The sequence below is a fragment of the Phenylobacterium aquaticum genome (assembly GCF_022695515.1).
GTDB classification, from domain to species: domain Bacteria; phylum Pseudomonadota; class Alphaproteobacteria; order Caulobacterales; family Caulobacteraceae; genus Phenylobacterium; species Phenylobacterium aquaticum.
Window position 1 is genome coordinate 1 of record NZ_JALDPT010000028.1, and the last position, 56158, is coordinate 56158.

General features: G+C 69.4%; 51 protein-coding genes and 3 pseudogenes (1 of these 54 cut by a window edge). 26 read left to right on the plus strand and 28 right to left on the minus strand.

Annotated elements, in window-relative coordinates:
• Nucleotides 1-624, plus strand: a 624-nt coding sequence (locus MQH10_RS18505) for a hypothetical protein (RefSeq protein WP_242565481.1), incomplete at its 5' end; no start/stop codon positions are given.
• Here the strand turns inward: MQH10_RS18505 and MQH10_RS18510 are convergent.
• From MQH10_RS18510 to MQH10_RS18525, 4 genes are read right to left on the minus strand one after another with little or no spacing between them, the layout of a single operon-like run.
• Complete coding sequence (locus MQH10_RS18510; protein ID WP_242565482.1) at nucleotides 614-1741, minus strand: glycosyltransferase family 4 protein; 1128 nt, start codon at nucleotides 1739-1741, stop codon at nucleotides 614-616. The two genes, MQH10_RS18505 and MQH10_RS18510, sit on opposite strands and share 11 nt — an antisense overlap.
• Complete coding sequence (locus MQH10_RS18515) at nucleotides 1738-3144, minus strand: glycoside hydrolase family 99-like domain-containing protein (RefSeq protein ID WP_242565483.1); 1407 nt, start codon at nucleotides 3142-3144, stop codon at nucleotides 1738-1740. Before MQH10_RS18515 ends, MQH10_RS18510 begins: the two co-directional genes overlap by 4 nt.
• The gene (locus MQH10_RS18520; RefSeq protein WP_242565484.1) at nucleotides 3141-4937 is read right to left on the minus strand and encodes a glycosyltransferase family 2 protein; all 1797 of its coding nucleotides are present in this window, start codon (nucleotides 4935-4937) and stop codon (nucleotides 3141-3143) included. The genes MQH10_RS18515 and MQH10_RS18520 overlap by 4 nt, the downstream gene beginning before the upstream one ends.
• Before the next feature lie 20 nt (nucleotides 4938-4957).
• Nucleotides 4958-5959 carry a sulfotransferase family protein gene (locus MQH10_RS18525; RefSeq protein WP_242565485.1) on the minus strand — a complete coding sequence of 334 codons (1002 nt, stop codon included), beginning with the start codon at nucleotides 5957-5959 and terminating at the stop codon, nucleotides 4958-4960.
• A 129-nt stretch (nucleotides 5960-6088) separates the two neighbouring features.
• On the opposite strand from MQH10_RS18525, the gene MQH10_RS18530 reads away from it, so the two are divergent.
• From MQH10_RS18530 to MQH10_RS18540, 3 genes are all read left to right on the plus strand, one after another.
• Nucleotides 6089-8038: a glycosyltransferase family protein gene (locus tag MQH10_RS18530; RefSeq protein ID WP_242565486.1), complete on the plus strand. Its 1950-nt coding sequence runs from the start codon at nucleotides 6089-6091 to the stop codon at nucleotides 8036-8038.
• Nucleotides 8035-9057 carry a hypothetical protein gene (locus MQH10_RS18535; RefSeq protein ID WP_242565487.1) on the plus strand — a complete coding sequence of 341 codons (1023 nt, stop codon included), beginning with the start codon at nucleotides 8035-8037 and terminating at the stop codon, nucleotides 9055-9057. The genes MQH10_RS18530 and MQH10_RS18535 overlap by 4 nt, the downstream gene beginning before the upstream one ends.
• A 78-nt stretch (nucleotides 9058-9135) precedes the next feature.
• Nucleotides 9136-10326 (plus strand): hypothetical protein, encoded by a 1191-nt coding sequence (locus MQH10_RS18540; RefSeq protein WP_242565488.1) that lies wholly within the window; start codon nucleotides 9136-9138, stop codon nucleotides 10324-10326.
• Here the strand turns inward: MQH10_RS18540 and MQH10_RS18545 are convergent.
• On the minus strand, nucleotides 10323-11087 hold the full coding sequence (locus tag MQH10_RS18545) for a DUF6270 domain-containing protein (protein WP_242565489.1): 765 nt from the start codon (nucleotides 11085-11087) through the stop codon (nucleotides 10323-10325). The genes MQH10_RS18540 and MQH10_RS18545 overlap by 4 nt on opposite strands.
• A gap of 276 nt (nucleotides 11088-11363) precedes the next feature.
• On the opposite strand from MQH10_RS18545, the gene MQH10_RS18550 reads away from it, so the two are divergent.
• The 4 genes from MQH10_RS18550 (at nucleotide 11364) to MQH10_RS18575 (ending at nucleotide 18663) form a co-directional block, all read left to right on the plus strand.
• Nucleotides 11364-13088 (plus strand): type I secretion system permease/ATPase, encoded by a 1725-nt coding sequence (locus MQH10_RS18550; RefSeq protein WP_242565490.1) that lies wholly within the window; start codon nucleotides 11364-11366, stop codon nucleotides 13086-13088.
• Complete coding sequence (locus tag MQH10_RS18555; protein ID WP_242565491.1) at nucleotides 13088-14473, plus strand: HlyD family type I secretion periplasmic adaptor subunit; 1386 nt, start codon at nucleotides 13088-13090, stop codon at nucleotides 14471-14473. The genes MQH10_RS18550 and MQH10_RS18555 overlap by 1 nt, the downstream gene beginning before the upstream one ends.
• Before the next feature lie 218 nt (nucleotides 14474-14691).
• Nucleotides 14692-16881, plus strand: coding sequence for a beta strand repeat-containing protein (locus MQH10_RS26535; protein WP_272887022.1), 2190 nt, complete (start codon nucleotides 14692-14694; stop codon nucleotides 16879-16881).
• A 105-nt stretch (nucleotides 16882-16986) separates the two neighbouring features.
• Nucleotides 16987-18663 carry a glycosyltransferase family 4 protein gene (locus tag MQH10_RS18575; protein WP_242565492.1) on the plus strand — a complete coding sequence of 559 codons (1677 nt, stop codon included), beginning with the start codon at nucleotides 16987-16989 and terminating at the stop codon, nucleotides 18661-18663.
• Between the two features lie 194 nt (nucleotides 18664-18857).
• Here the strand turns inward: MQH10_RS18575 and MQH10_RS18580 are convergent, their stop codons facing one another.
• Entirely contained in the window at nucleotides 18858-19598 is a 741-nt protein-coding gene (locus MQH10_RS18580; RefSeq protein WP_242565493.1) for a sulfotransferase, read from the minus strand.
• Nucleotides 19599-19783: 185 nt separating this feature from the next.
• On the opposite strand from MQH10_RS18580, the gene rfbF reads away from it, so the two are divergent.
• Genes rfbF through MQH10_RS18620 form a run of 8 tightly spaced genes read left to right on the plus strand, consistent with a single transcriptional unit; the run spans nucleotide 19784 to nucleotide 25333 of the window.
• Entirely contained in the window at nucleotides 19784-20557 is a 774-nt protein-coding gene (gene rfbF, locus MQH10_RS18585; RefSeq protein WP_242565494.1) for a glucose-1-phosphate cytidylyltransferase, read from the plus strand.
• The gene (locus MQH10_RS18590) at nucleotides 20554-21354 is read left to right on the plus strand and encodes an NAD-dependent epimerase/dehydratase family protein (protein ID WP_242565495.1); all 801 of its coding nucleotides are present in this window, start codon (nucleotides 20554-20556) and stop codon (nucleotides 21352-21354) included. Before rfbF ends, MQH10_RS18590 begins: the two co-directional genes overlap by 4 nt.
• Entirely contained in the window at nucleotides 21351-21614 is a 264-nt protein-coding gene (locus MQH10_RS18595) for a Rossmann-fold NAD(P)-binding domain-containing protein (protein WP_242565496.1), read from the plus strand. Before MQH10_RS18590 ends, MQH10_RS18595 begins: the two co-directional genes overlap by 4 nt.
• Nucleotides 21611-22849 (plus strand): class I SAM-dependent methyltransferase, encoded by a 1239-nt coding sequence (locus MQH10_RS18600; RefSeq protein WP_242565497.1) that lies wholly within the window; start codon nucleotides 21611-21613, stop codon nucleotides 22847-22849. The genes MQH10_RS18595 and MQH10_RS18600 overlap by 4 nt, the downstream gene beginning before the upstream one ends.
• The gene (locus MQH10_RS18605) at nucleotides 22849-23376 is read left to right on the plus strand and encodes a dTDP-4-dehydrorhamnose 3,5-epimerase family protein (RefSeq protein ID WP_242565498.1); all 528 of its coding nucleotides are present in this window, start codon (nucleotides 22849-22851) and stop codon (nucleotides 23374-23376) included. The genes MQH10_RS18600 and MQH10_RS18605 overlap by 1 nt, the downstream gene beginning before the upstream one ends.
• A 12-nt stretch (nucleotides 23377-23388) precedes the next feature.
• Nucleotides 23389-23880 (plus strand): acyltransferase, encoded by a 492-nt coding sequence (locus MQH10_RS18610; RefSeq protein ID WP_242565499.1) that lies wholly within the window; start codon nucleotides 23389-23391, stop codon nucleotides 23878-23880.
• Entirely contained in the window at nucleotides 23877-24683 is an 807-nt protein-coding gene (locus MQH10_RS18615) for an NAD-dependent epimerase/dehydratase family protein (RefSeq protein WP_242565500.1), read from the plus strand. The genes MQH10_RS18610 and MQH10_RS18615 overlap by 4 nt, the downstream gene beginning before the upstream one ends.
• A complete protein-coding gene (locus tag MQH10_RS18620; RefSeq protein WP_242565501.1) occupies nucleotides 24680-25333 on the plus strand; it encodes a hypothetical protein in 654 nt (217 codons plus the stop codon). Before MQH10_RS18615 ends, MQH10_RS18620 begins: the two co-directional genes overlap by 4 nt.
• Here the strand turns inward: MQH10_RS18620 and MQH10_RS18625 are convergent.
• From MQH10_RS18625 to MQH10_RS18645, 5 genes and pseudogenes are all read right to left on the minus strand, one after another.
• The gene (locus MQH10_RS18625; protein WP_242565502.1) at nucleotides 25330-26409 is read right to left on the minus strand and encodes an O-linked N-acetylglucosamine transferase, SPINDLY family protein; all 1080 of its coding nucleotides are present in this window, start codon (nucleotides 26407-26409) and stop codon (nucleotides 25330-25332) included. The genes MQH10_RS18620 and MQH10_RS18625 overlap by 4 nt on opposite strands.
• 562 nt (nucleotides 26410-26971) lie before the next feature.
• A pseudogene (locus MQH10_RS27135) lies at nucleotides 26972-27625 on the minus strand (tetratricopeptide repeat protein); the annotation flags it as partial.
• A gap of 54 nt (nucleotides 27626-27679) precedes the next feature.
• Nucleotides 27680-27961: a SemiSWEET family sugar transporter gene (locus tag MQH10_RS18635; RefSeq protein ID WP_242565504.1), complete on the minus strand. Its 282-nt coding sequence runs from the start codon at nucleotides 27959-27961 to the stop codon at nucleotides 27680-27682.
• 100 nt (nucleotides 27962-28061) lie between these two features.
• Nucleotides 28062-29093: a sulfate ABC transporter substrate-binding protein gene (locus MQH10_RS18640; protein WP_242565505.1), complete on the minus strand. Its 1032-nt coding sequence runs from the start codon at nucleotides 29091-29093 to the stop codon at nucleotides 28062-28064.
• 53 nt (nucleotides 29094-29146) lie between these two features.
• On the minus strand, nucleotides 29147-30697 hold the full coding sequence (locus tag MQH10_RS18645) for a porin (protein ID WP_242565506.1): 1551 nt from the start codon (nucleotides 30695-30697) through the stop codon (nucleotides 29147-29149).
• A 194-nt stretch (nucleotides 30698-30891) separates the two neighbouring features.
• On the opposite strand from MQH10_RS18645, the gene MQH10_RS18650 reads away from it, so the two are divergent.
• The 8 genes from MQH10_RS18650 to MQH10_RS18685 all read left to right on the plus strand — a co-directional run bounded on the left by MQH10_RS18650 (nucleotide 30892) and on the right by MQH10_RS18685 (nucleotide 39909).
• Complete coding sequence (locus MQH10_RS18650; RefSeq protein WP_242565507.1) at nucleotides 30892-32298, plus strand: ATP-binding protein; 1407 nt, start codon at nucleotides 30892-30894, stop codon at nucleotides 32296-32298.
• A gap of 105 nt (nucleotides 32299-32403) precedes the next feature.
• Complete coding sequence (gene pstC, locus MQH10_RS18655; RefSeq protein WP_242565508.1) at nucleotides 32404-33846, plus strand: phosphate ABC transporter permease subunit PstC; 1443 nt, start codon at nucleotides 32404-32406, stop codon at nucleotides 33844-33846.
• A complete protein-coding gene (gene pstA, locus MQH10_RS18660) occupies nucleotides 33839-35131 on the plus strand; it encodes a phosphate ABC transporter permease PstA (protein ID WP_242565509.1) in 1293 nt (430 codons plus the stop codon). Before pstC ends, pstA begins: the two co-directional genes overlap by 8 nt.
• A gap of 4 nt (nucleotides 35132-35135) precedes the next feature.
• Complete coding sequence (gene pstB, locus MQH10_RS18665) at nucleotides 35136-36002, plus strand: phosphate ABC transporter ATP-binding protein PstB (RefSeq protein WP_242565510.1); 867 nt, start codon at nucleotides 35136-35138, stop codon at nucleotides 36000-36002.
• A gap of 10 nt (nucleotides 36003-36012) precedes the next feature.
• Nucleotides 36013-36708, plus strand: a complete 696-nt coding sequence (gene phoU, locus MQH10_RS18670) for a phosphate signaling complex protein PhoU (RefSeq protein WP_242565511.1) — start codon at nucleotides 36013-36015, stop codon at nucleotides 36706-36708.
• 11 nt (nucleotides 36709-36719) lie between these two features.
• Nucleotides 36720-37412 carry a phosphate regulon transcriptional regulator PhoB gene (gene phoB, locus MQH10_RS18675; protein ID WP_242565512.1) on the plus strand — a complete coding sequence of 231 codons (693 nt, stop codon included), beginning with the start codon at nucleotides 36720-36722 and terminating at the stop codon, nucleotides 37410-37412.
• Nucleotides 37413-37459: 47 nt separating this feature from the next.
• Nucleotides 37460-38731, plus strand: coding sequence for a phosphoribosylamine--glycine ligase (purD, locus tag MQH10_RS18680; protein ID WP_242565513.1), 1272 nt, complete (start codon nucleotides 37460-37462; stop codon nucleotides 38729-38731).
• A gap of 110 nt (nucleotides 38732-38841) precedes the next feature.
• Nucleotides 38842-39909 carry a phosphotransferase family protein gene (locus MQH10_RS18685; RefSeq protein ID WP_242565514.1) on the plus strand — a complete coding sequence of 356 codons (1068 nt, stop codon included), beginning with the start codon at nucleotides 38842-38844 and terminating at the stop codon, nucleotides 39907-39909.
• On the opposite strand, the gene lpxK is transcribed toward MQH10_RS18685, so the two are convergent.
• From lpxK to MQH10_RS18710, 5 genes are read right to left on the minus strand one after another with little or no spacing between them, the layout of a single operon-like run.
• On the minus strand, nucleotides 39906-40913 hold the full coding sequence (gene lpxK, locus MQH10_RS18690; RefSeq protein WP_242565515.1) for a tetraacyldisaccharide 4'-kinase: 1008 nt from the start codon (nucleotides 40911-40913) through the stop codon (nucleotides 39906-39908). The genes MQH10_RS18685 and lpxK overlap by 4 nt on opposite strands.
• A complete protein-coding gene (locus MQH10_RS18695) occupies nucleotides 40910-42166 on the minus strand; it encodes a 3-deoxy-D-manno-octulosonic acid transferase (RefSeq protein ID WP_242565516.1) in 1257 nt (418 codons plus the stop codon). Before MQH10_RS18695 ends, lpxK begins: the two co-directional genes overlap by 4 nt.
• 11 nt (nucleotides 42167-42177) lie before the next feature.
• A complete protein-coding gene (locus tag MQH10_RS18700) occupies nucleotides 42178-43200 on the minus strand; it encodes a cation diffusion facilitator family transporter (protein WP_242565517.1) in 1023 nt (340 codons plus the stop codon).
• A gap of 30 nt (nucleotides 43201-43230) precedes the next feature.
• Complete coding sequence (locus MQH10_RS18705) at nucleotides 43231-43938, minus strand: lysophospholipid acyltransferase family protein (protein ID WP_242565518.1); 708 nt, start codon at nucleotides 43936-43938, stop codon at nucleotides 43231-43233.
• On the minus strand, nucleotides 43935-45713 hold the full coding sequence (locus tag MQH10_RS18710) for an ABC transporter ATP-binding protein (protein ID WP_242565519.1): 1779 nt from the start codon (nucleotides 45711-45713) through the stop codon (nucleotides 43935-43937). Before MQH10_RS18710 ends, MQH10_RS18705 begins: the two co-directional genes overlap by 4 nt.
• A 136-nt stretch (nucleotides 45714-45849) precedes the next feature.
• Here MQH10_RS18710 and MQH10_RS18715 point away from each other — a divergent pair, with 136 nt between their 5' ends.
• The gene (locus MQH10_RS18715) at nucleotides 45850-46515 is read left to right on the plus strand and encodes a fused DSP-PTPase phosphatase/NAD kinase-like protein (RefSeq protein ID WP_242565520.1); all 666 of its coding nucleotides are present in this window, start codon (nucleotides 45850-45852) and stop codon (nucleotides 46513-46515) included.
• A 145-nt stretch (nucleotides 46516-46660) separates the two neighbouring features.
• Here MQH10_RS18715 and MQH10_RS18720 read toward each other — a convergent pair whose 3' ends face one another.
• From MQH10_RS18720 to MQH10_RS18740, 5 genes and pseudogenes are all read right to left on the minus strand, one after another.
• Nucleotides 46661-46906 (minus strand): DUF4170 domain-containing protein, encoded by a 246-nt coding sequence (locus MQH10_RS18720; protein WP_242565521.1) that lies wholly within the window; start codon nucleotides 46904-46906, stop codon nucleotides 46661-46663.
• Between the two features lie 23 nt (nucleotides 46907-46929).
• Nucleotides 46930-47723: pseudogene (locus MQH10_RS18725) on the minus strand (3'(2'),5'-bisphosphate nucleotidase CysQ).
• Complete coding sequence (locus tag MQH10_RS18730) at nucleotides 47720-49051, minus strand: TldD/PmbA family protein (RefSeq protein ID WP_242565545.1); 1332 nt, start codon at nucleotides 49049-49051, stop codon at nucleotides 47720-47722. Before MQH10_RS18730 ends, MQH10_RS18725 begins: the two are co-directional and overlap by 4 nt.
• 37 nt (nucleotides 49052-49088) lie before the next feature.
• Complete coding sequence (locus MQH10_RS18735) at nucleotides 49089-49490, minus strand: MAPEG family protein (protein WP_242565522.1); 402 nt, start codon at nucleotides 49488-49490, stop codon at nucleotides 49089-49091.
• 305 nt (nucleotides 49491-49795) lie between these two features.
• Nucleotides 49796-51321, minus strand: a pseudogene (locus tag MQH10_RS18740) (UbiD family decarboxylase).
• Between the two features lie 82 nt (nucleotides 51322-51403).
• Here MQH10_RS18740 and MQH10_RS18745 point away from each other — a divergent pair.
• Entirely contained in the window at nucleotides 51404-51625 is a 222-nt protein-coding gene (locus tag MQH10_RS18745; RefSeq protein ID WP_242565523.1) for a hypothetical protein, read from the plus strand.
• On the opposite strand, the gene MQH10_RS18750 is transcribed toward MQH10_RS18745, so the two are convergent.
• The 7 genes from MQH10_RS18750 to MQH10_RS18780 all read right to left on the minus strand — a co-directional run.
• Complete coding sequence (locus tag MQH10_RS18750) at nucleotides 51622-51969, minus strand: MmcQ/YjbR family DNA-binding protein (RefSeq protein ID WP_242565524.1); 348 nt, start codon at nucleotides 51967-51969, stop codon at nucleotides 51622-51624. The two genes, MQH10_RS18745 and MQH10_RS18750, sit on opposite strands and share 4 nt — an antisense overlap.
• The gene (locus MQH10_RS18755) at nucleotides 51966-52319 is read right to left on the minus strand and encodes an MmcQ/YjbR family DNA-binding protein (protein WP_242565525.1); all 354 of its coding nucleotides are present in this window, start codon (nucleotides 52317-52319) and stop codon (nucleotides 51966-51968) included. The genes MQH10_RS18750 and MQH10_RS18755 overlap by 4 nt, the downstream gene beginning before the upstream one ends.
• On the minus strand, nucleotides 52316-52888 hold the full coding sequence (locus MQH10_RS18760) for a YdeI/OmpD-associated family protein (protein WP_242565526.1): 573 nt from the start codon (nucleotides 52886-52888) through the stop codon (nucleotides 52316-52318). Before MQH10_RS18760 ends, MQH10_RS18755 begins: the two co-directional genes overlap by 4 nt.
• On the minus strand, nucleotides 52885-54009 hold the full coding sequence (locus MQH10_RS18765) for a S1C family serine protease (RefSeq protein ID WP_242565527.1): 1125 nt from the start codon (nucleotides 54007-54009) through the stop codon (nucleotides 52885-52887). Before MQH10_RS18765 ends, MQH10_RS18760 begins: the two co-directional genes overlap by 4 nt.
• Before the next feature lie 202 nt (nucleotides 54010-54211).
• Nucleotides 54212-54559 carry a VOC family protein gene (locus tag MQH10_RS18770; RefSeq protein WP_242565528.1) on the minus strand — a complete coding sequence of 116 codons (348 nt, stop codon included), beginning with the start codon at nucleotides 54557-54559 and terminating at the stop codon, nucleotides 54212-54214.
• Nucleotides 54560-54602: 43 nt separating this feature from the next.
• Nucleotides 54603-55265, minus strand: a complete 663-nt coding sequence (locus MQH10_RS18775) for a class I SAM-dependent methyltransferase (RefSeq protein WP_242565529.1) — start codon at nucleotides 55263-55265, stop codon at nucleotides 54603-54605.
• Between the two features lie 43 nt (nucleotides 55266-55308).
• Nucleotides 55309-56158 carry the 3' portion of a fatty acid desaturase family protein gene (locus tag MQH10_RS18780; protein ID WP_336605125.1) on the minus strand. Its footprint extends 95 nt past the window's final position, so the window shows 850 of its 945 coding nt (coding positions 96-945); the start codon falls outside the window, past its right edge — the gene reads right to left on this strand; it ends in the stop codon at nucleotides 55309-55311.

The following is a 56158-nucleotide window of genomic DNA, read 5'->3' on the forward strand; positions in this document are numbered from 1 at the left end:
GTGGCCGAGCTCGGCCCGACCCCGACCCCGACCTCGCCCGACACGCCGGCGCCGGCGCCGCCGCCGGCCCTGATCGCGCCGATCACCTGGGACCGGGCCGCCCAGACCTTCATATTCAACGGCAAGCCCCTGCGGGCCGAGAAGCTCTGGACCTTCGAAGGCGCGACGGACGGGTTTGTCGCCACCAATGGCGAGGTGGCGCCGGCCGACGGCCTCGGCATGACCTTTCGCGAGGTCTCCGCCGATCCCGTCCTGCGCAGCCCGCGCGGCCTGAATGTCGACGGCCACATCCGCACCCTGGTGCTGGTCCGCCTGGTGCGCACCCTGCCCGGCGACGCCTGGGACGGCACGCTCTACTACTCGACCCCCGCCCACAAGGAATCGACGGCCTATTACGCCAAGCCGGTGCTGGGCGGCGATCCGCCGCTCAACCAGCCGACCGTGCTGGTCTTCGACATGAAGCATCAGGCCGCCGGCGGGGGCGACTGGACCAGCTCGCTGATCGACCAGATCCGCATCGATCTCGACGCGGGCGGCGGCGGGGAGTTCATCATCCGGCAGGTGGCGATCGCCCAGGATCCGGGCGGCCTCATCCCCGCGCCGGCCGCGCCGGCTAAGCCCTAGCCGCCAGCTCCGCCAGCCGGGCGGCGTAGCGCAGGCCGCCGGCCCGGTAGCTGAAATGGGTGCGCATGTGGCGCCGCGCGCGGCCGCCCAGGGCGCGCAGCTCGGCCGGATCGTCCATCAGCCGCTCCAGGATGTCGCAGGCCTGGCCGATGTCCGGGTCGGCCCAGACCTGGCCGTCCGGATAGGGATAGTCGTCGGGGCCCACGGGGATCAGCTGGTGGTCCACCAGCCGGCTGGTCTCACGCGTCATGAAGTCGAGATTGCCGGAATAGCCGGTGGCCACGGCGGCGCGGCCCAGCGCCATGGCCTCGGCCATGCCGAAGCCGAAGCCCTCCGAGCGCTGCAGGGAGACGAAGGCGTCGACGCTGCGCATCAGATTGCCCATCTCGTCGTCGGTCAGGGGGCGGGTCAGGGCCTGGGCGCGGCCGCCGAGCGCCGCGATGCGGGCGGTGAGCGCCTTGGCGGTCGGATGTTCGGGATCGCCGCCCTTGAACTTGATCACGCAATGCAGGGCCGCCTCCGGCCGCCGGGCCGCCAGCCGCTCGAAGGCGTCCAGCACCGCGTCGGGGTTCTTGCGCTGGGCGTAGGACGAGAAGTCGAAGGAGAACAGGATCGCGAAGGCGTGCTCGGGGATCGCGAAATAGCGCCGCCCCAGGAAGCTCCCCAGCCGGGGCTCCACCGACAGGGGCATGTGCTGGACGGGCCGGTCCAGCGCCGGGGCGATGGCGTCGCGGACGAAGGCCGAGGGGGCCCAGACCTCGTCGAAGCGCTCCAGGATGCGGGCCCAGGGTTCGGGGTACTTGGCCAGCTCCCAGGCCGGATAGATGATGTTGTAGGCGCTCTCGAACGCCGCCGTCTCCATGCGGTTCAGGGTCGGCTCGACCTCGTCGGCGTTGATGCAGAAGAGGTTCATCTTCGGGCTGAGGCCGGCGGCCAGGCGGGGGGCGAACTCGGCCTCCAGGCCCGCGTCGCGGCGACGGTCCATGCCGTAGACATCCACCACCCGCACCGGGACCCGGGCGGCGTCCAGCGCCCGGATGGCGGCGCGGCCGTGCGTTCCCATGCCGATCGGGGCGAAGGGGTGGCCCACCACGCAGAGGTCGGGGGTGTCGCTCATCGCTTCAGCAGGTCCGCGTCCAGGGCGTTGCGGACGGCCTCCAGCCAGCCGTGGCCGAACTTCACGTCGGGCTCCAGGTGGGCGCCCTCGGCCCATTCGTTCCAGGCGTTGATGAACACGATCCGCTCGTCGCCGAAATTCTGCCGCCGGGTCTCGGCCAGCATCACCTCCAGCCAGGCCTGGAAGGCGCCGGGCGAGGCGAAGTGGAAGACATAGGGCGCATCCTGGCGCCGCGCGGTGTTGTCCCAGGAGGGCGCGACGCCGCGGAACCGGGTGTGGCCCGGCACGGCCTCGGTGAAATAGTGGCGCACCATGCGGCGATAGTCGGCGACCTGGCCCTTGAAGTGCGGATTGATCACCGCGCCCGGCGGATGGATCGGGGTCGCGGCGCCGGCCGGCGGGAACTCCACCGAGGCGTCGAAGCCCAGCGCCGCGGGTTCGGGATGGACGCCGGCGTGCTCGAAGTTCTCGACAAAGGCCAGATAGATCTCGCCCACGCCGTTGGCGCGGCACCAGGCGCGCCAGATGTCGGTCCAGGCCTTGGCGTCGGGCAACAGGCCCATGCGGTAGATCAAGACCAGGGGCTTGCCGTTCACCCGGATATAGTTGGGCCGGGCGAAGAACGGCGCGAGCTCGGCGATCAGGGCCTCGGCGTCGCCCGGGGCATAGGTCTGCTCCAGCAGGACGTCGTTCTCCTGGCCGTCCCAGGTGCGGGTCCAGTTCTCGTTGGCCCAGCACAGGCAGAAGGGGAAGTCGCCGGCGGCGCCGGTGAGCAGGTGCTCCAGCGGCCGCTCCAGCACCCGGCGTCCGCCGGAGAACCAGTAGAAATAGTGGCAGAAGCCTCCGACCCCGTAGCGGCGGGCGAGCTCGCCCTGGCGGCGCAGGGCGTCGGCCTGGGACAGGTCGTAGAAGCCCAGGTCGGCGGGGCGGTGCGGCTGGTAGTGGCCGCGATAATTGGGCAGGGCCCGGGTGACGTTGGTCCACTCCGTGAAGCCCGCGCCCCACCAGCGGTCGTTCTCGGGGATGGCGTGGAACTGCGGCAGGTGGAAGGCGATGGTGCGCACCGCGTTCAGCAGTTCCAGCTCCTCCCCCCAGCGCTCGACGAAGGTCTGCTGGTTGCGGGTGGCGAGCCGGAGCTTGTAGCCGGAATCGATGCTCTCGGCCGTGACGCTCAGATGGTGGACGATCTCGGCCTTGGGCTCATAGACGATCTTCAGGCCCCGCTTGCGCAGGCGGAAACAGAGGTCGGCGTCCTCGCAATAGGCCGGCACGAAGGCCTCGTCGAAACCGCCGAGGTCCGAGAACACCTCGCGGCGCACGGCCAGGCAGGCGCCCGAGGCGTAGTCGACCTCGCGCCGCTGGTTCCAGCGGGCCAGGTCCGGGTCCTCGAACAGGCCGATCATCTCCGAGGTCCCGTCCAGACCGACGCGGGCCCCGGCCTCCTGCAGGCGGCGTCGGGGAACAGCATCTTGGGCGCGGTCGCCCCCACGCCCTCGATCTCGTCGAAGGGCGCGAGCAGGGCGGCCAGCCAGCCGTCGCGCACCTGGACGTCGTTGTTCAGGAAGATCACGAAGTCGCCGCGGGCCTCGCCGGCGGCGCGGTTGCAGGTGCGGATGAAGTTCAGGTTCTGCGGATTGGTGATCAGCCTGAGCCCCGGAACCCTGGCCAGGACCTCGGCGGTCCGGTCGGTGGAGGCGTCGTCGATGACGATGACCTCGGCCGTGTCCAGCCCACCCGCCGCCTGGACCGAGGCCAGGCATTCCAGGGTGAAGGTCAGGTTGTTGTAGGCCGGGATGACGATGGAGGCCTTGGGCGCGGCGACAACCGGGAAGGCGAGGGCGGCGGCGGCCTCGTCGATCTCGCGGGCCTCGTAGCGGATCAGCTTCAGGGGGAGCGGCTGGAACTCTCCCTTGCGGCGTTCGCGCAGGCGGCGCGCCGCGGCGGTCAGGTCGCGATAGGCGTCGGTGTTATAGGCGCCGGGATCGCGCTGCCGGGCCTGGCTGCGCAGCTGTTCGAACAGGCCGCCGTCCTGGGCGGTGGCGAACCGGGCGCCGCCCTCGGGCTTGGGCAGGCGGCTGCGGATCCAGTGCTCCAGGGCCGTGACCGGCGAATCCACCAGCTCGGGATGGTCGGCCAGATAGGTCGCCTCGTCGAAGTCCGAGGCCGGGGAGACGCCCAGGAAGGCGCCCTCGGTCAGATAGTGGATGACCGGATGCTGGTCGCGCGGGGCGTCCGGGTTCTGTTCCAGATAGTAGGTGGAATCGAAGTCCCCGCTGGGATTGCGGCGGTGATCGGGGCTCGAGGTGACGAACTGGGCCAGAGGGCTCGACCCGCGTGGGGCGGTCTCGCGATAGCGCTCGGCGTACCAGCCGGCGTCGAACAGCGGATGCGGCGGCCGGCCCTCCGCCGCGCCGACGGTGACGTAGTGCAGCAGGGGGGCGACGCCCAGGGCGGCGACGTCCGGGTTGCGCTCCAGGTACCAGTCGTTGGCGAACAGCGGATGCGGATCCAGCCCCTCGCGCCAGCCTTCCCGCAGATAGTGGCTGAGCGGGTTCTCGCCGCTCTTGGCCACGGCCTCGGCCTGGCCGACATAGTGGCGCAGATCGAACAGCGGATGGGGGTCATAGCCCTCCCGCGCGCCGACATAGACGAAGTGCTGCAGGGCGGTGAGGCCGCAGGCCGCCAGCTTCACCGCATGGGTGGCGCGATAGTCGGCCAGGTCGAACAGAGGGTGCGGGTCGCGCCCCTCGGAATCGCCCTCGGTCAGATAGTGGGCCAGGGGCGCCCAGGGCGTGCCGGCGATGTCGGGATTGTTCTGCAGGTACCAGGCCTGGTCGAACAGGGCCCGGGGATTGGCCTGCGGATCGGGGCCGGCGCGGACATAGCCCACCAGGCCCATGGCCGCCCCGCCCTGGTGGCCCAGGCTGGTCTTGACCCTCAGGTCCCAGAGGCCCGAGCGCAGCAGCAGGAGCACCCGCCCCGGCCATTTCGACCGCGCCAGGATGCGGTCGAGCCGTCGCTCCAGCCCGCCGCGTTCGCGATCCCAGTCCCGTCGGCCGGCGGCCTCGCGGAACCGGCGCCAGCGATCCTCGGCCACCGCCCGGCGGACCATGTGCAGCTCGCGCCGGCGTGCGAGCAGGGCCGCCACATTGGGCGGTTCGGCCGTCTGAAGCTCGGGAGGGGTGGGTTCGGACACGGGGTGCGGTCTAACTGGGGTCAGCGGCGGGCCAGCAGGCCGTCGAGGGCCTCGGCCATCTGGATCTCGCGTTCCTGCATCTGGAAGGCGTGCAGCCGCCGCGCGTCGGCGAGGTCGGCGCGGGTCTGGTCGAGGGCGCGGGACAGGGGCGAGACCAGGTCGCCGATCCGGGCGCGCAGCTCGCTGAGGCGCTGGGTGGCGGCCTCCAGCGGCTGGGCGTCGGGGGCGGACCCGGTCGCCGCGGCCTTGCACCAGTCGAGCACGGCCTGGGCGTCGGCGCCCCATTCGGCCACGCCGGCCAGGTCGCCGGACCCAGCGTTGTGGCGCAGCTCGGGGCTGAGGAAGGCGTCAATCTCCGCGGCCGCCTTGGCGGACAGGTCGGGCAGGGGCGCGCCATGGGCGGCCTCGATGCGGGCGACCTGCGGCCGCCAGTCGGCGAGCAGGGCGTCATAGTCGACAAAGGCGCGGGGCAGGCCGCGGCTGCCGGCCTCGGCGGCCAGCATGTAGCTCGTCCAGAGCAGGACGGACTTGGCGATCGGAAAGCCGTCGCGTCGCGCCAGCGATCCGGCGACCGCCAGGGGATGGCGCACGGGAATCACCACGCGCAGCTCGAAGCCGGCCGCTTCCAGCACCGGCCGCCACAGGGGCGCCAGCACCGAGACCCGCGGGTCCTTCAGCAGCGGGATCGGCGCATCGCCATATTCCTCGGCGAACAGGGCCGCGGCGCGCGCGCGCCAGTCAGCCTCGTCCGGCTCGGCCAGGGGGCGGTAGGGGTGGGCGAAAGGATCGTCCCAAGCGCCGCCGCCGGCGCGCAGCCGCGCGTCGTTGAACACCGCGATCCGCCAGGGCTCGAAATAGCCCTTCTCGTTGTGCTCGTCGCCGGCCATCACATGGCCCGGCAGATGGGCGCCCGCCAGCGCCAGGAGCTGGGTCGCCGCGGACGTGCCGGACCGGTGCATGCCCAGGACCAGATAGGCCGGTCGGCGCGGGGGCTGGCCGGAATGGGCCTCGGTGCGGGTCATGTCTTCCTGAACGCGCGGAAAGTCGTGTCTCCGCTGTAGGGGCGCGCGCGGCGTCCGACAAGGGCCGGCGTGGTTGATCCCCTTCCGCTTCTGTTGCACTAACCACGGGCGTCGCACAGGAAATCGCGAATGGCCGACGAGGCCTCCCCCGATCACGTCTACAGAGTCCTTTCCACGGCCTTCGACGCGACCTTCTATCGGCTGGTCTATCCCGACATCGTTCAGTCCGGCGTCGAACCCCTGCGCCACTACGCCGACAAGGGCTGGCGGGAGGGCCGCGACCCGGCCCCCTGGTTCAGCTCCAGCGCCTATCGGGCGGCCAATCCCGATCTCGGCGAGGTCAATCCGTTCCATCACTATCTGACCGCCGGCTGGCGGGAGGGGCGCGACGCCGAACCCTCGCCGCACGGCGCGCCTTATCTGTGGCGCCAGGCCGACGGCGGCCATGCGACCGACTGGCGCTTCGACCGCCCGCGCCCCGCCCGCGTCGCCCCGCCCCGGCCGCCGGTCCCGGGACCCGGGCCGGACGAGGCCCGCGACCTGGTCGCCCCGGACTTCGACGCCGATTTCTATCTGTGGGCCAATCCGGACATCGCCGAGCACGGGCTCGATCCGCTCACCCATTTCCTGACCACCGGCTGGCGCGAGGGCCGCGATCCGCGCCGCGACTTCTCGGTCGCCGACTATCTCGAACTCAATCCCGACGTCGCCGCCGTCGGCATGAACCCCTTCGTCCACTGGCTGCTGGCCGGCCGGGCCGAGGGACGGGCGGCGGGCTACAATCTCGGCTTCCGCTACCAGGTGCTGCAGCGGCTCGAGGCCATGCCCGATCGCCTGGCGCGGGCGGCCGATCGGGCCGCCAAGGTGCGCGTCAAGCCGGCCAAGGCCCTGGTCGAGGCCCTGGCCCAGCGTCGCTCGGCGGCGGGCCACCTCTATCTGACCTTCAGCCATGACGACTACACGGCCAATGTCGGCGGGGTGCAGCTGGGGATTCAACGCGAGGCGGCGGGCATGGCCGAGCGCGGCTGGGACCATCTGCATGTGCATCCGCCCAGCCACTGGCCGATCGTGCGCGGCGAGGGCGAGGCGGCGGCCCTGGGCTTGGTCTGGAACGGCAAGCCGATCGGCGCCTTCTCGGCCCGCGATGTCGTCGCCGCCCTGACGCCCGGCGGGCCAAAAGCCCGGCGGGCCTACGCCATCCACAATCTGCTCGGCCATGCGCCGGACGAGGTCATCGCCATCCTCGCCGCCGCCGGCATGGGGCCGGGCTGCCTCTGGCTGCACGACTTCACCAGCCTCTGCGCCGGCTATCACCTGATGCGCAACGAGGTGGCCGATTGCGGCGCGCCGCCCCCGGACAGTCCGGCCTGCGGTCTGTGCGTCTACGGGCCCTATCGCGCCGCCCAGGTCGACGCCCACGCCCGGCTGTTCGAGGCCCTGGACCTGACCGTGGTCGCGCCATCGCGCTCGACCTATGAGCTCTGGCGTTCGCGGACCACCGCCCCGGCCGACCAGCCCTATCGGATCGCCCCGCTCGCCCGGCTGGTCCCGCGCGAGCCGCCGGCGGTTCCGGCGCGGGAGGGACCTCTGCGCGTGGCCTTCCTGGGCATGCCCTCGCCGCACAAGGGCTGGCCCGCCTTCCGCGATCTCGCCGAGCGGTTCGAGCACGATCCGCGCTACGAATTCCTGCATCTGGCCTCGGCGCCGGTGAAGGAGGTCCGCTTCGCCTTCCACAAGGTGGCGGTCACCGCCAAGCGCCCGCGGGCCATGCTGGATACGCTGGAGTCGCTGGGCGTCGACGTGGCGATCCTCTGGTCGCTGTGCCGCGAGACCTTCTCCTTCACCGTCCACGAGGTGGCCGCCGCGGGCGTCGCCATCCTGACCCGGCCCGACAGCGGTAATATCGCGGCCTTCACCGAGGAGGGCGGCCATGGCCGGGTCCTGGCCGGCGAGGACGAGCTGTTTTCTCTGTTCGAGAGCGGCGAGGTCCTGGCCCTGTCGCGGGCCGCGCGCCGGCCCGCCCACTTCGACCTGGCCTACAGCTCTCTCACCGTCGATCTGCTGGAGGCCGAGGCATGAAGGTCCTCTGCTATTCCAGCTTCACCTTCTCCTATCTGAACCGGGCCCGGGTGCTCTATCAGACCCTGCGCCGCTTCCACCCGGACTGGGAGCTGGTCGCCCTGATCACCGACCGGCCACCGCTCAGCTTCCATTTCGACACCGCGCGCGAACCCTTCGACCGGGTCGTGTGGGGGGAGGATCTGGGGATCGCGGACTATCCCGCCTGGCTGTTCAAGCATGACGTGGTCGAGGCCTGCACCGCGGTGAAGGGACCCTTCATCCACCAGGCCTGCGCCTCGGGCGCCGACATCGTCATTTATCTCGACCCCGACACAGCCCTGTTCGCGCCGCTCGACCCGCTGGTCGAACGGCTGCGCTCGGCCGAGATCGCGCTGACGCCGCACCTGCTCGATCCCAACACCGATCGCGCGGCCATTCTTGACCACGATCTCTCGGCCTCGCGCACCGGCATCTTCAACCTCGGCTTCGTCGCGATCCGCACGACGGGGGAGGGCGCCCGCTTCGCACGCTGGTGGAACGATCGTCTGCTAGAGTACTGCTATGACGACATCCCGATGGGCCTGTTCGTCGACCAGCGCTGGTGCGACCACGTCCCGGCCCTGTTCAGTCAGGTCGACGTCATTCGCGATCCCGGCTTCAACGTGGCCAGCTGGAACCTCAGCCAGCGGCGGCTGGCGGTGACCGCCGACGGCGCCATCACGGTGAATGGCTCGCCCCTGCGCTTCTGGCACTTCACCAAGCTGGGGCCGACCGGCGACGTCATGACCAAGCGCTACGCCGGCGACAACTATCCGGTCTATGAGATCTGGCGCTGGTACAAGGACCAGGTGACGGCGGCGACCGATCCCTCGATTCCCGCGCGCTACTGGGCCTATGACCAATATTCCGACGGCACGGCGATCACCCGGGCGCACCGGCTGGTCTATCGCGACCGGCCCGATCTGCAGGCGGCCTTTCCCGATCCCTTCGACGCCGGCCGGGCGGCTTCCGGTCCTGGCTGGCCGGCGAGGGCCTGATCGAGGGCGAGGTCGGTTGACGCCATGACGGCTCGGGGGGACACCGATGAATCAGAACCACAGGGGTCGGCAGGAACCGTGACCGCGCGCGCCTTGAACAGCTGGCCCCAGTCGATCCGCGACAAGGTCGCGACCCTGGCCGCGCGCCAGGACGCCCTGCGCGCCGAAACCCAGACCGCCCAGACCCGCGAGGCCCTGACCCGGGTTCGCCTGGGCGAGGCCCTGGCCGCTGCGCTGGCCGCCCGCGCCGAGGCCGAGACCGCCGCCCGCGCCGCGGCCCTGGTCCATTACCGCGCCGCCGGCCGCGCCTGGATCCGTCCGGCCCGCCGCAATCGCCTGCGCCGACAGGCCGAGCGCCTGCTGAGCCGCCTGGGGCCGGCGGGACAGGCCCGCATCATCATGGCCTCCGGTCTCTGGCGGGGCGATGACCTCGGGGCTGTCGAGGCCTATGTGCGGCGCAGGGCCGACCCGGGCGCCCGGCCGCAGGCGTTGTTCGACCAGGCCTGGCATCTGGCGCGCAATCCCGACATTGCGGCCGGCGGCGTCAGCCCCCTGGTCCATTATCTGCTGGCCGGCGGCCTGGAGGGGCGCGCGCCCCATCCCCTGTTCGACCCGGCCTATTATGTCCGCCGCAACGGCGTGGAGCTGGGCCAGACCGGCCTGACCGCGCTGGAGCACTATGTGCGGATCGGCGCGGCCCAGGGGTTCGATCCCCATCCGCTGTTCCGGACGGACGTCTATCTGGTCCAGGCGCCGGAGCTGTTCGAGACGGGCGAGGCCCCGCTGGGGCACTATCTGCGGACCGGCGCGGCCGCGGGGCTCAGCCCCCATCCGCTGTTCGACGCCGCCTATTACCGGTCCCAGGCCGCCCTGGCCGAGGACGCCAATCCGCTGGTTCACTATCTGACTGAAGGGTCGTCGCGGGGCCTGAAGCCGCATCCGCTGTTCGATCCGGCCTGGTACCGCGCGGCCTATCCGCAGACGGCGGCCGAGGGGCACGAGCCCCTCAGCCACTTCGTGGTCCATGGCGGGGACGCGGCCCTGTCCCCCGGCCCCTGGATGGATGGCGGCCTCTATGCGGCGCGGCGCGGGGACGCCCGCCCCGCCGGGCTCGATCCGCTCAGCGACTATCTGGCCGGCGGCGCCTGGACGGTGGGCGAGCCCTCGCCGGGCTTCCAGGCCGCGGCCTATCTGGCCGCCCATCCGGAACTGGCGGCGGAGGGCCTGACGCCCCTGGAGCGCTGGGTCCGGCTCGGCCTCTCGGACTAGACGCCCAGCCCGGCCAGCTGGCCGAGGATCTGGGCGTAATAGTCGGGCCCGTAGTGGAACGGGCTCAGGCCCCATCGGTGGCCGGCGTCGGCGCGGGTCGCCTCCGGCGTCGCGCGCACCACCGCCGGGTCCAGGGCGTGGAGGAAGGCGTCCTGGTAGCGGTCGAGCAGGGCGTTGTGAGCGGCGATCGGGGCCGGGCGGCCCGGCAGCACCTCGACCTCGTCCCCGAAGGCGCGGACCGCGCCGTCCGTATCGACATAGGTCGTCGCCCACTGCGAGGCATGCAGGATCCGGCGCGCGTCGCGCAGGGGCGTGGCCTCGATCACGGCGGCCAGCTCGCCCAGCGCGTCGCGCCAGATCAGGTCGCAGGCCGAAGACAGCCGGGGCACGATCCTGGCCCCCTCGAACGCCGCCTGACGGATGTAGCCGCTTGTCTCCAGCTCCCAGCTATGGGTGACCAGGGTGCGGGGCGTGCGGATGAGGTCGAAGCGTTCGTCGATGAAATCGAAGATGATGTGGGTCGGCCGGTGCGCGATCAGCAGGTCCAGGGCGCGCTTGCGCAGGTCGGTCGTCAGGGCGGCGTGCTGCCCCGGACGCAGGCCGGCGGGCGGGCTCTCGGCGACCGTCACGCCACGCGCCGCGGGCGCCAGAAGACTGGGCAGGCTAGTGCGGCAAAGGTACAACAGGTCCTGTGGCGCCTCGCCCAGGTTTGGCCACAAGTCACGCGTTATGCAGCTGCCGATTATTGCTACCCGCGACACGGCTTCCCCTCATGCGTCCTCAGGTCGTCGAACAACGCCGCCCCATCGGCCCGACCTGTCTCTATCATTACGCTGCGCCTTTCCGCCATTGGGCGGCGCAGCCCGCGGTCCACATGCAGGATTGACATCTGTGCCCCCCACTATCATCAGTCGCGGCCCTCCAGCGCCTCGCCCGGCCGAGGCGCGCCCCGAACCTGCTGTCGACCTTAACCGCTCGAGTCGCCGGAGGGCGCCAGACGCGCCGGTGGCGGACCAACACGGATCGATCCCGCGCGCATGAAAATCTTCAATCCGCTGGCTGATCTGCCTGCCAATCCGCTTACCCAGGCGATCAAGGAAGGCTACACGCCGCTGATGTTCGCGGCGGCCTTCAGCTTCGTCTCGAACATCCTCTACTTGGCGCTGCCGCTCTATACTTTCCAGATTTACGGCCGGGTGATGACCAGCGGCAGCGTGGCGACGCTGCTGGTGCTGAGTCTGGGGGTGATGGGGGCGTTCGTCCTGTCGTCCGTGGTCGATGACTACCGCGCCCGCGTCCTGATCAATTACGGCGTGGTGCTGGATCAGCGGGTCTCCGCCCACATCTTCACCGCCCTGTTCGACAGCGCCGCCCGCGGCAATCCCCAGGCCCGCGCCCAGGTGCTGCGCGACTTGGACACCTTCCGCCAGATGCTCACCGGCATGACCTTCTCGGTGATCTTCGACCTGCCCTGGATGCCGGTCTTCATGCTGGTCCTGTTCGCCATCGACCCGACCGTGGGGATCGTGACCCTGCTGGGCGCCGCCCTGCTGTTCGGGATCGCGGTGCTGCAGGACAAGATGACGGCCGCGCCCCTGCGCGAAGCCAATGACGCGGCGCTGCGCAGCTACGCCTTCACCGACGCGGGCCTGCGCAACAGCGAGATCGTCCGGGCGCTCGGCATGACCAATGCGCTGGGCGAACGGTGGGCCGTCTTCCGCGCCACCGCCATGCTCCGCGGCGCCATCGCCAGCGAACGGTCCAGCGTGCTGGGCAACATCAGCAAGTTCGCCCGCATGGCGATCCAGGTGCTGATCATCGCCATCGGGGCCTATCTGGTGGTGAAGGCCAAGATCCACTCGGGACTGCTGTTCGCCAACATGATCCTGGCCGCCCGCGCCCTGCAGCCGATCGACCGGCTGGTCGCGTCCTGGGACCCGCTCATGAAGGGCACCCAGGCGTTCGACCGCCTGATGAACGCGCTCAAGGACTACCAGGCGCCGACGCCGGGCACCAAGCTGCCCACCCCGCTCGGACGCCTGACCTCCGAGAACGTCGCCTATATGCCGCCGGGCGCCGGACGCTGGGTGCTGCAGGGGATCAATTTCACCGTCGAGCCGGGCCAGATGCTGGGCATCGTCGGTCCGTCCGGGGCGGGCAAGTCCACCCTGGCCCGCCTGCTGGTGGGGATCTGGCGGCCCAACCAGGGAGCGGTGCGACTGGACGGCGCCGACGTCTATGCGTGGGACCGGGCCGACTTCGGCCGCCATGTGGGCTACCTGCCCCAGGACACCGAGCTGTTCGCGGGCAGCCTGCGGGACAACATCGCCCGCTTCCGGATCGACGTCGACGACGAGGCGGTGGTCTGGGCGGCCCAGGCCGCGGGCGTGCACCAGCTGATCCTCAAGCTGCCCCAAGGCTATGACACCACCCTGGACGAGGCGGGCCACATCCTGTCCGCCGGTCAGCGGCAGCGGGTCGGCCTCGCCCGCGCCCTGCTGGGCAATCCCCGGTTCATCGTGCTCGACGAACCGAACGCCAGCCTCGACGCCGAGGGCGAGGAAGCCCTGATGGCCGCGCTGGACACCCTGAAGGCCGGGGGCAGCACCATCGTCGTGGTCTCCCACAAGCCGTCCATTCTGCGCTCCGCGGACAAGATGATGGTCTTGCGCGAGGGCCGTATCGAGATGATGGGCCCGCGCGAGCAGGTCATGGCGCGAATTGTTCCGCAGGCGGCTCCCCGCGCGGTCGAAGCTGGGTGATGCGTATGGAAGTCGGATCGTTCAAGACCCTGTCGCCCCTGAAGTCGCTGGTCCCCTCGATGTTCTCGGACGCCATGGGCCCCGGGGACCACGACCCCGATCAGCGCCTGAAAAAGACCATGACCACCGGCGCCGCGATTGTCGGCGTGTTCCTGGTGGGCTTCCTCATCTGGGCGGCGGTCTCTCCGATCGACAGCGCCACCTCCGCCATGGGGATGGTGCGCGTGGAGGCCAACCGGAAGGTGATTCGTCACCTCGGCGGCGGCACGGTGAAGGGGATCTTCGTGCGGGAAGGCCAGCGCGTCGCCCCGGGTCAGATCCTGCTGACGCTCAGCGACGTCCAGCCGCGCATGACGACCGACGTGGTCCAGAACCAGTACGACACCTACATGGCCCAGAGCGCGCGGTTCTCGGCGGAAGCCAACGGCCGCCGGTCGGTCGTCTATCCGGCCGAGCTGACAGCGCGCCGCAGCGATCCGCGGGTGGCGGGCATCATGCGCGACCAGGATCTGCTGTTCTCGACCCGGCTGCAGTTCTTCGAAAGCCAGAACGACATTCTCAACCAGCGTGTCGAGCAGATCCAGACCCAGATCCAGGGGGTTCAGGCCCAGATCGACGCCCTCGACGACAGCGTCAAGCTGACCAATGAGGAACTGGCGGGCTATCAGACCCTGTACGAGAAGGGCTATGCGCCCAAGACCCTGATCCTGCGCTATCAGCGCAGCCTGGCCGACCTGGCCGGACGCCGCGGCGGCCTGGTCTCGGATCTCAACCGACTGAAGCAGCAGGTGGGCGAGTCCCGCTATCAGATCGCCGCTCAGAAGGATCAGCGCATCTCCCAGGCCGCCGACGGCCTGCGCCAGATGCAGTCGGGGCTGGAGGAGGCGCGGCCGCGCCTGACGGCGGCCACCCAGCTTCTGAACGACAGCGTCGTGCGCTCGCCGGTGGACGGCTACGTCCTCAGCCTCAGCCAGCACACGGTGGGCGGGGTCGTCGCGCCCGGCGATCTGCTGATGGAGATCGTCCCGGCGGACTCGCCGATGGTCGTCCAGGTCGAGATCCGGCCCCAGGATATCGACCATGTCCGCATCGGCATGAAGGCCAAGGTGCGCCTGCTCGCCTTCAATTCGCGCAAGGTTCCGCCCCTCGTCGGCGTGGTCCGCACCGTCTCGGCCGACCAGCTGGAGAACTCCAAGACCGGCCGGGCCTATTTCATCGCGGAGCTGACGATCGCGCCCAGCGAACTGTCCAAATTGCCCAAGGGATCGCGACTCACCCCCGGCATGCCGGCCCAGGCGATGATCGTGACGGGACGTAAGACCATCCTGTCCTATGTGATCAGTCCGCTCACCGACACCATCGGGGACGCCCTGCGGGAACCCTAAGGATAGATGGATCGGAGCGCCCGATATTGCTGAAGAAGCATGGCCCGTCGCCGGTTTTTGCTGTTGCGCAAATTCCACGCTTCCGATACGTCTTCATCGGGCTCGTTTAACCTTCGCCGCAGCCATGCTATGGCGAACGTTAGATGGATCGCTGGGACCACTCCTTCGGACAGGGGTCAAGCGTGCCAGGGTCCATGTGACACAGACTGGAGAGAACAATGACCACCTACACTTTCGAAAGCATGACGCAGGCGCAGGCGACTGCGTACACGTCTGCCGACACGCTGAACTTCTCGACCACGACCTCGAGCGGGTCGGGCGTTCAAGTGATCTACAACGCCGCGACCGCCACGGCCGCCGAATCGGTGACCCTGATCTCGGGCGGCAAGTCGCTGACCTTTGACATCGCCGCTCTGACCGCCACGCACTCGACCGGCGGCGCTGTGAACGGCGCCTTCGACTTCCTCGACGGCTCGCAGCTCTACGTCGGCACCACCGGCGCTGAATCGATCACGTTCGGTTCGGGCGCTGACGGCATGTACGGCCTGGCTGGCGATGACGCCCTGATCGGCGGCAACGGCCTGAACTTCATCCAAGGCAACCAGGGCAACGACACCCTGACGGGCGGCAACAACGCCGACACCATCTATGGCGGTCAGGACAACGACACCATCGACGGCGGTCTGGGTTCGAACTTCCTGCAAGGCAACCTGGGCAACGACACCATCTCGGTGACCGCCTCGAGCACCTCGGCCAACACCATCTACGGCGGCCAAGGCAATGACACGATCACGGGCGGCTCCGGCGCCGACCTGATCTTCGGCGACCTCGGCAACGACACCATCACCGGCGGCGCTGGCAACGACACCATCGACGGTGGCGCTGGCAACGACACCATCACCGACGCCCTGGTCACCGGCAACGTGATCACGGTCACCGGCGGCAACGGCGACGACTCGATCAGCATCACCGGCACCGGCACCTCGACCATCACCGGCGGCCTCGGCAACGACACCATCATCGTCGCCGGCAAGACGGGTTCGATCGACGCGGGCGACGGCAACAACACCGTCTCGGCCGTCTATTCGACCTCGGGTTCGGTTGTTTCGGGTTCGGGCAACGACACCATCGTTGAAACCACCACGACCTCCGGTTCGGTGGACTCGGGCGCTGGTAACGACACCATCACCCTGACCACCACCACCACCGGCACGATCACGGCTGGCGACGGCAACGACACCATCACCGGCAGCTTCACCGGCGGCGGCTCGATCACCGGCGGCAACGGCGATGACTCCATCGTCTACACCGGCGGCGGCGCGGGCACGACCAGCACCGTCCAAGGCAACGCTGGCAACGACACGATCTCCGTGGCCGATGCGGGCGTCGACACCATCTATGGCGGCCAAGGCGACGACGTGATCGTCTCGACCGGCGGTGGTTCGGACTACATCTCGGGCGACCTGGGCAACGACACCATCACCGTCACCGCTGGCAACAACACCATCGACGGCGGCAATGGCGACGACACCCTGACGGGCGCTGCCGGCAACGACACCATCACCGGCGGTGCGGGTAACGACACCCTCGTTGGCGGTGGCGGCAACGACACCCTGTCGGCTGGTGAAGGCAACAACAGCATCTCGGGCGGTTCGGGCGTTGACACCGTGACGGCCGGCGCTGGCAACGACAGCTTCTCGGCGGTCGCTGGCGGCAACGACGTCATCAACCTCGGCGACGGCATCAACACCGTCAACGAAGCCACCAACGGTTCCAACCAAGTGATCTCGGTCACGACCGGTTCGGGCAACGACACCATCACGATCACTGGCGCCGGCACCGGCTCCATCACGGTCGTGGCTGGCGACGGCGCCAACTCGATCACCACCGTGGGCGGCGCGGACTCGATCACCTCGGGTTCGGGCAACGACACCATCGTCTCCGGCACCGGCGCCGACACCATCTCCTCGGGCGGTGGCGTTGACACCATCAGCGGTGGCGACGGCAACGACGTCATCAACGGCGGCGCTGGCAACGACACCATCACCGGTGGTCTGGGTAAGGACCTGATGTCGGGCGGCGGCGACTCGGACACCTTCGTGTTCGCGTCGGGCGACTCGAGCATGTCGGCTGGCCAAGGCGACCAAATCCTCGATTGGGGTTCGGACGACTTCCTCGACCTGGCCGTGGCCGGCACCTCGACCAACTACGTCGAAACCTCGGCCAGCGACTACAGCTCGGCCGTCACGGTTGCGACGGGTCTGATCAGCGCCACGATCAAGACTGTCGCGGTCCAAGTGGGTTCGGACGTGGTGGTGTTCACCGCCTCCGCCGGCTCCACCCCGACCGACGCCATCGTTCTGGTCGGTAAGACCCTGAACGACATCTCCTACACCAACATCATCTAAGCTTCGGCTTAGACGGTAAGTCTTGGGGCCGCCCTCTGGGCGGCCCCTTTTCTTTGCGCGTCTTTCCAGTTGGGCGCGCCAAGCGAGCGGGTTAGAACCGCCGGCATGTCCAATGCAGCGCTCTATCTCCACCCTGATGGCTACAACACCCGGACCCAGGCCCTCATGGGCCGGCACTCGGCGGGCGAGAGCTTCCTGAGGGGCTATCTGCGCCACGCAGACATCGACCATCACTACTTCTGGAACGCCGCCGGTCGGCCGCATCAGGAGCTGCTCGACCTGGTCCAGGGCATCGAGCCCCTGGTCAAGCCCCAGACCTGGATCGGCCGGACCCATCGCCGCGGCCTCGCCAATCCCGGAGTTCTGAACCTGCCAGTCCCCGAGATCGGCAACGAAGCCTGGCACCGCTGGCCGCTCGGCCCGCGCACCTATTCGATCTGCGGAATCACCCACACCACCGCGACCGCACGCGCCATGCAGGCGGTGGGCCAGGTGATCACCTCGCCGACCGAGGCCTGGGACGCCCTGATCTGCACCTCCCACGCGGTCCGGGCGAGCGTCGAGACCGAGCTCGAGGCCATTCGCGACTATCACGCCTGGCAGTTCGGCCCCCGCCAGCGCCCGGAGGCGCAGCGCGCGACGATTCCGCTCGGCGTGAACGCCGGCGACTTCGCCACCGACCCGGCCCAGCGCAAGGCCTGGCGTGAAAAGCTGAACATCCCCGAGGATGGCGTCGTCGCCCTCTATGTCGGGCGCTTCAATCCGCACAGCAAGATGAACCCGGCCCTGATGGCCATCGCCCTGGAGCGCGCCTGTCAACAGACCGGCAAGACCATCTATTGGGTCGCCTCAGGCTGGGGCGATGACGCCCTGATCAAGGGCGGGTTCCACGACCAGATCCGCGCCCTGTGTCCCTCCGTCGAATATCGCGAGGTCGATGGCCGCCCGGCCGACACCCGCTTCTCGATCTGGTCGGTCGCCGACTTCTTCATCAGCTTCTCCGACAATATCCAGGAGACCTTCGGCCTGACCCCGGTCGAGGCGATGGCGGCGGGCCTGCCCTGCGTCGTCACCGACTGGGACGGATACCGCGACACGGTCCGCGACGACCTGGACGGGTTCCGTATCGCGACCTATTCGCCCCGGCCCGGCACGGGCCAGGACCTGTCCTACGCCATGGCCAACAACTGGATCGAATATGGAGCCTATGTCGCCGCCGCGGCCCAGCTGACGGCGATCGATCTGGACGCCGCGGCCAAGGCCATTTCCGCCCTGGTCGAGAACCCCGAGCTGCGCCGCACCATGGGCGAACGGGCCAAGGTTCAGGCCTTCGAGGTGTTCGACTGGTCGAAGATCATTCCGCAGTACCAGGCGCTTTGGGGGGAGCTCCAGGCGCGCCGCCTCTCCGCGCCGGCCACGATCCCGCCGCCGCGCAACCTCGCGGAAAATCCGTGGCACCTCGACCCGTTCCGCCTGTTCGCCAGCTATCCGACCGAATATCTGTCCTCCACCACCATGGTGGCCTGGACCCCGAGCCTTACGGTCCAGGCGGCCCAGGCCATCCTGGATTCGCCCCTGGCCCGCCTCGGCCGGGTCAATTTCCCCAATGCGGAAGAGGTCGGGCGCATGCTCGCGCTCCTCGCGGCCAAGCCCCACATGTCGGCGGGGGATCTGGCCAAGGCCTTCCCCTCAGACCGGCAGCCCTTCATCGAGCGCGCAGTCCTCTGGCTCGCCAAGTTCGGCGTGGTCTGCATCCATGGACATGGGGGAAATCTGCCCTGAGCGTCTGGCAGAAACAACGCTGCAGCTAAAGACCGGGCTGCAACCCGCAGAGATTGCAGCCCGGCCAAAGCGACACAGCCATGGAGAGCTAGGCTGACAAGCGACTGTAACTCAATCCTTAGCCTCGGGAAAGGGATCAAGCCGCCTGAAGTCGCCCAAAATGCGAAAATGCGGACGCCCCCAGGACGCGCGGCTCAGACCGCCGGGTCCTCCGGCGACCAGCCCGTCAAAGCCTTGAGCCTTGCCGCGTCGCGGTCGTAGAGCCTTCGCAGATAGGCGACGTCCTCCGGCGTCAGGCCGGCGAATTCGCGGCCCACGTGAATCCGGCGCGACCTCACGGCGGGCGGGGCCGGCGCGCCTAGGAAGCCGGCGATCCGACCCAGGACGCTTGCCGGCTCCGACTGCAGGGCCTCCGCGCCCACGGTGAGCACCTGGTTCCGCGGAAACAGGCTGAAAAGCCGCTCAACCTGCTCGCCGTAGAACCCTCGCTCCACATAGGAGAACTCGCGGTGATGGCCCCAGGGCTCGCCCTCGAACAGCCTTTGCCGGCCCTCGCGGATGCACCAGCTGAAAGCCTGGGTCTCCGCCCCGCGGGCGAACTCCATGCGCCAATGGGACCAGGCCCGCTCCACCGGGTCCCGCAGCATCAAGATCAGCCGCATCTGGGGGTTATAGGCCTTGATGCGCTCCAGGCTCCGCGGCCAGTAGACATAGATCGGGGTGGCCTCGCCCTTCAGACCGGGCGCCTCGGCGTCGAACTGGGCGTGATAGGCGCCGTAGTCCGGGGCGGACCAATCCACGCTCTCGTCGTCGAAGAAGTGGACCTCCTTGGTCCGCGACAGGCTCAGGCCCGGCATGTCGCCCATATAGTCGAACAGGGCGGTGGTCCCGGCCTTCTGGGCGCCGATGACGATGAATTGGACCAGGGGCTTCAAGAGCAACCTTACCGGGCTGGGAAACGATCAGCGGCTGGATACGCCTTCATGGCGCGCCCGACACGCGATAATAGTGGACCGCGTCCGCGAAACGGGGCTGGAAGGTTCCGTCGCGCCAGTCTGGGGTCGGAAATGAACGCCATCAAAGCCCGCGCCCTGTGCGCCCGCCCCGCCGGCGGCCCGCGATGAAGGCGGTCATACTGGCGGGCGGTCTCGGCACCCGCATCTCCGAGGAAAGCCACCTCAAGCCCAAGCCCATGATCGAGATCGGCGGCCGGCCGATCCTGTGGCACATCATGAAGCTGTTCTCCCACTACGGGTGCGACGAGTTCATCATCTGCCTCGGCTACCGCGGCTATGTGATCAAGGAGTACTTCGCCAATTATCGGCTGCACAATTCCGACCTGACGGTCGATCTGGGCCGGGGCGAGATCGAATATCACGCCACCCGCCACGAGCCGTGGAAGGTCACCCTGATCGAGACCGGCGCCGACACCATGACGGGGGGGCGCTTGAAGCGGGTCGCCGCCTATCTGCCCCCCGGCGAGCCCTTCTTCATGACCTATGGCGACGGCGTCGCCGATGTCGATCTTGAAGCCCTGCTGGCCTTCCACCGCGGCCATGGCCGTCAGGCCACCGTCACCGCCGTGGCGCCGCCGGCCCGGTATGGCGCCCTGGAGGTTCAGGACGGCGCCGTGCGCCGCTTCGTCGAAAAGCCCCCGGGCGACGAGGGCGTCATCAATGGCGGCTTCTTTGTGCTGCAGCCCGAGGTGATTTCGCGCATCTCCGGCGACGAGATGCCGTGGGAGCTGGAGCCCCTGCAGGGCCTGGCCCGCGACGGCGAGCTGATGGCCTATCACCACACCGGCTTCTGGACCGGCATGGACACCCTGCGCGACAAGAACCATCTGGAGGCGCTCTGGGCCGCGGGTCAGGCGCCTTGGCGGGTCTGGACATGAGCCGTCCCGACCCGGCCTTCTGGGCGGGCAAGCGGGTGCTCCTGACCGGTCACACGGGGTTCAAGGGGGGCTGGGCGGCGATCTGGCTGGCCGCCCTGGGCGCCCGGGTCACCGGCCTGGCCCTGGCCCCGGACCAGACCCCGGCCCTCTACGACCTGGCCGGGATCGAGGGCCTGGTCCGCTCACGGATCGTCGACCTGCGCGCCGCCGACGCCGTCGAAGAGGCCCTGTCGGGCGAGACCTTCGACCTGGTGCTGCACATGGCCGCCCAGCCGATCGTCCGCGCGGCGATCGAAGATCCCGTCGGGACCTTCGCCTCCAACATCATGGGCACGGCCCATCTGCTGCAGGCCCTGCGCGCCCAGCCGGCGCTCCAGGCCTGCCTGGTGGTGACCTCGGACAAGGTCTACGCCAACGCCGAGACCGGCCACGCCTTCGCCGAGGACGATCCCCTGGGGGGCAAGGATCCCTATTCCGCCTCGAAGGCGGCCGCCGAGATCGTCGTCCAGAGCTTCGCGCGCAGCTTCTATGACCGGCCGGGGTTCCCCTGGCCACCGCCCGGGGCGGGAACGTCATCGGCGGCGGGGACTTCTCCCGCGATCGCCTGGTGGCCGACATCGTGCGCGCCGGCCAGGCCCAGGGCGAGACCGTGCTGCGCCATCCGGAGGCGACCCGCCCCTGGCAGCACGTGCTCGACTGCGTGGCGGGCTATCTCGTCTATCTGGAGCATCTGGCGGTCGATCCGGCGACGCCGCGGGCGCTCAATTTCGGGCCCCGGCCCGGCGGGGCGGCGGTGACGGTCGGCGACCTCGCCACCCGGGCGCTGGCCGCGCTTGGCGCCCGTCCCTGGCGCCACGAACCCGATCCCGCCTCCATCGAGGCGAAGACGCTTGGGATCGACGCCAGCCTAGCCCGCCGGGCGCTGGGCTTTGAAAGCCGGCTGGACGCGCCTGACGCGGTGGACTGGACCATGGACTGGTATCGCCGCCAGGCCGAGGGCGAGGCGGCGCTCGGCTTGTGCCGCGAACAGATTGCGCGCTACGGGGCCCTGGCATGACCCAGCCCGCCTGTCGCTTCTGCCGCGCGCCCCTGACCCAGCTGTTCCTGGACCTGGGCGAGCAGCCCCTGGCCAACAGCTATCTCACCCGGGCCCAGCTGGAGGCCAGGACGGAGCGCGCCTATCCGCTGAAGACCTGGGTGTGCGGCGCCTGCTTCCTGGTCCAGGCCGAGGACCCGGTGGCCGCCGACCAGATCTTCGACGAGGGCTATGCCTATTTCTCCTCCTATTCGGAGAGCTGGGTCGCCCACGCCAAGCGATACGCTGAGGCCATGATCGCCCGCTTCGGCCTGGGGGCCCGGTCCCTGGTGATCGAGGTGGCCAGCAATGACGGCTACCTGCTGCAGCACTTCAAGGCGGCGGGCGTGCCGGTGCTGGGGATCGAGCCGACCGCCAACACCGCCGAGGCCGCGGTGGCCCGCGGCGTGGCGACCGAGGTCTGTTTCTTCAACGCCGCCACCGGGCGGGCGCTTGCGGCCCGCGGCGTCGCCGCCGACCTGATGGCGGGCAACAACGTCCTGGCCCACGTGCCGGACATCGGCGACTTCGTGGCCGGCTTCCCCCTGGTCCTGAAGCCGCAGGGCGTCCTGACCTTCGAGTTTCCGCACCTCCTGAACCTGATCGAGCAGGTCCAGTTCGACACCATCTATCACGAGCACTTCAGCTATCTGTCGCTGCTGGCGGTGGAGACGGTGCTGCGGGCCAACGGCCTGCGGCCCTTCGATGTCGAGCTGCTGCCCACCCATGGCGGCTCGCTGCGGCTGTTCTGCGCGCGGGCCGAGTCCGACCACGCCGAGACGGGGGCGCTGGCCGATCTTCGCGCCCGCGAACACGCCGCCGGCCTCGACCGCCTGGAGACCTATGGCGGCTTCACCGCCCGGGTGGAGGCCGTGCGCCGCGACTTCCTGGCCTTCCTCGCCAGGGCCAAGGCCGAGGGCAAGAGCGTGGCCGCCTATGGGGCTGCAGCCAAGGGCAACACCTTCCTGAACTACTGCGGCGTGTCGGCGGCCGACATCGTGGCGGCCTTCGACGCCAATCCCCACAAGCAGGACCGCTTCCTGCCCGGCAGCCACATCCCCGTCTACGCCCCGGCGAAGGTGGCCGAGATCCGCCCGGACTATCTGGTCATCCTGCCCTGGAACCTGAAGGACGAGATCATGGGCCAGCTCGCCCTCATCAAGGACTGGGGCGGCCGGTTCGTCATCGCCGCGCCCGAGACGCGGGTGGTGGGCTGATGCGGTTCGCGCCCACCGCGATCGCCGGCGTCACCCTGGTCGAGCTCGATCCGGCGACGGATGACCGGGGCGCGTTCGTGCGGTTGCACTGCCCGAACGAATTCGCCGCCGCAGGCCATCCTTTCGTTCCGGCCCAGACCAGCCTGTCGCGCAACACCCGCGCCCATACGCTAAGAGGCCTGCACTATCAGGCGGCCCCCTGGGCGGAGACCAAGCTGGTGCGGGTCACTCGCGGGCGGGTCTTCGACGTGGCGGTGGACCTGCGCCCCGACAGCCCCACCTATCGGCGCTGGACGGCGGCCGAGCTGTCGGCGGACAACGGCCGCGCCCTGCTGATCGGGGCCGGCATGGCGCATGGCTTCCTGACCCTCGAGGACGACACCGACGTCCTCTATCAGATCGACCGCATCTTCGAGCCCGGCCATGACCGCGGCGCGCGCTGGGACGATCCGGCCTTCGGCATCTCCTGGCCGGCGAAGCCGCTGGTCATTTCCGAGCGGGATGCGACCTATCCCGAACAGGCCTAGGCTGAGCGCCCCATGCTGAAGATCGATCCCACCGCCCGCATCTCGCCGCTCGCCGACATCGAACAGTCCGTGCGCGGCACCCTGATCCAGATCGGGGCGCGGTCGATGATCGACTCCTTCGTGAAGATCAAGCCGGCCGGCGGCGCGGGCGAGGTGATCATCGGCGAGGACGTGGCCATCAATTCCGGATGCGTGATCTATACGGGCAACGGGGTGCGGATCGGGCACGCCTCCATGCTGGCCGCCAATTGCACCCTCGCCCCGACCAATCACGCCTTCGAGGACGTCACCCGACGCATCCGCGACCAGGGCTTCCAGCCCAGCCGGGGCGGCATCGTGATCGGCCAGGACGTCTGGCTGGGCGCCAATGTGGTGGTGCTGGACGGGGCGGTCATCGGCGATGGCTGCGTGGTCGCCGCCGGGTCCGTGGTCCGCGGGGAGTTGGAGCCCTATTCGATCTATGCCGGCGCCCCGGCCAAGCGCCTGGGACCGCGCGGCGGATGACGCTCGCCACCGTCATCGGGGCCCAGGGCTTCGTGGGCGGCCGCCTGGTCGAGCGGCTGACGGCGGACGGCGCGCAGGTCTATGCGCCGGCCAGGGGCGATCCCGACCTGTTCGCCCGGCCGCTGGGGCGGGTGATCTACTGCGCGGGCCTGACCGCCGACTATATCCAGCGGCCCTTCGACACCGTGGCCGCCCATGTCGAGCTGGTCAGCCGGCTGGCCCGCGATGCGGACTTCGAGCGCTTCGTCTATCTGTCGTCCATCCGGCTCTATGACAGCGGCGGCGCGGATGTGGGCCGCGAGACCGCGCCCCTGTCGCTCGCCGTCGACAATCCCCGCAGCCTCTATGACCTCTCCAAGGCGCTCGGCGAGACCCTGACCCTGACCCAGATGGGTGGGCGGGGAACCGTGGCGCGGCTGGCCAATGTCTATGACGTGCGGCCCGGCGATCCGGGGTTCCTGGCCGAGTGGCTGGCCCGCGCCGCCCTGGCGCGGGAGATCGAGCTCGACTCCACCCCGTCCGTGGCGCGCGACTACATCCATGTCGACGACGTCGCCCGGGCCCTGATCCGCATCGCCGAGGCCGGGGAGGGCGTGATCAATGTCGCCAGCGGGGAGCTGGTCAGCAACGCCCGGATCGCCGCCTGTTTCGAGGCCGCGGGCTGGCGGATCGGCTTTCGCCGGACCGAGGCCGTTCCGCCGCCGCCCAGGGTCGAGATCGACCGCCTGCACGCGCTGGGGATCCGGCCGCGCGGCGTCCTCGATTTTGTCGCCGCCTATCTCGCCGAATTGAGCCGCCGATGAAGCTGATCGACCACAGCCCCGCCAGCCTGGCGGACTACACCGCCGCCCAGGTCGCCGCCGTGGTCCCCGACGGCAGCCGCGACGCCATGGCCGCCGTGATCGGCCGGCACATCGACGAGGCCCTGGCGCGGGTCGGCCACTGCATCGACCGGGTGGCCATGTGGCGGGCCGGGGAGTTCAATTATCTGCACTCCTCGCAGTACTGCATCTATCTGTATTATCTGGCGAATACGATCTGGAAGCAGGAGCGGGACGCCGGCGCGGCGACGCGGCTGTTCCTGTTGAACAAGGCGCTCAACGCCATCGACCTGTTCTACGAGATCGAGATGCCGAAGGTGTTCTTCATCGGCCACAGCGTCGGCATCGTGCTCGCCAAGGCGACCTATGGCGAACATCTGGTGCTCTATCAGAACTCCACCGTCGGCCGGCACCGGACCGATATCCCGGTCGTGGGCGAGGGCGTGATCATCTATCCGAACAGCGCGGTGATCGGGCGGTCACGGGTGGGCGACGGGGCGGTGCTCTCGCAAGGGTCGCGGGTCGTCAACGCCGAGGTGCCGGCGGGCGCCATGGCCTTTCCCGGCGAGAACGGGGGCCTGACCTTCCGCCCCGCCCCCAGCGACCTGTTGTCGGACTATTTCCGGCTCTAGGCCGGGGTTGTCGTCCGGGCCGTCTGCACGGCCTTGGCGACCATGTCGTAGAAGTCCCGGGCGAAGACCTCGGTCTGGCCCAGCGGCCCGTCGATCATCCGCTGGCGGATGGTGTGGCGCAGGGCGCGGCGGCGCTCGAGGTCGTTCGCCAGGCCGACGGCGGTGTCGATGAAGGCCGGGACAGTGTGGGCGCACAGATCGCCCAGATCGACATTGTTCAGGATCGAATAGCTGAGCCGCTCATAGAAGGCCGGCCCGACCAGGCTGACGACCGGAACCCCCATCCACAGCGCCTCGCAGGTGGTGGTGCCGCCGGTGAGCGGAAAGGTGTCGAGGCTGATGTCGATCTCATTGTAGCGCGGCATGTGGGCGCCGCGGACGGCCTGGAACAGCAGCCGCTCCGGGTCGATCCCCTCGGCCTCGAACACGGTTGCGATATTGCGCCGGAAGATGGCCGCGCCGCACTCGGGGCGGACGAACAGCATGCGCGACCCCGGAACCCGCGCCATCACCCGGGCCCAGGCGGTCAGGGCTTCGGGGGTGTACTTGTAGGGATTGTTGGCGGTGCCGAAGGTGACCACGCCCGAGCGGTCCTGGGGCACGCCGTCGGCGATCACCATGTCCTCGCGGAACACCTGGCGGCCGAGCGCGATCCAGGTCCGGGGCATGATCAGCGGGGTCTCGATCAAGAGCTCCGGCCGCTCCGGCGCATTGAACGGGTCGCAGATCAGGTGGTCGATGGTCTCCAGCCCGGCGGAGTGGGGATAGCCCAGCCAGCTCGCCTGCAGGGGCGCGGCGCGGAAGGCCATGACCGTTAGCTTGTTCATCTGGGTGCTGCCGCCCAGCTCGATCAGCATGTCGAGCTGATCGTCGGCGATGATCTGGGCGACCTCGGGGGTGGCGGTGTCCTTCAGCCACCGGAAGGCGGTGACCTTCGAGGTGATGAAGTCCTGGATCTCGTCGCTCTCCAGCTCCGAGAAGGAATAGCAGAAGACCTCGAAGCGCTCGGTGTCGATGTGTTCGAACAGGGGCAGGGCGAAATAGGCCACCGGGTGGCGGCGCAGGTCCGAGGACATGAAGCCCAGGCGGATCTTCCCCGTCGGCCGCGCGGGTGGGGTGCGTGACCGGCGCCCGCTTGGCGGCGTCCATGGCGAGCCGGCCCCAGGTGCGGTGCTGGTCGACCAGCTCCAGGCGATCGGCGTCGGATTTCACCCGCGGCAGATGGGCGAGCAGGGCGGTGTGGCGGCCGGCGTCGACGAACCGGCGGCCGACCGCGGCGAACAACCCCAGGGTCTTCTGGGCGTCGAAGGCGCAGATCCGGCCGAACACCTCATTGGCGATCTTCAGCTGGGCCGGGGTCATCTCGGCGGGATCGCCGAGGCCCCGCATCAACTGATAGGCCTCTTCGAGATGGACGGCCTCCTGCGGGCCGCGGGCCCGGTCGAGGCACTCGGCCAGGGCGGACACATAGTCGCCGTTGCCGGGCTCAAGCTCGACCGCCTTGCGCAGATGGGGCAGGGCGCGGTGGCGGTCCGCGTCCTGGATGATCGATCCCAACTGGTGCTGGATCCAGGCGGCGTCGCCCTGCTCGGCGATCAGGGCGTTCAGATAGGCTTCCGCCTGCCGGGCCCGATGCAGGTTCCGCAACAGGATGGCCTTGCCCTCCAGGGCGCCGCGGGCGCGGGGATTGAGGCGAATGGCCTGGTCCATGGCCTCGAGGGCGGCGTCGAACTGGTTGCTCTCGGCCAGGGTGCCGGCCAGGTCGCGCCAGGCGTCGATGTTCGCCGGCTCCAGGGCGAGCGCCTGACGGAACCGTTCCGCCGCCTCGGCCGGCCGGCTCTGGTGACGCAGGGCCGCGCCGAGCTGGCGCAGATAGTCGGCGTTGTCGGGGGACTTGGCGACCAGGTCGGCGAAGATCCGCCCGGCCGACGCCCCGTCGCCCTTGTCGTTGTAGACATTGCCCAGATTGACCAGGACGCTTTCATTGTCGGGCGCGCGGCGGGCCAGCTCCGTGAAGGTCGCGATGGCTTCGTCATAGCGCTTGGCGCGCCGGAGCATGACGCCCTTGAGGTTCAGGCATTCCGGATCGCCGGGATGAACCCGCAGCGCGCGGTCCGCCCAGGCGGCGCCCTCCTTGTGACGGCCCAGGAGATAGTGCTGGTAGAGCAGGCTGCGATAGAGGCCGACGGGCTGACGGGGCTGCTCGGTGACGACCTCGATCATGAGGCCCACCGCCTCGGCCTTGCGGCCGGCCTGGAGCGCCGCCTGAGCCTGTTCCAGTCTCTTGTCCATGCAGTCCTTCCGCGACGGGCGACGCCCGACGCTTAGGCTCAGCCTGGGGCGCAATCAAGGTCGAGGGGCGGCCGGCTCGGTCCCGGAGAACTTGACCTTCAGCGCCAGGATCACGCCGGACATGGCCAGGCAGACGCTGTTCGACGCGGTCACCGGCCAGCTGCCGCTCATCACCCCATAGGCGATCCACAGGCCGAAGCCGGTGACGGTCACCACATAGGTGCGCAGGGAGACGGACGTGGCGTCCCGCTCGGCCAGCAGCTTGAGAATCTGCGGCGCGAAACTGGCCATGGAGCAGAGGGCGGCGAGCGTGCCGATCAGATTGACGGGAGACATCCGCCAGAAACGGATTTCGGCGGCCGGGGTTGCCGCAAATGAGGCGGGCGCGGGAGGAGGCCCCCCGCGCCCGACCGCGCCGATCCGAAGGAACCGGAAATCAGCGCGGCTTATAGATCTGGTCGAACACGCCGCCGTCGTCGAAGTGCGTCGCCTGGGCCTTCTTCCAGCCGCCGAAGGTGTCGTCGACGGTGGACATCGGGATCTTCGGGAAGTTGGCGGCGTATTTCGCCGCGGCCTGGGGATTGCGCGGCCGATAGAAGTTCCGGCCGATGATGTCCTGGGCCAGCGGGCTGTAGAGGAAGTTCAGATAGCCCTCGGCGATCACCCGGGTCTTCTTGCGGTCGACCACCTTGTCGACCAGGGCCACGGGCGGCTCGGCCAGGATCGAGCTCGACGGATAGATGATGTCGAACTTGTCGCCGAATTCGTCGCCGGCCAGATGCGCCTCGTTCTCCCACGACAGCAGCACGTCGCCCAGGCCGCGCTGGGCGAAGGTGACGGTGGAGCCGCGGGCCCCGGTGTCGAGCACCGGCACGTTGCGATAGATCGCCTCGACGAAGGCCTTGGCCTTGGCCGGATTGCCGCCCGGACCCTTCAGGGCCGCGGCCCAGGCCGCCAGATAGGCCCAGCGGGCCCCGCCCGAGGTCTTGGGATTGGGGGTGATGACGTCGACGCCCGGCTTGATCAGGTCCGGCCAGTCCTTGATCTTCCAGGGATTGCCCTTCCGGACCAGGAACACGATGGTCGAATAATAGGGCGTCGAATTGTTGGGCAGGCGCGACTGCCAGTTGGCGGGCAGCAGGCGGGCGCGGGCGGCGATCTCGTCGATGTCGGCGGCCAGAGCCAGGGTCACGACGTCGGCCTGCAGGCCGTCGATCACCGAGCGGGCCTGCTTGCCCGAGCCGCCATGGCTCTGGTTGATGACGATGTCCTGGCCGGTCTTGTCCTTCCAGTACTTCGCATAGGCCGCGTCGATCTGCTTGTAGAGCTCGCGGGTCGGGTCATAGCTGACGTTCAGCAGGGTCACCGGCTTGGGCGCGGCCGCGAAGGCCAGGCCGGGGGCCGCGGCCGCGGCCGAGGCAGCCGCCAGCAATCCCCGCCGCGAGGGCGAGAGGAGATCTTCGGTCATGGGAAGGAGTCCTGGAAGGGGACCCCGACGCGCGGGGTCCCGGGGGTTAGAGTTTAGAAAGCCAGCTGGGATCTCAGATTGATCGACTGATAGTCCTGTCCGATCTGCGCGCCCGCCGCGTTCAGGCGGTCGACGCTGACGTCGTAGTAGTCGAGCATGAACTTCACCGCCGGGTTGGGGTACCAGTTCAGGCCCACGGTCCAGATGTCCTGCTGGCCGCCGCGCACGCGGTTGGCGGCGATCAGGCTGGTCTCGGCGTAGTTCAGGTCCACGGTCGAATAGCGGGCGGTCAGCTCCCAGGCGCCCCAGGCGCCCTTCTGGGGATTGAACACCTTGTCGACCGGCGGGGCGTCGAAGGCCGCGGTGGTCAGGTTGTACTTGCGGCGCTCGCCGGTCAGCATCCAGCCGCCTTCCAGGTACCAGCCGCTGAACTTGGGATCGGTAGCGCCGGCCGCCGGATTGCGACGGTCCAGGCGGATGTCGAAATATTCGCCCTCGACGGTCAGGGCCTGCTTCTGGAAGGCCAGCTCCAGGCCGAGCGCCTGGGCGCCCTTGGAGTCGATCTGGCCGGTGTCGACTAGGCGGGTCCCGTCGACGCGCAGTTCCGGACGCTCGCGCAGCTGCAGGGCGTAGCGGGTGGCGGCCGAGGCGCCCAGGTCGGTCGGCTGGGTCACGACCGAGGCGTTGGCGCCCACATGCACCAGCCAGTCATAGCCGAACCAGGGCGTGCCGGCTGCGCGCAGGGCGAAGCTCTGCTGTTCGTCGAAGATCGGGGCGTTGAAGGCCGTGGCGCCGGAGTTCAGGCTCTGGACCAGGGGCCCGGTGGCGATGGCCGAGACGAACCAGTGGTCGCCATTGCCGATCACCCCGCCGCCGACGCGGGTGTCGCCGCCGGCCAGGCCGCGGGCGATGTCGGCCGCCGCGGCGCGTTCCGGGAACAGGGCGCCGTTGGTGGAGGCCGCGTCCTCAAGACCGAGGGGCGGGGCGAAGGCGCCGACCCGGAAGCGCCAGGGCTTCAGGCCGGAATACTGGACCCACAGCTCCTGCACGCGGCCGGCGTCTTCCGCCCCGCCGCCGCCGAAGTCGAAGAGGATGTTGTAGTCGAAATTGCCGAACACCTTGCCATCCACCCCGATCCGGGCGCGGCGGAAATTGGCGCCGCCGCTCAGGTCGCGCGCGGTGACGGCGGCGGGCAGATGGTCGTCCTGGAAGTACTTGGCGGTGTCGAGCTGCATCACCCCGTGGAAGGTGGCCGAGAACTTGCCGTCGGCGCTGGCGATGGTCGGCTTGCCATTGGCGATCGAGACGGTGGTCGACAGGGCGTCGGAGCGCAGGGCCGCGACGCTGGAGGCCGTGGAGACCTTTAGGTCGGCGACCTGGGCGCGCAGGGCGTCGACGTCCTGCTGGGTGGCGACGGGGGCGACCGGGGGCGCGTCGTGCGGGGCGTTGGCGGCTTTCAGGGCTTCGACGGCGGCCTTCAGCTCTGCGACCTGGGCTTCCAGGGCCTTGATGCGCGCGTCGTCCGCGCTGCGCGCGGAGGCCAGGCTCGGCGTGGCGAACGCGACAACGGCGGCGCCGGCGAGCAGTGTGGATTTCAAAGCCATGTGACCCTTAGCCCCTCGTTCTTGGAGTTCCTCGGAACCCGCGGATGTTGTGACCCGATAATTCCTATCGGACCAATGGAGAATATGTTCGGTCTGTCGCAGAAAAGCTGAAGGCCGTGCGCCGCGTTTGGGCGTTTGTCATCCAACTGACATATGCTTCGGGCCTGCTGTGAAGTCCCACCTGGAGATTCGTATTGGCGCAGCCGCAGAGCGGTTCGATCAGCCCGCTGACCTCGGCGCTCGCCGCCGCCGGGGCAGGGGCGGCCGTGATCGGCGCCCTGGCGGCCAGCGGCCGTCTGGAGATCGGCCCGGCGCTCGGCGGCGCCCTTCTGGTGATGGGCTTGGGGTGGCTGGTGGGGCAGCGGGCGGACGCCGCCCGGGCCCTGCCGGCGCCGGCGGTCGAGGCCGAGCCGGGCCGCAGCGCGCCGCCGCCCTATGCGAGTCTGGTGAACGCTCTTCCCGACCCGGTGCTGGTGATTGCGGCGCATGAACCCGATGACCTCGCCGGACGGCGTTTCGTCCTGGTTAACGACGCCGCCCGCGAATTCCTAAGGATACAAAATGACGCAGGCCTGCTGGTCACGGTGATCCGCGATCCGGAGGTGCTGGAGGCGGTCGACATCGCCCTGTTCGGCGGCCGCAGCGCCGAGGCGGTCTATGAGATGGGCGGGTCCCAGGATCGGGTCTGGCGCGCCTCGGCCAAGCCGCTCGACGCGGCGCCCAATGGCGACCGCCGGGCCCTGCTGGTGCTGCGCGACGAGACCGACATCCGCCGGGCCGAGCGCACCCGCGCCGACTTCCTGGCCAACGCCAGCCACGAGCTGCGCACGCCGCTGGCCTCGCTGTCCGGCTTCATCGAGACCCTGCGCGGTCACGCCCGGACGGATGAGAAGGCGCGCGACAAATTCCTGGCCATCATGCAGGCCCAGGCCGAGCGGATGAGCCGGCTGATCGACGACCTGTTGTCCCTCAGCCGCATCGAGCTCAACGAGCATATCGCCCCCCAGGGCGAGGTCGATCTGGCGCTCGCGGTGATGGACGTCGTGGATTCGCTCGGGCCGCTCGCGGCGGACAAGGGCGTGCGGCTCGAGGCCGATCTGCCGGCCGCCGGGACGGCGATCAGCGTGGGAGACCGCGACCAGATCGTGCAGGTCATCCAGAACCTGATCGACAACGGCCTGAAATATTCGCCCAGCGGCGGCGCCGTCCGGATCGTCCTGGAGAGCGGCCTGACCGCCGAGGCCGCCGTCGCGTCGCGGAACCCGCTCGCCTCGCGCATGTCGCTGCTGACCCCGGATCACGGCCACGACCTCTACGGGGTCATCCGGGTCAGCGATTCCGGTCCCGGCCTGGCGCGGGAGCACCTGCCGCGCCTGACCGAGCGCTTCTATCGGGTCGAAGGCCAGAAGAGCGGCGACCGGTCGGGCACGGGGCTGGGGCTCGCCATCGTCAAGCACATCATGAACCGCCATCGCGGCGGCCTGGCGATCGAGAGCCAGGAGGGCGCGGGCGCCACATTCACCGCCTATTTTCCCCTGATCTCGGCGGTTCAGGCCACGCCGAGGGCCGCCGCGCCGATCGTCGTTACAAAAGTGTCGTGAAACTGTCGTAGGGCGAAGGCATTGGACGGGCAGGTTCCGGGCGGCTTCCGGGCGGCCCGTCTGTCCAGATCCTCCCGCTCGTAATCGCAGGAACCGCGAGACCACATGCTCACCTGGGTGGCCCTCCTGGCGCTCGTCCTCTTCTCCGGGACGACCTATGTCGCCGCGCGGCGCAAGGTCAGCGCCGCCGCCGGCGGTTCGCCGCGCAATATGCACTCCCTGCCGGGCTATTACGGCGCCTATGTCGCGCTCTGGGCCGGCGCGCCGGCCGCCCTGCTGGTGCTGCTGGCGGCCATGTTCGGCGGACGGCTGGAAGACGCCCTGCTGCGGGTTCAGCCGCCGGCGGCCGTCGCCCAGCTGACCCCTGCCGAACAGCAGGTGTTCTTCGACGACGTCCGGGCCACGGCCCACAATCTGCAGGCCAGCGAGACCAGCTACGAGGGCCCGATGCAGGCCGCCCTCCAGGCCAAGACGGCCCAGGCCCGCCAGCTGGAGGCGTTGATCGCCTACGGGTCGGTGGCCGCCGCGGCGGTCCTGGCCCTGTCGGGCGTGTTCCTGGCCCTGCGCCGCATCCGCCCCGACTTCCGCGCCCGCAACAAGGTCGAGGGCTGGGTGGCGGGCCTGTTCATCGTCTGCTCGGTCACCGCCATCCTGACCACGGTCGGCATCGTGGGCTCGCTGGTCTGGGAGAGCCTGCGCTTCTTCCACGCGGTGCCGCTGCAGGACTTCCTGCTGGGCCGCGAATGGGACCCGCAGATCGCCATGCGCTCGGACCAGTACGCCTCCAAGGGCGCGTTCGGCGCGGTGCCGCTGTTCGCCGGCACTTTCCTGATCATGATCATCGCCATGATCGTGGCCGCGCCGATCGGCCTGTTCTCGGCCATCTATCTCTCGGAATACGCCGGCGGCCTGTCGCGGGCGGTGGTCAAGCCGCTGCTGGAGATCCTCGCGGGGGTGCCGACGGTGGTCTACGGCTTCTTCGCCGCCCTGACGGTCGGGCCGATCTTCCGCTCCGGCTTCCACGCCCTGGGCGAGGCCCTGGCGGGCGGCCCCCTGAACAGCCTCGCCCTCTATCTGATGTCGGTCCAGAACCAGATGGCCCTGGTGGCCGGGGCGGTGATGGGCATCATGCTGATCCCCTTCGTCTCCTCGCTCTCCGACGACATCATCAATTCCGTGCCCCAGGCGCTGCGCGACGGCAGCCTGGCCATGGGCGCCACCCGCTCGGAGACGGTCAAGAAGGTGGTGCTGCCCGCCGCCCTGCCGGGGATCATGGCCGCCATGCTGCTGGCGGTGTCCCGCGCCGTCGGCGAGACCATGATTGTGACCATGGCCGCCGGCCTCCAGGCCAAGATGACCATCAATCCCCTCGACACCGTGACCACGGTCACCGTGCAGATCGTCACCCTGCTGACGGGCGATCAGGAGTTCGACAGTCCCAAGACCCTGGCCGCCTTCGGCCTGGGCCTCACCCTCTTCGTGGTGACCTTCCTGTTGAACATCATCGCCCTGCGCATCGTCCAGAAGTACCGGGAACAGTATGACTGACGCCGCCCTCCCGACGGCTCAGCCGTCCCTCCGCCAGACCGTCGAGGCCCGCCTCAAGCGCCGCCACGCCGAGGAGCTGCGGTTCCGCTTCTATGGCCGCGCCGCGATCATCGTGGCCCTGCTGTTCCTGGCCGTCCTGGTCGGCCGGATCGTGGCCCAGGGCTATACGACCTTCGTCGACTATCAGCTGAGCCTGCCGGTCTATGTCGATCCGGCCCGGGTCCAGGTCGATGACTTGTCCGGCGCCAATTACGACCTCCTGATCGCCGATCAGACCCTGGCCCGGCTGGGCGAGAAGGACGACGAGCTGGGAACCCAGTCCGGCAAGCTGATGGAGCTGATCTCCACCGACCTCGGCTTCCAGGTGCTGGAGAAGGTCAAGGCCGACCACAGCCTGATCGGCAAGACCATCACCATCACCGGCCCGGTCCGCGCCGACGGCCAGCTCTATTACAAGGGCCAGATGAAGCGCACGACCGACGAGTCGGAGCGCAAGCTGGACAACCAGCAGCTCGCCTGGCTCGATCGGCTCAAGGCCAAGGGCCTGGTGAAGGGCGGCTTCAATTTCGGCTTCCTCACCAAGTCGGATTCCACCGAGCCCGAACAGGCCGGCGTGCTGGGCGCCATCGTGGGCTCGGCCATGATGCTGCTGGTCACCGCCTCCCTGGCCATTCCGGTCGGCGTGCTGGCGGCCACTTATCTGGAGGAGTTCGCGCCCAAGGGCCGCTGGAGCGACCTCATCGAGGTGAACATCAACAACCTCGCCGCCGTGCCCTCCATCGTCTACGGCCTGCTGGGTCTGGCGGTGTTCATCAACTGGCTGGGCGTGCCCAGGTCCTCGCCCCTGGTCGGCGGTCTGGTCATGGCCCTGATGGCCCTGCCCACCGTGATCATCGCCACCCGCTCGGCGCTGAAGGCGGTGCCGCCCTCGATCCGCGAGGCCGCGCTCGGGGTCGGCGCCTCGCGCACCCAGACGGTGTTCCACCACGTTCTGCCGCTGGCCATGCCCGGCGTCATGACCGGGGCGATCCTGTCCCTGGCCCATGCGCTGGGCGAGACCGCGCCGCTGCTGATGATCGGCATGATCTCCTTCGTGCCCGGCGTGCCCCAGGGCTTCACCGGGGCGGCGACCGTCCTGCCGGTCCAGGTCTTCATCTGGGAAAACGCCTCGGAGCGCGCGTTCGAAGAACGCACCGCCGCGGCGATCCTCGTCCTCCTCACCTTCATGATCATCATGAACATGGCCGCGATCCTGCTTCGCCGCCGCTTCGAACGTCGGTGGTAATGCGATGAACCAGCGCCAATTCAACCAGCCCCTGCGCCACCGCGACGACGAAGGCGCCGCCGCCCCGGCCGTCCATATCGCCGTCGACCGCGGCCACAGCGCCGACAAGTCCGCCGCGATCAAGATCCGCGCCCGCGACGTCAACGTCTTCTATGGCGACAAGCAGGCCCTGTTCGACGTCGGGCTGGATGTGCCGGAACGGGCGGTCACCGCCCTGATCGGCCCCTCCGGCTGCGGCAAGTCCACCTTCCTGCGCTGCATCAACCGGATGAACGACACCATCCCGGGCTGCACGGTGCGCGGCCGCATCGAGCTGGACGGCGAGGACGTCAACGACAGGTCCATCGATCCCGTGGTGCTGCGCGCCCGGGTCGGCATGGTGTTCCAGAAGCCCAACCCGTTCCCCAAGACCATCTTCGAGAACGTCGCCTATGGTCCGCGCATCCACGGCCTGGCCACCGGCAAGGCCGAGCTCGAGGCCATCGTCGAATCCTCCCTGAAGCGGGCCGGCCTGTGGGCCGAGGTCGCCGACCGCCTGCACCAGCCCGGCACCGGCCTGTCCGGCGGCCAGCAGCAGCGCCTGGTCATCGCCCGCGCCATCGCGGTCAGCCCCGAGGTGATCCTGATGGACGAGCCCTGCTCGGCGCTGGACCCGATCGCCACGGCCAAGATCGAGGAACTGATCGACGAGCTGCGCAACCAGTACTGCATCGTCATCGTCACCCACTCCATGGCCCAGGCGGCGCGGGTGTCCCAGAAGACCGCCTTCTTCCACCTGGGCAAGCTGGTGGAGGCCGGGCCGACCGGCGAGATCTTCACCAACCCCCGCGATTCCCGCACCCAGGACTACATCACCGGCCGCTTCGGCTGAGGACCCCGCCATGAACGAGCACATCGTCAAGTCCTATGAGGACGAACTGAACACCCTGACCGCCGAATGCGCGCGGATGGGCGGTCTGACCGAGGCGGCTGTCGCCGACAGCCTGGAAGCCGTGATCAAGCGCGACAAGTCGCTGGCCGAATCCGTCGTCGACCGCGACGAGCGGCTGGACGTCCTGCAGGCCGACATCGAGCGCAAGTCGATCCGCCTGATCGCCCTGCGCCAGCCCATGGCCAACGATCTGCGCCGCACCGTGGCGGCGATGAAGATCGCCACCAATCTGGAACGCTGCGGGGACCTGGCCAAGAACATCGCCAAGCGCACCCTGATCCTGGCCGACGCCGAGCCCATGGCCCCGCTGACCCGTTCGATCGAGCGGATGGGCCGTCTGGTCTGCGGTCGCCTGAAGGACGTGCTGGACGCCTACACCTCGTCCGACGTCGACCGCGCCATCCTGGTCTGGAGCCGGGACGACGAGGTGGACGAGCACTACAACAGCCTGTTCCGCGAACTTCTGACCTACATGATGGGCGACCCGCGCACGATCACCGCCTGCGCCCACCTGCTGTTCGTCGCCAAGAACCTTGAGCGGATCGGCGACCACGCCACCAACATCGCCGAGATCATCCACTACGAGATCACCGGCGAGGAAATGATCTCGGCCGAACGGCCCAAGACCGACGCCCTGCGCGGCTAGGAGCGACTGACGTGATCCCGTTCATTCTGGTGGTCGAGGACGAAGACGCCCTCTCCACCCTGCTGCAGTACAATCTCGACAAGGAAGGCTACGACGTGGTCGTGGCCTCCGACGGCGAGGAGGCTCTGACGCTCGCCAGCGAGCGCCTGCCCGACCTGATCGTGCTCGACTGGATGCTGCCCAAGGTCTCCGGCATCGAGGTCTGCCGCCGGCTGCGCCAGCGGACCGAGAGCCGCAACGTCCCGATCATCATGCTGACCGCCCGCAGCGAGGAGAGCGACCGCATCCGCGGCCTCGACACCGGCGCCGACGACTATGTGGTCAAGCCCTTCGCCATGAGCGAGCTGTCGGCCCGCATCCGCGCGGTCCTTCGCCGGATCCGGCCGGGCCTGGCCGAGGACCGGGTGGCGATCGGCGACCTGATCATGGATCGCGTGGCCCACCGGGTGAAGCGCCAGGGCAAGGAGATCCACCTGGGTCCGACCGAGTTCCGGCTGCTGGACTATCTGATGCAGCATCCGGGCCGGGTGTTCTCGCGCGAGCAGCTACTGGACGCGGTCTGGGGCTCGGACGTCTATGTCGAGGCCCGCACGGTCGACGTCCATATCGGGCGCCTGCGCAAGGCGCTGAACCGCGACGACGTGCTGAGCGATCCGATCCGCACGGTCCGCTCGGCCGGCTACTCGCTGGACATGGACAGCTGACGGCGGCGGCTTGACCCGGGGCGCGCCGCGCGCGAAAGCCCCGGTCCATGAACATACTTCTCGTGGGTTCGGGCGGGCGTGAACACGCGCTGGCCTGGAAGATCGCCGCCTCGCCGCTCACCGCGCGCCTGATCATCGCGCCGGGCAATCCCGGCATGGCCGCCCTGGGCGAGCTGCGCGACGTCAAGCCGACCGACGTGCCGGGGCTGGTCGCCCTGGCCCGGGAGGTCGCCGCCGACCTGGTGGTGATCGGGCCGGAGGTCTCCGTGGAGGCCGGCCTCGCCGACGCCCTGGAGGCGGCCGAGATCTCCTGCTTCGGACCCGTGGCCGCCGCCGGCCAGCTGGAAAGCTCCAAGGCCTTCACCAAGGCGTTCTGCGACCGCCACAGCCTGCCCACCGGCGCCTATGCGGTGTTCGAGGACGCAGGTCTCGCCAAGGCCGGCCTCGCCGCCTTCAAGCCGCCCTATGTGATCAAGGCCGACGGCCTGGCGGCCGGCAAGGGCGTGGTGATCGCGCCCGACCTGGCGACCGCGGAAGCCGCCATCGACGATTGCCTGGCCGGCCGGTTCGGCGCGGCCGGCGCGCGGGTGGTGATCGAGGAGTTCCTGGAGGGCGAAATCGGCTCGATGTTCGCCCTGTGCGACGGCAAGACCTCGATGCTGTTCGGCGGCGTCCAGGATCACAAGCGCGCCTTCGACGGCGAGCAGGGGCCGAACACCGGCGGCATGGGCACCTATTCCCCGGCCCCGGTCTTCACCCCCGAACTGACGGAACAGATCCGCACCCGCCTGGCCGAGCCCGCCTTCGCGGGCATCGCCGCCGAGGGCGCGCCCTATCGCGGCGTGCTGTTCGTCGAGCTGATGGCGACGAAGGACGGTCCCAAGCTGGTCGAGTTCAACACCCGGTTCGGCGATCCGGAATGCCAGGCGCTGATGCTGCGGCTGGAGAGCGACCTCGTCCCCTATCTGCTGGCCTGCGCCACCGGCCAGCTCGACATCATGCCGGAGCCGGTCTGGCGCGACGAGGCGGCGGTCTGCGTGGTGCTGGCGGCCAAGGGCTATCCCGATGCGCCTGAGGCCGGCAGCGAGATCAAGGGCGCCGAGGCCGACTTCGGCCCGGACGTGGTGGTGTTCCATGCGGGAACGCGCCGCGACGCCGACGGGACGCTGCGCGCCGCCGGCGGGCGGGTGCTGAACGTCTGCGCCCGCGGCCCGGACCTCAGGACCGCCCGCGACCGCGCCTATGCCGCCGTGGACCGCATCGACTGGCCGGAGGGTTTCCATCGCCGCGACATCGGCTGGCGCGTGCTCGGGCGCTAGGCGGCGAATTTTTCGAAGAATCGGTCTGCGCCTCGGCGTCGCGCTTGCTCGCGCCCAGGGCGGATCGGTAAGGTGCATTCAAACAAGCGTAAGAGACGACAGGGAACGCCATGGCCGACGCCGCCGAGCAGCAACGCGAACAGCTGAACACGGGCACCAAGGAAGTGGCCGAAAGCCACCGCTTTGACGAGGCCGCCCTGGCCGCCTGGATGGCCGCCAATGTCGAGGGCTATGAGGGTCCGCTCGAGGTCCGCCAGTTCAAGGGCGGCCAGTCGAACCCGACCTATCAGCTGGTCACGCCCAACAAGAAATACGTCATGCGGCGCAAGCCGCCGGGCAAGCTGCTGCCCTCGGCCCACGCCGTGGACCGCGAGTACAAGGTGATCTCGGCGCTCTATCCCACGGGCTTCCCGGTGGCCCGCTCCTACGGCCTGTGCACCGATGACGCCGTGATCGGCACGATGTTCTACGTGATGGACATGGTCGAGGGTCGCATCCTCTGGGACCAGTCCCTGCCGGCCTATGAGCCCGCCGAGCGCCACGCGATCTATATGGCCAAGCTCAAGACCCTGGCCGACCTGCACAACACCGACTACGAGGCCATCGGCCTCGGCGACTATGGCAAGCCCGGCAACTATATGGGCCGTCAGGTCGACCGCTGGACCAAGCAGTACCGCGCCTCGGAGACCGTGAAGATCGACGAGATCGAGCGGCTGATCGAATACCTGCCCCAGTCGGTGCCGGCCCAGGAGCGGACCTCGGTCGTCCACGGCGACTACCGCCTCGACAACATGGTGCTGCACGCCACCGAGCCGAAGGTGATCGCCGTCCTCGACTGGGAGCTGTCGACGCTGGGCGAGCCCCTGGCCGACTTCACCTATCTGCTGATGAACTGGGTCAATGGCTCGATCGCCCAGATCCCGGACCTCAAGGCCCACGGCATTCCGACCATCGAGGAATATGTGGCCGAATACTGCCGCCTGACGGGCCGTTCGGGCCTGCCGGAGGTGAACTGGTTCTTCGCCTATAACAGCTTCCGCCTCGCCGGCATCCTGCAGGGGATCGTGGGCCGGGTGCGCGACGGCACCGCCAACAGCCCGCAGGCCGCGGCCATGGCCGAGCGTGTGCCGCTGCTGGCCAAGGCCGGCTGGGACTTCGCCAAAAAGGCCGGCGCTTAAGACATCAAGGGGGCGAGGAGGGCGTCCAGCGCCGCCTCGTCCTCGAACACGCAGCGCACGGGCCAGGCGACGATCTTCTCACGCCAGTCCGGCGGCAGGCGCGCCCAGTCCTTTTCCGTGGTGACGAGACCGGCGCCCAGATGCGCCGCCTGGTCGGCGAGCGCCTTCAGGGTGGCCGCGTCATAGGCCATGTGGTCGGGGAAGCTGGCGAAGTCCTTGAGGTCGCAGCCCGCGGCCTTGAGCGCGCGCTCCACCTTCCAGGGCTTGCCGATGCCGGCGAAGCCCAGCTGCGGCCCGGCCGGCGGCGGGGCGTCCGGAACCACGCGGGCGATCAGCACCGGCAGGGTCCCGAACACCGCCAGCAGCTCAGGATCGGCCTGGGCGAGGTCGTCGGGCAGCATCAGGACCACCGCATCGGCGCGGGCCAGGCCCACGGCCAGGGGTTCGCGCAAGGGGCCGGCCGGGAACACCGAACCGTCGCCCAGCGGCCATTCACCGTTGCGGGTCTCGCCGTCGACCACCACCAGGGACAGGGCCTTTTTCAGGCTGGGGTTCTGGTGGCCGTCATCCATGACCACGACCTGGGCGCCGGCCCGGACGGCGGCGATGGCCCCGGCGGCACGGTCGCGGGCGATCCATATGGGCGCATCGGCCGCCAGCATCAGGGGCTCGTCCCCCACCTCTGCGGCGCTGTGGCGGGCGGGATCGACCTGGACGGGCCCGGCCAGAGATCCGCCATAGCCGCGCGACAGGCCGTGGGCGGCGACGCCGCGGGCGGTCAGCCGGCGCAGCAGCTCGCGCACCACCGGGGTCTTGCCGACCCCGCCGGCCGTCAGATTGCCGACGCAGATCACCGGCGCCCCGACATCGACCGGACGGGCGCGGGCGATACGCCGCGCTGTCGCCCAGGCCCAGATCCAGGAGACGGGCTTCAGAAGGGCGCGGCTGACCGGGGCCGGGGCGCCCTCGCGCACATACCACCAGCGGGGCGTGGGCAGCTTCATGGGCGCAGCAGGGGGGCGAGGAGGGTCATGGCCTGGTCGAGCGCCGCGCCCTGGCGTTCGGCATAGGCGAGGCCAGCCTCGCCGATCCGCCGCGCGATGGCCGGATAGTCGATCAGGCCGGCGATGTGGCGGGCGAGCGCGGCTTCGTCGGCCGCCTCGATGGCCGCGACCTCGGCGAACATCTCGTCATAGACCGCCCGCGCGTTGAAGGCGTGGGGGCCGGTCACGGCGGCGATCCCCAGCCGGGCGGGCTCCAGCGGATTGTGCCCGCCGACGCCGGGCAGGAAGCTGCCGCCCATGATCGCGGCGCGGGCCAGGCGGAAGAACAGGCCCATCTCGCCCAAGGTGTCGGCCAGATAGATCCCCGGGCCGGGGGGGCTCCCGGCGCTGCGGCGGGTGACCTCGAAGCCCTGGGCGGTCAGGGCCGCGGCGATCTCCTCGGCCCGGTCGGGATGGCGCGGGGCGACGACCAGCAGGGCGTCGCGGTCGGCGGCCTGGAAGGCGCGGGCGATGATCTCCTCCTCGCCCGGATGGGTGCTGGCGGCCAGGATCACCGGCCGCGCGCCGATCGCCGCGCGCAGTCGCTCCAGCTCGGCCGGGTCGCAGGGCAGGGGGCCGCCGGCCTGCTTCAGGCTGAGGAAGGGGCCGACCTGGGCGCCCAGGCGCGCCAGGCGATCGGCGGTCTCGGCCTCCTGGGGCAGGACCAGGTCGAAGGCGCCGAGCAGGGTCCGGGCGGCGGCGGGGACCCGTCCCCAGCCCCGGGCGCTGGCCTGGGTCATCCGGGCGGAGACCAGGGCCAGGCGGACGCCCCGGCGTTTGGCGGCCAGGATCATGTTGGGCCACAGCTCGCTCTCGACGAAGACGCCGAGGTCCGGCCGCCAGTGGTCGAGGAAGCGGGCGACCGTGCGGGGCCCGTCCACCGGGGCGTACTGGTGGATGACGCCGGGCGGCAGGCGGCGCGCCAGGAGCTCGGCCGAGGTGCGGGTGCCGGAAGTGACCAGAATGCGGGTCTCCGGCGCCCGCGCGCCGAGCGCCGCGATCAGCGGCAGCAGGGACAGACTCTCGCCCACGCTCACCCCGTGCAGCCAGACCAGGGGCCCCTCGGGCCGCGGCCGGTCGGCGCGCCCCAGCCGTTCGGCGAGGCGCGCGGGGTCCTCCTTGCCGGCCACGGCGCGGCGGCGCAGCAGGGCCGGGGCGAAGGGCTCCATCAGGCCGGTGGCGGCGCCATAGAGCGCCAGGCTGGCGGGGGCCAAGGCCGCGCCGCTCAGACGGTCTCGGCGGGGGAGAGCTTGCAGCTCGCCGCGTCCCCGGTCTCGATCTGCAGGGTGCAATGGCCGATGCCGAACTGGTGGGCCAGGCCCTCACAGGTGGCGTGCAGGAAGCTGTCCGGCTCGGCGTTGGCCGGGCGGGTCAGGTGGACGGTGAGCGCCGTCTCGGTGGTGCTCATGGCCCAGATGTGCAGGTCGTGGACATCGGTCACGCCGGGGCGGCCGGTCAGCCAGGTCTTCACCGCATTGACGTCGATGCCGCGCGGCGCGGCGTCGAGGGCGAGGTCCACGGAATCCCGCAGCAGGGACCAGGTGCCGACCACGATCACCACCCCGATCCCCAGGCTGAGCACCGGGTCCAGCCAGGTCAGGCTGCTGTTCAGGGTCATCACCGCCGCGCCCAGCACGACGGCGAGGGACACCGCCGCGTCGCTGGCCATGTGCAGGAAGGCGCCGCGGGCGTTGAGGTCGTCATGGCCCTTCATGAACATCAGGGCGGTGGCGGTGTTGATGATCACCCCGACGCCGGCGGTGATCATCACCGGCAGGGTGGCGATGGTGGTCGGCTCCATCAGCCGGCGCACGGACTCAGACGCGATCACCCCGACGGCGACCAGCAGAAGGACGGCGTTGGTCAGGGAGGCCAGGATCGTGCCCTTGCGCAGGCCATAGGTGCGCCGCGTGCTTGGCGCGCGCTTGGCCAGCACCGTCGCGCCCCAGGCCAGGAGCAGGCTCAGCACGTCGGACATGTTGTGGCCGGCGTCGGCCAGCAGGGCCAGGGAGTGGGAGAACAGGCCGGCGCCGACCTCGACCAGCACGAAGCCGAAATTCAGGATGATGCCGATGGCGAAGGCGCGGCCGAAGTCCTTGGGCGCATGACTGTGACCGTGGCCGCCATGGCTGTGGGCGCCGTGGCTGTGTCCGTGGCTGTGTCCATGACCATGATCGTGCGCGTGGCCATGGCTGTGGCCGTGATCATGCCCGTGGTCGTGGGAGTGGCCGGAGGGATCGTGCGCCATGGCCCTATGTCTCACTGAGAAGTCGCCGGATCAATCGGCGACGCGCGCCACCAGCTTTTCGGCTCGGCGTGTAGCATCCGACAGCAGCCCCGACCATTCCGCGATCAGGGATTCAATCAGGGCGTCATCGGCGTCCTTGGGCACGTGGAACGGGCCTTCCCACACCGTCGCCCCGCGGCCGAAGGGCCGGGCGAACATCACCTTGTCCCAGGTGTCGAGCTGGATCGCGGGCGCGGCGGCCAGGCCCATCAGGAACACCGGGGCGCCCGTGCGCTTGGCGATCTGCAGCGAGCCCGAGGCGATCACCTCGTTGGGGCCGCGCGGCCCGTCCGGGGTGACGATCAGCACCCCGCCGTCGCCGACCCAGGTCATGGCCTCGCGGAAGGCGGCGACCACGGCGCGGGCCTTGGCGGAATCGCCCTTCTTGGCGGAGGAGGCGCGGATGGCCGGAAAGCGGGCGCGGGCGAGCGCCTGGGCGATGAATTCCCCGTCCGAGGAGGGCGAGACCAGGCAGCGCAGCTTGGGCTTCCGCCACCAGACCTGGCCGATGCCGAGGCACAGGGGGATGCGTCCGTGCCAGAACAGGCCGATGGCGCCCTGGTCGGAACTGAGCGTCGGCTCGACCTTCTCCAGCCCCACATGGGTCCAGCGGGTCGTCCGCCGGATCAGGATGAGGTAGCCGGCCAGGAGGAGGCCCAGGACGGCCTGGACGCCGGGATTGCGCAGGATCTTCTTCACGCCGCGTCCTCCGCCTCCAGGTCCTGGCTCTTGGCCAGGCGGGCATAGAGGCCGCGCTGGGCGATCAGGGCGGCGTGATCGCCCTGTTCGACCACCTGGCCCTTGTCGATCACATAGATCCGGTCGGCCCCGCGCACGGTCGAGAGGCGATGCGCGATCAGGATGGTGGTGCGGCCGGCCATCAGGCGGGCCAGAGCCGCCTGGACCAGGGCCTCGCTCTCGGTGTCCAGCGCGCTGGTGGCCTCGTCGAGCAGCAGGATGGGGGCGTTCTTCAGGAAGGCGCGGGCGATGGCGATCCGCTGCCGCTGGCCGCCGGACAGCCGGGCGCCGGCCTCGCCGACCAGGGTGTCATAGCCCTTGGGCAGGTCGGTGATGAAGTCGTGGGCCGCGGCGGCTTGCGCGGCCTGTTCGATCTCGGCCTGGCTGGCCTGGGGCCGGGCATAGGCGATGTTGGCGCGGATGGTGTCGTCGAACAGGAAGGGCTCCTGGGTGACCAGGGCGATCTGGTCGCGCAGGGAACTGAGCGTCACTGAGCGGATGTCGGTCCCGTCGATCGTCACCCGGCCCTCGGTGGCGTCATAGAAGCGCGGGATCAGGTTGAGCAGGGTGGTCTTGCCGCCGCCGGACGGGCCGACCAGGGCCACGGTCTGGCCGCGGGCGACGCTGAAGCTGATGTCGGTCAGGGTGGCGGGGCCGCCGGCATAGGCGAAGCCGACATGTTCGAAACCGATCAGCCCCTCGCCGCGGGCCAGGACGGTCGCGCCGGGCGCATCACCGATCTCCGGCTCCACATCCAGGGCCACGAACAGCCGGCGCGCCGCCGACAGGCCCTCGGCCATCACGGTCTGCAGATTGGCGATCTGGCGCAGGGATTGCGACGCCACGCCCAGGCCGCCCAGGAAGGCGACGAAGGCGCCGACCGACATGTGGCCCGACTGCGAGCGCCAGCCGGCATAGGCGATGACGCCGGCGGTGATGACGGTCATCAGGGTCTCGGTCGCCGGCGCGGCGCGGGCCCGGGCGTTGGCGCCCTTGACCAGGAAGTCCTGCCGCCGCTGCACCACCTCGGCGACGCGGGCCTCCTCATAGGCCTCGCGGTTCTCGATCTTCACCACCCGGACGCCGTCCAGGCTTTCCATGATGGCGGTGGACAGGGCCGAGGTCTCGACCATGGCCCCCTTGGCGGCCTTGGTGGTGCGCTTGGAGAAGCGGCGCATGATGCTGGTCGACAGGGGCGCGGCGACGATCAGGGTCAGGGACAGATAGGGATCGGCCGCCACCATCACCCAGATGGCGCCGACCACGGTCAGGAAGTGCTGGGTGTAGTTGATCACGCCCGAGGTCGCCGCCTCGCGGATCAGGCCGGCGTCATAGAGCACCGAGGAGACATAGGCCCCCGAATGCTGGGTGCGCAGATGGGCGAGGTCGGCGCGGACCAGCTTGCCGAACAGCTGCACCTGAACGTCGCCGACCACGGCGTTGCCGATGCGGTTGATCAGCGAGGCCTGGATGATCTGGGCGATCCCCCGGCCGATCGCCATGGCGGCGATGGTGACCGGGATCGACACCAGGGCGGCGGTCTTGTGATTGACCATCAGGTCGTTCACGGCCGGCTTCAGGATGCTGACCAGGGCCGAGGACAGCAGGGCCACGCAGACGGCGGCCAGCATGGCCACGGTCAGGCCCTTCCAGCGGGGGGCCAGATAGGTCCTGGCGATCCGCCCGATCAGGGCGCGGGCCGGAAGCTCGGCGGCGTCGGGGCTGGGGGCGGTCATTCTCGTCTGGGTCGGCGGTCTGGGGCGGGAAGTCAAGATCAGCGGAACCTGCGCCATATAGGGCCTATCGCCCTGGAAAGCTTCCGTTTCGCCCCATCAGCCCCTAGTTAGGGGCGGTCATCCTCCGGAGCGCCCCGTGGCCGAATTCGATCTGACCTCGCCGCGCGGCCGGTTTTCGACCTATCTCGACTATCTGTGGAAGGACCACGCCTATTTGAGGCTCCGGTTCTCCAACGCCCACTGGATCAGCGACGAGCTGGTCAGGACCAATCAGCCCTGGCCGTTCCAGCTGGCCGAATGGAAGCGGCGCGGGATCAAGACCATCGTCAATCTGCGGGGCGGTTTCGACGCCAGCTTCTATGCGCTGGAGAAGGACGCCTGCGCGCGCCTGGGCCTGAAGATGGTCGACTTCACCATCACCTCCCGCGAGGTCCCCAGCCGCGCCCGCGTCCACGGCGCCAAGGCCCTGTTCGAGTCGATCGAATATCCCGCCCTGATCCACTGCAAGTCCGGCGCGGACCGGGCCGGGATCATGAGCGTGTTCTACATGCACTTCCGAAAGGGCCTGCCGATCCGCGAGGCCCTGGAGCAGCTGTCCCTGAAGTACCTGCATGTGAAGCAGGGCAAGACCGGGGTGCTGGACTACACCTTCGAGCGCTACCTCGCCGAGGGCGAACCTGCGGGCCTGACCTTCCTCGAATGGGTCGACAGCCCCGCCTATGACGAGGCCGGCATCAAGGCCGACTTCCGCAGCCAGATGTGGGGGCGGTTGCTGACGGACGGGCTCGTGAAGCGGGAGTAGTTATCTCCCTCGCCCCCTTGGGGGAGAGGGTAGGGTGAGGGGCGCGTCGCGAAGCGGAGCGTCTTGCGGCCGGCGGTTTGGTCGCGGGCCGTCAGCAGAGCCCCTCACCCAACCCTCTCCCCGCGAGCGGGGAGAGGGCCAAGTCTCAATGCTCGTGGTCGTGGTCCGGGTCCAGGTCCGGGTCGAGCAGCTTGTGGGCGTGGATGATGAAGTAGCGCATCAGGGCGTTGTCGACGGTGGACTGGGCCTTGGCGCGCCAGGCGGCCAGCGCCTCGCCATAGCTGCCATAGGCGCCGACCAGATCGACCTTGCCGAGATCGCGGAAGGTGTTGTGTTCGAGGTCCGCCAGTTCGCCGCCGATGACGAGGTGCAGGAGCTGCTTGTCAGGCATGTGGGAAGTTTTCCTAAAAGGAATCAATTCCCCAAGGCGATATGCCGGACTCGGTTAAGGATCAATGGCGCGAGCCCCGGCGTCGCGCACAGCAGGCTGTGCTGCGCAGGCGTCTTGCCGTTGTAGGCGAAGGGGCGGCCCAGATGGTCGCCGCTATAGGCGCCGGCTTCCCGCGCGATCAGGTCGGCGGCGGCCAGGTCCCAGTCGGACTTCGCCACCAGCACCAGGGCCGCGTCGAAGGCGCCGGCCGCCACCAGACACATGCGATAGGCGGTCGAGCTGCGCGCCTCGATCTGCATCGGCGGCCAGGGCTCGGGCCAGGCGGGGTGCTGGAACATGCGGATGTCGCCGACCATGCGCGAGCCTTCCAGCGCCTCGCGGTCGGAGGGGGCGATGGGCGCGCCGTTCAGCCAGGCGCCGGCGCGGCCTTGGCGCTGTAGAGCTCGCCCACGTCGGGGGCGTAGACCACGCCGGCCACCGGCTGGTCATCCTCGATCACCGCGATCGACACCGACCACCAGGGCCGGCCCTTGGCGTAGGAGCGGGTGCCGTCGATGGGATCGACCACGAACAGGCGGCGGCAGGCCAGGCGGTCGGGATTGTCGGCCGTCTCCTCCGACAGCCAGCCATAGTCGGGCCGCGCCGCGCGCAGGGTGTCGATCAGCAGCTGGTCCACCGCCAGGTCGGCGTTGGTGACCGGCGAGGAGTCGGCGGCCTTGTATTCGATCTCAAGGCCCTGATCGCGCAGGGCCAGGGCCAGGTCTCCGGCGGCGCGGGCCGCGTTCAGGATCAGGTCGAGATCGGCTTGGTGCGTCATTTCCCGGCGATGGCCAGTCCGTCGACCAGGATGGAGGGGGCGTTGGCCGAGCCGCGGATCTCAAGATCCGCGCCGGGGACCAGCCGGGCGTAGATGTCGATCAGATTGCCCGCCACGGTGATCTCGGTGACCGGATAGGCGAGCTCGCCGTTCTCGAACCAGAAGCCCGCGCAGCCCACCGACCAGTCGCCGGTGTTGCCGTTCAGCGAGGGGCCGAACATCGAGGTGATCAGCACGCCGGAGCCGGCCTCGCGCATCAGGCCGGCCTGGTCGAGCTGGCCGGGTTCGAGGGTGAGGTTCGAGGTGGAGACGCCGGGCGGACCCGCCAGGCCGCGCGAGGCGTGGCCGGTGGTCGAAAGACCCAGCTGGCGCGCCGACGAGGTGTTCATCAGCCAGGTGGTCAGCACCCCGTCCTCGATCAGGTTCCAGGCGCGATTGGCGACGCCCTCGTCGTCGAAGGGCGAGGAGCCCAGGCCGCGGCGCTTGTGCGGGTCGTCGGTGATCCGCACGCCCTTGGCGAAGACCTGCTGGCCGAGCTTGTCCTTCAGGAACGAGTTGCCGCGGGCGATGGAGGGGCCGGAAATGGCGCCGATCAGGGGGCCGATCAGCGAGGTGGCCAGGCGGTTCTCGAAGATCACCGGGGCGGTGGTCGAGTCGATCTTGCGGGCGCCCAGGCGGGCGGCGGCGCGGCGGCCGGCCTCGGCGCCGATCACGTCGGGGGCGGGCAGGTCGGACAGCCAGCGGGTGGAGCGGCCGTCATAGCCGCTCTCCATCTCGTCGCCTTCGCCGGCGACGACGGAGGCGCCGACCGAGAAGCCCGAGGCGCGGTGCAGGCCGGAAAAGCCATTGGAGGTGACCAGCCGCCAGGTCGAGCGGGAGGTGGAGGCCGAGCCGCCCTCGGAATTGGAGATGCGCGGCATGGCGCGGGCGGCGTCCTCGGCGGCGCGGGCCCGGTCCTCAAGCTCTTCCGGGCTGGGCTCGGAGGCGTCGAACAGGTCGAGGTCCTGGTGCGGCGCGCCGGCGTGGGCGTGGGCCTCGGCGAGACCCGCATAGGGATCTTCCGGCGCGAGCTTCGCCATGGCGACGGCCCGGGCGACCAGCTTGGCGCGGGCCTCGGTGGAGATGTCGGAGCCGGAGACGGTGGCCTGCTGCTTGCCGACAAAGACCCGCAGGCCGATGTCGCGGGACTCCTCCCGCTCCACTTCCTCGAGCTTGCCCAGGCGGACACTGATTCCCAGGGCGTGGCGTTCGGCGCCGACGGCTTCGGCGGCGTCGGCTCCGGCCTTCAGGGCGGCGGCGACGACATCGGCTAAGAGGCTCTCTTCCATCCCCGCCATATGGCCGCCCGGAGGGCCGGGGGCAAGCTTAAGCCACGGCGTAGAACAGCAGCACCGCGCCCAGGAACACATAGGCGATCCAGGTCATCAATATGCCGATGGCCCGGGGGAAGGAGGCGGCGCCGGAATTGGACAGGCCGACCCCGTGCAGCACCCGGCCGACGAACAGCAGGAAGCCGGCCACATGCACGGCCAGCGGCGGGGCGTCGACCACCGCCAGGACCGCGATGCCGACCATGGCGGCGGGGACATATTCGGTGGCGTTGCCGAAGGCCCGGATGGCCTGGGCCAGCTCCGGCACCCCGCCATCGCCGAGAGCGACCTTGTGACGCTGGCGCTGGCGCACGACCAGCAGGGACAGGACCAGCAGCAGCAGGAGGTGCAGGCCGACCCAGAGCGCGGCGGCGTGACCCGAATTGACGACGTCCATAACAATGTTCTCCTGGGCCGCGGGGCCGGCAGTTGTGCGCGGATTGGCGCCGAGGGCAAGCCCGGGATTGTCTGCGGCGCGCCGGCAAGCGGAACGGCAGGATTGAACCACAAAGGGCACAAAGGGCGCGAAGGTCACAAAGGATGGGGCCTTCGCTCGGGAATATCGACGGGCGCTTCGCGCCGAAGACTGGATGATCGCTGTCCCCGCCTCGCCGCCGCGTCTTCGTGTCCTTCGCTTCCTTTGTGCCCTTTGTGGTCAATATCGGGTGTCGCCGCGTCTCGAAGGTGTGGCGGCGATCCGTATCAGTCCACCGGATCCCCAGACCCCGGCAGGCCCAGCCGCGACCACTTGGCGGTGACGGCCTCGACCGTCGCCTGGTCCATGCCGAGCTTCTCGCCCCATTCGCGATGGGTCTCGGGCGGCCACTTGTTGGTGGCGTCCAGGCCGATCTTGGAACCCAGCCCGCTCTCCGGAGAGGCGAAGTCCAGATAGTCGATGGGGGTGTTCTCGATCAGGGTCACGTCGCGGGCCGGATCCATGCGGGTCGAGAGCGCCCACATGACGTCCTTCCAGTCGCGGGCGTCGATGTCGTCGTCCACGACGATCACCCACTTGGTGTACATGAACTGCCGCAGATAGCTCCAGACGCCCATCATCACCCGCTTGGCGTGGCCCGGATAGGCCTTCTTCATCGAGACCACAGCGATGCGGTAGGAGCAGCCCTCGGGCGGCAGCCAGAAGTCGACGATCTCCGGGAACTGCTGGCGGATCAGGGGGATGAACACCTCGTTGAGCGCCTCGCCCAGCACGCTGGGCTCGTCCGGCGGCCGGCCGGTGAAGGTGGTCAGATAGATCGGGTTCTTGCGCATGGTGATGGCGCTGATCTCGAACACCGGGAAGCGCTCGACGGAATTGTAATAGCCGGTGTGGTCCCCGTACGGCCCCTCGTCGGCGTATTCGTCGAGCAGGACGTGTCCCTCCAGCACGATCTCGGCCTGGGCCGGGACCATCAGGGGCACGGTCTTGGCGGGGACGAGGTCGAGCTTGGCGCCGCGCATCAGGCCGGCGAACTGGTACTCCGACAGGGTGTCGGGCACCGGGGTCACGGCCGCCAGGATGGTGCCGGGATGGCGCCGATCACCGCGCAGGCGGGCAGAGGCTCGCGCTTGCCGGCCTTCTTCCAGCGCTGGTGGTGCTGGGCGCCGCCACGGTGGGCCAGCCAGCGCATGATGGTGCGGTTCTTCCCCAGCACCTGCATCCGGTAGATGCCGAGATTGTAGTTGTCCTCGCGGTCGTCGGACGGGCCCTTGGTGACCACCAGGGGCCAGGTGATCAGGGGGGCGGGCTCCCCCGGCCAGCAGGTCTGGATCGGCAGCTTGGTCAGGTCGATGTCGTCGCCCTTCAGCACGATCTCCTGCACGGGCGCCTTCTTCACCGTGGCCGGCCGCATGGACATCACCGTCTTGGCGAGCGGCAGCATCTCCATGGCGTCCTTGATGCCGCGCGGCGGCTCAGGCGCGCGCAGGAAGGCCAGGAGTTCGCCCACCTCGCGCAACTCGCCGGCGGTGGTGCGCTCGACGCCGTCCAGGGTCACGCCCATGGCGACCCGCTTCACCGTGCCGAACAGATTGACCAGGCAGGGCATGTTCGACGGTTCGCCGTCGGCGCGGATGACGTTCTCGAACAGGACGGCGGGGCCGCCGGTGGCCAGCAGGCGGCGCTGGATCTCGGTCATCTCCAGCACGGTGGAGACCGGCTCGGTCACCCGCACCAGTTCGCCCGCCTTCTCCAGCTTGGCGATGAAATCCCGCAAGGACTTGTAGGCCATGTCCGCTCCCGGTTCGGTCGTGCCGGTTAGTTAGGGCGCGCGGGTCTGGCTGTCACCTGCGCGGCGGCTTAAGATCACCGGCATGAAGCGCCTCGACCTTGATGACCTGCCGCCCAAGCTCGCCGCCCTGCTGACCGGGCTGGAGGCGGGGGAGGAGTTGCTGCTGGTCCAGAACGGCGGCGTCGCCGGGCGGCTGACGGCCATGGCCCGGCCTGCGCCCGAGGCCGAGGCGGAGGAGGTCACGCCGGAGCGGGCCTCGGAAGTGTTCGAACTGTTCCGCGCCTCGATCGAGGACGAGTTCTAGCCCGCCTTCGCCGCGTCGAATTCCTTCACCAGCTTCTTCGGCGCGATCTCCCGAAAGCGGCGGTCGAGGAAGTTGCGGAACGAGCCGGGGTGCAGGGTCGCGATGCGGGCCAGCACGGCGGGATAGTCGCGGTAGTGGGCGGTGATGTGGAAGGTCTCCGGCTCGGCCTCCATCAGCATCTCGCGCTCGTCGACATGGACGCCCATCAGCACGACGCTCTGGTCGTCCTTGCGCAGGCGGGTGAAGAACTTGCCCGCCACCTTGAAGGCCGGATGGCCATAGGACACGCCCTCCTCGGTCCCGGGGAAGGACAGCACGATCTCGCGCATTTCGTCGGGGGTCATGGGCGCTTCTCCTGCTCGCGTCGGGCATCATAGGCCTTGATGTCGGACTTGCGCGCGATCTGACGCCAGCGTTTCCACAGGAAGCGCTCCAGGGCCTGAGGCGTCAGGCTGGCGAGCCTCGCCAGCATGCCGGGATAGTCCTTGTAGTGGTCGGTGATGTGGAAGGTCTCGGGCTCGGCCTGGAGCAGCATTTCGCGCTCGTCGAAACTCACGCCCACGATCATGGCGTCCGCGCCCAGCAGCCGGGCCAGGACCTTGCCGTTCACCTTGAACACCACCGAGCCCATATTGAAGCCCTCCTCGGCGCCCGGAATGGCGAGGGCGAGGCTGCGCATCTCGTCGGGGGTCACTTGGTGGCCGATCCCAGCTGCCGGCCCTCGGCGCTGGCCGCGATCAGAATCTCCAGGCGCCGGACGCGGGTGGGGGCGGCCTTGGCGCTCACCACCCGATGGACCGCGACCTTGCGATACCACGGGGGAAAGGCCTGGAACTGGGCCCAGGCGGCGGCCTCGGTCTGGAATCGGGCCAGCTCCTCAGGGCTGAAGACCTCCGCCGGCTTCTCGTAGGAATATTTGAGCGTCCGGGACTGGCCGACCGCGTGGGCGGCGCGACCGGCGGGGGCGACCAGGCCCAGGGCGTCCAGCTCGGCGAAGCGCTTCAGATTGACCTGGCTCCAGATTCCGCCCGGCTTCCGGGGCGTGAAGCGGATGCGGTAGGCCTCGTCGTCGATGCGGTGGCGTACCCCGTCGATCCAGCCGAAGCACAGGGCTTCGTCCACCGATTGCGGCCAGGTCATTGAGGCGCGGCCCGACCCGACCTTCCAGAAGCCCACCGAGATTTCGGACGCCCGCGAATGGTGTTCGCTCAGCCAATTGCGCCAAGCGGCCTGGGTCTCGAAGAACCGGGGGGAGTCGCTCATGGCGCGGGCTTGAGGTTCAGGAAGTCCAGGGCGTCGCCGATGGGTATGAAGAAGTTGATATTCTCCGGCACCCCGTCGGGCCGGTAGCCCAAGTCGGTCAGGCCGATCACCAGGCCCTTTTCGTCCAACAGGGGGCCGCCGCTGTTGCCATGGGTGACGGCGACATCGCTTTGAATGAAGCTGAAGCCGTCCAGGATGCGGTTGGCGGAAACGATCCCCTTGGTCACGGTGCCCTGCAGCGCTTCCTGCAGGGGCGCGCCGATGGCGAAGACCGCCTCGCCCGGCGTCGCCTTGGCGGTCCGTAGCGGGAGCGGTGTCCGCCCGTGCGGACCCGTTCGCACCAGGGCGACGTCCCGCGCCTTCTGCACCCGCACCACCTCGCCCTCGGACTCGAACCCGTCCGACCAGTGGACGCGCACCTTGGCGTCGGTTCCGACCACATGGGCGTTGGTCAGCAGATAGCCGTCGGGCGAGACCAGGAAGGCGCTGCCCATGCCGCCGCTGGCGTGCACCACCACCACCGAGCCCGTCGCCTCGGAAATCGGCGGGGGTCGCCCCTGGCCGAGGCTTGCGATCAGGATGGGCGTCTTGGCGGTCGTCCGGTCATGATCGGCCTGGGCGTCCGACGGAGCGGCGATGAAGACCTCCCGAAACGCCGGAGCCGCCGCCAGCGCCTTGGCGTTCTCGCCAAAGGCCGCGATCAGGGCCTTGTGCTCGCCATGCACGGCGAATTGACTGACGTCGAAGCCCGCCTTGGTGGAGATGGTCGCCACGGTGCGGCGTTGTATGCGGGAATAGATCTGCCATTCGACGGCCAGGATCGCCGAGCCCTTCCAAAGCGTCGGACCATTCGAGTTTGGCCAGCCGCAGACTCGCGCCTGGACGGACGTGACGCGCGCACCGATCGCAAACTCCGTGGCCATATCCGCTGGGGTGTCGAACAATCCCCTGTCTCGTGGCCCGAAACCTACGGCCTTCATTCTGCGATCAAAGGCCTCGACCAACTCGTCCTGGGTGATCTCGTCGTCCACGGGCGGCCAGACCACCTTGCCGAAGGGAATGCAAAACGGACCAAACCGCAGATCACCCCAGACCTGTCCGTTCTTGACGTCGGAAATCACCTTGAAGAGTTCGGTGGGCTTGACGTCCGAGCCGACAGGGATCGGCGCAATGGCCGGTATCGGGGGAAGCTCAAGCGGGGGAGAAGCCCAGGCGTTACCCGACACTAGAACCCAAGCGGCGAAGAGCCCGCCAATCCACCGAACTCCGTTCCCCACGGCTCAGCCCCCGTCGCATCCCATCACCCAAACTACAACCTGGAGCTTATTGGCTCTCCGTAAACACCGCCAGCTCGTTCCCGCTCGGGTCGCGGAAGTGGAAGCGGCGGCCGCCGGGGAAGGAGAAGATCGGCACGGTGATCACCCCGCCGGACGCGATGACCTTGGCCTCCATGGCCTCGAGGTCGTGGGCGAACAGCACCACCAGGGTCTTGGTCAGGCCGGCTTCGGGATCAGCCTGGAAGCCGCCGTCGAGGCCCGCCTCGCCGAAGGACGAATAGGTCGGGCCATAGTCGGTGAAGGTCCAGCCGAAGGCCTTGGCGTAGAAATCCTTGGTCGCCGGCAGGTCCTGGCCGGGCATTTCCACATAGCTGATCTTACCGTCTTCGAACATCGCGCCGCTCCAGAAGTTCCCTATTTGTTCCGACGCTAGCGCCTCAGTCGGCGAGAGTCCAGACGCAGGTTTTCTTGACCTCGCGGTCCTCAAGCTCGCGGGTGGTGGCGACCTGGTATTCGGCCAGCTTCACCAGGCCCTCGCGGGGGAAATAGCTGCGGCCGGGATCGCCGATCAGCACGGTCGCGCCGACGGACTTGGCCTGGGCGAGCCACAGCATCACCTGTTCGGCCAGGGGCTTTTCGTAGCAGATGTCGCCCGCCAGGATCACGTCGCAGGCGGGCGGCGGGGCGTCCAGCAGGTTGGCGTCGGTGAACTCGACCTCCACCCCGTTGGCGGCGGCGTTGAGGCCGAGCGCCGCGCCGCAATAACCGTCGATGTCGGCGGCCAGCACCCGCGCCGCCCCGGCCTTCATGGCGGCGATCCCGACCAGGCCGGAGCCGGAGGCGAAGTCGACCACCTGCTTGCCGGCCACGATCTCGGGCTTGTCGAGGATGTAGCGGGCGAGCGCCTGCCCCCCGGCCCAGGCGAAGGCCCAGAAGGGCGGCGGCAGGCCGATCTCCTCCAGAGCCTCCTCGGTCATCCGCCAGATCGGGGTGATCTCGTCGGCCAGGTGCAGGCGGAGCTCCGGCGTGTGCGGGGGCGCCTGCAGGCGGGTGTTCTCAAGGATGAAGGCGCGACGGCCTTCCGGGGTCTGGGGGATCATGCGCCGGGCTTAGGGCTTTGCGGGCCCTTCCGCCAGGAGCGTCTCAGGCCGCCTTGCTGGTCGCCAGCTTCAGCACGGCGCCGTATCCGCCGGGCTCGTAGAGCATGCCGTCCAGCACGCCCTTCTTTGCCAGCATCCGGTGGGCGCGGGGCAGCTGGTAGCAGGGCACATGCATGAACATGTGGTGCTCGCAGTGATAGTTCACGAAATAGGGGGCGAGCGTCATGCGGGCCAGCAGGCCGGCCTTGGTGGTCCGCGCGTGGCGCAGGGGATCGGGCTCGTCCTTACCGACGCAGGCGTGCTCGGCGATGTTGCGCAGGCGCGTGATCATCGGGAACCAGGTGAACTGGGGCAGGACCCAGAGCACGGGCCAGGCCCACCAGGCGCCGAAGGGCGCGCCTATGGCGGTGATGACGACCCCGCCCAGCAGCCAGCGGCGCTTGCGGCGGATCTCCTCGGTGATGATGGGGAGCAAGGGCTGGCCGGGCTTGCGGGCCCGGAGCCGGGCGATGAAGTCGCCGAACCGTTGCTTGAAGGCGGTCTGGCCGGTCAGGTCGCGGACGATCTTGCGGCGCAGGGACAAGGGCGTGATCGGGAAGGGGGCGGACAGGACCAGGTCCGGGTCCTCGGCCTGCTGGGCGAAGCGGTGATGGCCCAGGTGATAGGTGCGGTAGCGGGCGAGCCCGCCGCCGGTCAGCCATTCGCCGGCCCAGTCATTGACCTTGAGCGACTTGTGCAGGGCGCCGTGGGCGGCGTCGTGCATCAGGATCGAAAGCCCCAGTTGGCGTCCGCCGATGATCACCACGGCGATCGGCAGGGTCAGGGGCCATACGACCACCATGGCCCCGGCCGCCAGGATCACCGCCCAGGCGTGGGCGAGCAGGGCCAAGCCC

Coding starts and splice junctions, on each gene's coding strand:
- MQH10_RS18510 (WP_242565482.1), bottom strand. CDS start 1,741: ATGAGCGACACCCCCGACCTCTGCGTGGTGGGCCACCCCTTCGCCCCG.
- MQH10_RS18515 (WP_242565483.1), bottom strand. CDS start 3,144: ATGATCGGCCTGTTCGAGGACCCGGACCTGGCCCGCTGGAACCAGCGG.
- MQH10_RS18525 (WP_242565485.1), bottom strand. CDS start 5,959: ATGACCCGCACCGAGGCCCATTCCGGCCAGCCCCCGCGCCGACCGGCC.
- MQH10_RS18530 (WP_242565486.1), top strand. CDS start 6,089: ATGGCCGACGAGGCCTCCCCCGATCACGTCTACAGAGTCCTTTCCACG.
- MQH10_RS18535 (WP_242565487.1), top strand. CDS start 8,035: ATGAAGGTCCTCTGCTATTCCAGCTTCACCTTCTCCTATCTGAACCGG.
- MQH10_RS18550 (WP_242565490.1), top strand. CDS start 11,364: ATGAAAATCTTCAATCCGCTGGCTGATCTGCCTGCCAATCCGCTTACC.
- MQH10_RS18555 (WP_242565491.1), top strand. CDS start 13,088: ATGCGTATGGAAGTCGGATCGTTCAAGACCCTGTCGCCCCTGAAGTCG.
- MQH10_RS26535 (WP_272887022.1), top strand. CDS start 14,692: ATGACCACCTACACTTTCGAAAGCATGACGCAGGCGCAGGCGACTGCG.
- MQH10_RS18575 (WP_242565492.1), top strand. CDS start 16,987: ATGTCCAATGCAGCGCTCTATCTCCACCCTGATGGCTACAACACCCGG.
- rfbF (WP_242565494.1), top strand. CDS start 19,784: ATGAAGGCGGTCATACTGGCGGGCGGTCTCGGCACCCGCATCTCCGAG.
- MQH10_RS18590 (WP_242565495.1), top strand. CDS start 20,554: ATGAGCCGTCCCGACCCGGCCTTCTGGGCGGGCAAGCGGGTGCTCCTG.
- MQH10_RS18600 (WP_242565497.1), top strand. CDS start 21,611: ATGACCCAGCCCGCCTGTCGCTTCTGCCGCGCGCCCCTGACCCAGCTG.
- MQH10_RS18605 (WP_242565498.1), top strand. CDS start 22,849: ATGCGGTTCGCGCCCACCGCGATCGCCGGCGTCACCCTGGTCGAGCTC.
- MQH10_RS18610 (WP_242565499.1), top strand. CDS start 23,389: ATGCTGAAGATCGATCCCACCGCCCGCATCTCGCCGCTCGCCGACATC.
- MQH10_RS18615 (WP_242565500.1), top strand. CDS start 23,877: ATGACGCTCGCCACCGTCATCGGGGCCCAGGGCTTCGTGGGCGGCCGC.
- MQH10_RS18620 (WP_242565501.1), top strand. CDS start 24,680: ATGAAGCTGATCGACCACAGCCCCGCCAGCCTGGCGGACTACACCGCC.
- MQH10_RS18625 (WP_242565502.1), bottom strand. CDS start 26,409: ATGTCCTCGGACCTGCGCCGCCACCCGGTGGCCTATTTCGCCCTGCCC.
- MQH10_RS18635 (WP_242565504.1), bottom strand. CDS start 27,961: ATGTCTCCCGTCAATCTGATCGGCACGCTCGCCGCCCTCTGCTCCATG.
- MQH10_RS18640 (WP_242565505.1), bottom strand. CDS start 29,093: ATGACCGAAGATCTCCTCTCGCCCTCGCGGCGGGGATTGCTGGCGGCT.
- MQH10_RS18645 (WP_242565506.1), bottom strand. CDS start 30,697: ATGGCTTTGAAATCCACACTGCTCGCCGGCGCCGCCGTTGTCGCGTTC.
- pstC (WP_242565508.1), top strand. CDS start 32,404: ATGCTCACCTGGGTGGCCCTCCTGGCGCTCGTCCTCTTCTCCGGGACG.
- pstA (WP_242565509.1), top strand. CDS start 33,839: ATGACTGACGCCGCCCTCCCGACGGCTCAGCCGTCCCTCCGCCAGACC.
- pstB (WP_242565510.1), top strand. CDS start 35,136: ATGAACCAGCGCCAATTCAACCAGCCCCTGCGCCACCGCGACGACGAA.
- phoU (WP_242565511.1), top strand. CDS start 36,013: ATGAACGAGCACATCGTCAAGTCCTATGAGGACGAACTGAACACCCTG.
- purD (WP_242565513.1), top strand. CDS start 37,460: ATGAACATACTTCTCGTGGGTTCGGGCGGGCGTGAACACGCGCTGGCC.
- MQH10_RS18685 (WP_242565514.1), top strand. CDS start 38,842: ATGGCCGACGCCGCCGAGCAGCAACGCGAACAGCTGAACACGGGCACC.
- lpxK (WP_242565515.1), bottom strand. CDS start 40,913: ATGAAGCTGCCCACGCCCCGCTGGTGGTATGTGCGCGAGGGCGCCCCG.
- MQH10_RS18700 (WP_242565517.1), bottom strand. CDS start 43,200: ATGGCGCACGATCCCTCCGGCCACTCCCACGACCACGGGCATGATCAC.
- MQH10_RS18710 (WP_242565519.1), bottom strand. CDS start 45,713: ATGACCGCCCCCAGCCCCGACGCCGCCGAGCTTCCGGCCCGCGCCCTG.
- MQH10_RS18720 (WP_242565521.1), bottom strand. CDS start 46,906: ATGCCTGACAAGCAGCTCCTGCACCTCGTCATCGGCGGCGAACTGGCG.
- MQH10_RS18730 (WP_242565545.1), bottom strand. CDS start 49,051: ATGGAAGAGAGCCTCTTAGCCGATGTCGTCGCCGCCGCCCTGAAGGCC.
- MQH10_RS18735 (WP_242565522.1), bottom strand. CDS start 49,490: ATGGACGTCGTCAATTCGGGTCACGCCGCCGCGCTCTGGGTCGGCCTG.
- MQH10_RS18745 (WP_242565523.1), top strand. CDS start 51,404: ATGAAGCGCCTCGACCTTGATGACCTGCCGCCCAAGCTCGCCGCCCTG.
- MQH10_RS18750 (WP_242565524.1), bottom strand. CDS start 51,969: ATGACCCCCGACGAAATGCGCGAGATCGTGCTGTCCTTCCCCGGGACC.
- MQH10_RS18760 (WP_242565526.1), bottom strand. CDS start 52,888: ATGAGCGACTCCCCCCGGTTCTTCGAGACCCAGGCCGCTTGGCGCAAT.
- MQH10_RS18770 (WP_242565528.1), bottom strand. CDS start 54,559: ATGTTCGAAGACGGTAAGATCAGCTATGTGGAAATGCCCGGCCAGGAC.
- MQH10_RS18775 (WP_242565529.1), bottom strand. CDS start 55,265: ATGATCCCCCAGACCCCGGAAGGCCGTCGCGCCTTCATCCTTGAGAAC.